46 protein-coding genes, 1 pseudogene and 1 riboswitch (1 of these 48 running past the window's edge) are annotated in these 56,973 nt (G+C 72.3%); of the genes and pseudogenes, 22 read left to right on the top strand and 25 right to left on the bottom strand.

Annotated elements, in window-relative coordinates; genetic code table 11:
* A protein-coding gene (locus CEB94_RS24990; RefSeq protein WP_175434325.1) for an isocitrate lyase/PEP mutase family protein crosses the window boundary here: on the top strand, positions 1-689 show its 3' portion. The gene continues 31 nt to the left of window position 1, outside the view; only the last 689 of its 720 coding nucleotides appear in the window; the start codon falls outside the window, past its left edge; its stop codon occupies positions 687-689.
* Positions 690-692: 3 nt separating this feature from the next.
* Here the strand turns inward: CEB94_RS24990 and CEB94_RS24985 are convergent, their stop codons facing one another.
* The 9 genes from CEB94_RS24985 to CEB94_RS24945 all read right to left on the bottom strand — a co-directional run bounded on the left by CEB94_RS24985 (position 693) and on the right by CEB94_RS24945 (position 12,851).
* Positions 693-1,649, bottom strand: coding sequence for an ABC transporter substrate-binding protein (locus tag CEB94_RS24985; protein WP_175434324.1), 957 nt, complete (start codon positions 1,647-1,649; stop codon positions 693-695).
* Position 1,650: 1 nt separating this feature from the next.
* On the bottom strand, positions 1,651-3,600 hold the full coding sequence (locus CEB94_RS24980; RefSeq protein WP_175434323.1) for an ABC transporter permease: 1,950 nt from the start codon (positions 3,598-3,600) through the stop codon (positions 1,651-1,653).
* Positions 3,600-4,706 carry a quaternary amine ABC transporter ATP-binding protein gene (locus tag CEB94_RS24975; RefSeq protein WP_175434322.1) on the bottom strand — a complete coding sequence of 369 codons (1,107 nt, stop codon included), beginning with the start codon at positions 4,704-4,706 and terminating at the stop codon, positions 3,600-3,602. Before CEB94_RS24975 ends, CEB94_RS24980 begins: the two co-directional genes overlap by 1 nt.
* Positions 4,703-6,235 carry a GMC family oxidoreductase gene (locus tag CEB94_RS24970; protein WP_175434321.1) on the bottom strand — a complete coding sequence of 511 codons (1,533 nt, stop codon included), beginning with the start codon at positions 6,233-6,235 and terminating at the stop codon, positions 4,703-4,705. Before CEB94_RS24970 ends, CEB94_RS24975 begins: the two co-directional genes overlap by 4 nt.
* 116 nt (positions 6,236-6,351) lie before the next feature.
* The gene (locus tag CEB94_RS24965; RefSeq protein ID WP_175434320.1) at positions 6,352-7,872 is read right to left on the bottom strand and encodes an aldehyde dehydrogenase family protein; all 1,521 of its coding nucleotides are present in this window, start codon (positions 7,870-7,872) and stop codon (positions 6,352-6,354) included.
* A 533-nt stretch (positions 7,873-8,405) separates the two neighbouring features.
* A complete protein-coding gene (locus tag CEB94_RS24960) occupies positions 8,406-9,395 on the bottom strand; it encodes a malate dehydrogenase (protein WP_175434319.1) in 990 nt (329 codons plus the stop codon).
* A gap of 331 nt (positions 9,396-9,726) precedes the next feature.
* Positions 9,727-11,055 (bottom strand): helix-turn-helix domain-containing protein, encoded by a 1,329-nt coding sequence (locus CEB94_RS24955; protein ID WP_175434318.1) that lies wholly within the window; start codon positions 11,053-11,055, stop codon positions 9,727-9,729.
* Positions 11,056-11,443: 388 nt separating this feature from the next.
* A complete protein-coding gene (locus tag CEB94_RS24950; protein ID WP_342790433.1) occupies positions 11,444-11,869 on the bottom strand; it encodes a DUF3017 domain-containing protein in 426 nt (141 codons plus the stop codon).
* 127 nt (positions 11,870-11,996) lie between these two features.
* A complete protein-coding gene (locus tag CEB94_RS24945; RefSeq protein ID WP_097219458.1) occupies positions 11,997-12,851 on the bottom strand; it encodes a bifunctional methylenetetrahydrofolate dehydrogenase/methenyltetrahydrofolate cyclohydrolase in 855 nt (284 codons plus the stop codon).
* A 275-nt stretch (positions 12,852-13,126) separates the two neighbouring features.
* Between CEB94_RS24945 and CEB94_RS24940 the strand changes: the two genes are divergently transcribed.
* From CEB94_RS24940 to CEB94_RS24925, 6 genes and pseudogenes are all read left to right on the top strand, one after another.
* Entirely contained in the window at positions 13,127-13,708 is a 582-nt protein-coding gene (locus CEB94_RS24940; protein ID WP_175434317.1) for a hypothetical protein, read from the top strand.
* A 108-nt stretch (positions 13,709-13,816) separates the two neighbouring features.
* Positions 13,817-13,989 (top strand): annotated as a pseudogene (locus tag CEB94_RS41055) (protein kinase); the annotation flags it as partial.
* Between the two features lie 133 nt (positions 13,990-14,122).
* On the top strand, positions 14,123-14,863 hold the full coding sequence (locus CEB94_RS24935; RefSeq protein WP_175434316.1) for an FHA domain-containing protein: 741 nt from the start codon (positions 14,123-14,125) through the stop codon (positions 14,861-14,863).
* Positions 14,860-16,209, top strand: coding sequence for a serine/threonine-protein kinase (locus tag CEB94_RS24930; RefSeq protein ID WP_175434315.1), 1,350 nt, complete (start codon positions 14,860-14,862; stop codon positions 16,207-16,209). The genes CEB94_RS24935 and CEB94_RS24930 overlap by 4 nt, the downstream gene beginning before the upstream one ends.
* Positions 16,206-16,328, top strand: a complete 123-nt coding sequence (locus tag CEB94_RS41740) for a hypothetical protein (protein WP_281292519.1) — start codon at positions 16,206-16,208, stop codon at positions 16,326-16,328. Before CEB94_RS24930 ends, CEB94_RS41740 begins: the two co-directional genes overlap by 4 nt.
* 110 nt (positions 16,329-16,438) lie before the next feature.
* Complete coding sequence (locus CEB94_RS24925; protein ID WP_175434314.1) at positions 16,439-17,050, top strand: ALF repeat-containing protein; 612 nt, start codon at positions 16,439-16,441, stop codon at positions 17,048-17,050.
* Positions 17,051-17,512: 462 nt separating this feature from the next.
* Here CEB94_RS24925 and CEB94_RS24920 read toward each other — a convergent pair whose 3' ends face one another.
* Positions 17,513-17,866, bottom strand: coding sequence for a hypothetical protein (locus CEB94_RS24920; protein WP_175434313.1), 354 nt, complete (start codon positions 17,864-17,866; stop codon positions 17,513-17,515).
* 172 nt (positions 17,867-18,038) lie between these two features.
* Between CEB94_RS24920 and CEB94_RS24915 the strand changes: the two genes are divergently transcribed.
* From CEB94_RS24915 to CEB94_RS24900, 4 genes are all read left to right on the top strand, one after another.
* The gene (locus CEB94_RS24915) at positions 18,039-18,497 is read left to right on the top strand and encodes a peptidoglycan-binding domain-containing protein (RefSeq protein WP_175434312.1); all 459 of its coding nucleotides are present in this window, start codon (positions 18,039-18,041) and stop codon (positions 18,495-18,497) included.
* A 40-nt stretch (positions 18,498-18,537) separates the two neighbouring features.
* Positions 18,538-18,972, top strand: coding sequence for a peptidoglycan-binding domain-containing protein (locus CEB94_RS24910; RefSeq protein ID WP_175434311.1), 435 nt, complete (start codon positions 18,538-18,540; stop codon positions 18,970-18,972).
* A gap of 30 nt (positions 18,973-19,002) precedes the next feature.
* Positions 19,003-19,389 carry a hypothetical protein gene (locus CEB94_RS24905; RefSeq protein WP_175434310.1) on the top strand — a complete coding sequence of 129 codons (387 nt, stop codon included), beginning with the start codon at positions 19,003-19,005 and terminating at the stop codon, positions 19,387-19,389.
* 203 nt (positions 19,390-19,592) lie between these two features.
* Positions 19,593-21,356, top strand: a complete 1,764-nt coding sequence (locus tag CEB94_RS24900) for a serine/threonine-protein kinase (protein ID WP_175434309.1) — start codon at positions 19,593-19,595, stop codon at positions 21,354-21,356.
* 39 nt (positions 21,357-21,395) lie between these two features.
* Here CEB94_RS24900 and purH read toward each other — a convergent pair whose 3' ends face one another.
* Both purH and purN read right to left on the bottom strand, forming a co-directional pair.
* Positions 21,396-22,958: a bifunctional phosphoribosylaminoimidazolecarboxamide formyltransferase/IMP cyclohydrolase gene (gene purH, locus CEB94_RS24895; protein ID WP_175434308.1), complete on the bottom strand. Its 1,563-nt coding sequence runs from the start codon at positions 22,956-22,958 to the stop codon at positions 21,396-21,398.
* Positions 22,955-23,593, bottom strand: a complete 639-nt coding sequence (gene purN, locus CEB94_RS24890) for a phosphoribosylglycinamide formyltransferase (protein ID WP_175434307.1) — start codon at positions 23,591-23,593, stop codon at positions 22,955-22,957. The genes purH and purN overlap by 4 nt, the downstream gene beginning before the upstream one ends.
* Positions 23,594-23,898: 305 nt before the next feature.
* Here purN and CEB94_RS24885 point away from each other — a divergent pair, with 305 nt between their 5' ends.
* Complete coding sequence (locus tag CEB94_RS24885) at positions 23,899-24,705, top strand: hypothetical protein (RefSeq protein WP_175434306.1); 807 nt, start codon at positions 23,899-23,901, stop codon at positions 24,703-24,705.
* A gap of 639 nt (positions 24,706-25,344) precedes the next feature.
* On the opposite strand, the gene CEB94_RS24880 is transcribed toward CEB94_RS24885, so the two are convergent.
* Entirely contained in the window at positions 25,345-26,982 is a 1,638-nt protein-coding gene (locus CEB94_RS24880) for a cell division protein PerM (RefSeq protein WP_246111906.1), read from the bottom strand.
* 96 nt (positions 26,983-27,078) lie between these two features.
* Here CEB94_RS24880 and CEB94_RS24875 point away from each other — a divergent pair, with 96 nt between their 5' ends.
* On the top strand, positions 27,079-28,344 hold the full coding sequence (locus CEB94_RS24875; protein WP_175434305.1) for a helix-turn-helix domain-containing protein: 1,266 nt from the start codon (positions 27,079-27,081) through the stop codon (positions 28,342-28,344).
* Between the two features lie 98 nt (positions 28,345-28,442).
* On the opposite strand, the gene sucD is transcribed toward CEB94_RS24875, so the two are convergent.
* The 5 genes from sucD to CEB94_RS24850 form a co-directional block, all read right to left on the bottom strand.
* Positions 28,443-29,327, bottom strand: a complete 885-nt coding sequence (sucD, locus tag CEB94_RS24870; RefSeq protein ID WP_175434304.1) for a succinate--CoA ligase subunit alpha — start codon at positions 29,325-29,327, stop codon at positions 28,443-28,445.
* Positions 29,328-29,348: 21 nt separating this feature from the next.
* On the bottom strand, positions 29,349-30,527 hold the full coding sequence (gene sucC, locus CEB94_RS24865; RefSeq protein WP_175434303.1) for an ADP-forming succinate--CoA ligase subunit beta: 1,179 nt from the start codon (positions 30,525-30,527) through the stop codon (positions 29,349-29,351).
* Positions 30,528-31,969: 1,442 nt separating this feature from the next.
* A complete protein-coding gene (locus CEB94_RS24860) occupies positions 31,970-33,136 on the bottom strand; it encodes a VWA domain-containing protein (protein ID WP_175434302.1) in 1,167 nt (388 codons plus the stop codon).
* A 139-nt stretch (positions 33,137-33,275) separates the two neighbouring features.
* A complete protein-coding gene (locus tag CEB94_RS24855; protein ID WP_175434301.1) occupies positions 33,276-35,672 on the bottom strand; it encodes a DUF5682 family protein in 2,397 nt (798 codons plus the stop codon).
* Between the two features lie 134 nt (positions 35,673-35,806).
* Complete coding sequence (locus tag CEB94_RS24850) at positions 35,807-36,937, bottom strand: ATP-binding protein (protein ID WP_175434300.1); 1,131 nt, start codon at positions 36,935-36,937, stop codon at positions 35,807-35,809.
* Between the two features lie 145 nt (positions 36,938-37,082).
* Between CEB94_RS24850 and CEB94_RS24845 the strand changes: the two genes are divergently transcribed.
* Both CEB94_RS24845 and CEB94_RS24840 read left to right on the top strand, forming a co-directional pair.
* The gene (locus tag CEB94_RS24845; protein WP_175434299.1) at positions 37,083-38,438 is read left to right on the top strand and encodes an SWIM zinc finger family protein; all 1,356 of its coding nucleotides are present in this window, start codon (positions 37,083-37,085) and stop codon (positions 38,436-38,438) included.
* A gap of 137 nt (positions 38,439-38,575) precedes the next feature.
* Positions 38,576-40,255, top strand: coding sequence for a DUF5691 domain-containing protein (locus tag CEB94_RS24840; protein WP_175434298.1), 1,680 nt, complete (start codon positions 38,576-38,578; stop codon positions 40,253-40,255).
* A 179-nt stretch (positions 40,256-40,434) separates the two neighbouring features.
* Here CEB94_RS24840 and icmB read toward each other — a convergent pair whose 3' ends face one another.
* On the bottom strand, positions 40,435-40,851 hold the full coding sequence (gene icmB / locus CEB94_RS24835) for a coenzyme B12-dependent isobutyryl CoA mutase small subunit (protein ID WP_175434297.1): 417 nt from the start codon (positions 40,849-40,851) through the stop codon (positions 40,435-40,437).
* Positions 40,852-41,375: 524 nt separating this feature from the next.
* Here icmB and CEB94_RS24830 point away from each other — a divergent pair.
* Complete coding sequence (locus tag CEB94_RS24830; RefSeq protein WP_175434296.1) at positions 41,376-42,239, top strand: esterase/lipase family protein; 864 nt, start codon at positions 41,376-41,378, stop codon at positions 42,237-42,239.
* A 219-nt stretch (positions 42,240-42,458) separates the two neighbouring features.
* Positions 42,459-43,994 (top strand): M23 family metallopeptidase, encoded by a 1,536-nt coding sequence (locus CEB94_RS24825; protein WP_246111905.1) that lies wholly within the window; start codon positions 42,459-42,461, stop codon positions 43,992-43,994.
* Between the two features lie 50 nt (positions 43,995-44,044).
* Here CEB94_RS24825 and pcrA read toward each other — a convergent pair whose 3' ends face one another.
* Positions 44,045-46,522: a DNA helicase PcrA gene (gene pcrA, locus CEB94_RS24820; RefSeq protein WP_175434294.1), complete on the bottom strand. Its 2,478-nt coding sequence runs from the start codon at positions 46,520-46,522 to the stop codon at positions 44,045-44,047.
* Positions 46,523-46,837: 315 nt separating this feature from the next.
* A riboswitch (cyclic di-AMP (ydaO/yuaA leader) is annotated at positions 46,838-47,010 on the top strand.
* Between the two features lie 8 nt (positions 47,011-47,018).
* Between pcrA and CEB94_RS24815 the strand changes: the two genes are divergently transcribed.
* Entirely contained in the window at positions 47,019-48,191 is a 1,173-nt protein-coding gene (locus CEB94_RS24815; protein ID WP_175434293.1) for a C40 family peptidase, read from the top strand.
* Positions 48,192-48,269: 78 nt separating this feature from the next.
* Positions 48,270-49,211 (top strand): SLAC1 family transporter, encoded by a 942-nt coding sequence (locus CEB94_RS24810; protein ID WP_175434292.1) that lies wholly within the window; start codon positions 48,270-48,272, stop codon positions 49,209-49,211.
* Here CEB94_RS24810 and CEB94_RS24805 read toward each other — a convergent pair.
* Positions 49,189-49,542 (bottom strand): hypothetical protein, encoded by a 354-nt coding sequence (locus CEB94_RS24805; protein WP_175434291.1) that lies wholly within the window; start codon positions 49,540-49,542, stop codon positions 49,189-49,191. The two genes, CEB94_RS24810 and CEB94_RS24805, sit on opposite strands and share 23 nt — an antisense overlap.
* A 422-nt stretch (positions 49,543-49,964) precedes the next feature.
* On the opposite strand from CEB94_RS24805, the gene CEB94_RS24800 reads away from it, so the two are divergent.
* Positions 49,965-51,023, top strand: coding sequence for a C40 family peptidase (locus CEB94_RS24800; RefSeq protein ID WP_175434290.1), 1,059 nt, complete (start codon positions 49,965-49,967; stop codon positions 51,021-51,023).
* A 9-nt stretch (positions 51,024-51,032) separates the two neighbouring features.
* Here the strand turns inward: CEB94_RS24800 and CEB94_RS24795 are convergent, their stop codons facing one another.
* Both CEB94_RS24795 and CEB94_RS24790 read right to left on the bottom strand, forming a co-directional pair.
* Positions 51,033-51,773 (bottom strand): LuxR C-terminal-related transcriptional regulator, encoded by a 741-nt coding sequence (locus CEB94_RS24795; protein WP_175434289.1) that lies wholly within the window; start codon positions 51,771-51,773, stop codon positions 51,033-51,035.
* Complete coding sequence (locus CEB94_RS24790; protein ID WP_175434288.1) at positions 51,770-53,062, bottom strand: ATP-binding protein; 1,293 nt, start codon at positions 53,060-53,062, stop codon at positions 51,770-51,772. The genes CEB94_RS24795 and CEB94_RS24790 overlap by 4 nt, the downstream gene beginning before the upstream one ends.
* Positions 53,063-53,238: 176 nt before the next feature.
* Here CEB94_RS24790 and CEB94_RS24785 point away from each other — a divergent pair, with 176 nt between their 5' ends.
* Together CEB94_RS24785 and CEB94_RS24780 are read left to right on the top strand one after the other, a co-directional pair.
* Positions 53,239-54,621, top strand: a complete 1,383-nt coding sequence (locus CEB94_RS24785; RefSeq protein WP_175434287.1) for a PspC domain-containing protein — start codon at positions 53,239-53,241, stop codon at positions 54,619-54,621.
* Positions 54,608-54,832 (top strand): hypothetical protein, encoded by a 225-nt coding sequence (locus tag CEB94_RS24780; protein ID WP_175434286.1) that lies wholly within the window; start codon positions 54,608-54,610, stop codon positions 54,830-54,832. The genes CEB94_RS24785 and CEB94_RS24780 overlap by 14 nt, the downstream gene beginning before the upstream one ends.
* A gap of 14 nt (positions 54,833-54,846) precedes the next feature.
* Here CEB94_RS24780 and CEB94_RS24775 read toward each other — a convergent pair whose 3' ends face one another.
* Both CEB94_RS24775 and CEB94_RS24770 read right to left on the bottom strand, forming a co-directional pair.
* Positions 54,847-55,377 (bottom strand): DoxX family protein, encoded by a 531-nt coding sequence (locus CEB94_RS24775; RefSeq protein WP_175434285.1) that lies wholly within the window; start codon positions 55,375-55,377, stop codon positions 54,847-54,849.
* Between the two features lie 154 nt (positions 55,378-55,531).
* The gene (locus tag CEB94_RS24770) at positions 55,532-56,908 is read right to left on the bottom strand and encodes a hypothetical protein (RefSeq protein WP_425472489.1); all 1,377 of its coding nucleotides are present in this window, start codon (positions 56,906-56,908) and stop codon (positions 55,532-55,534) included.
* Between the last annotated feature and the right edge of the window lie 65 nt (positions 56,909-56,973).

Here is a 56,973-nt window from a genome sequence, read left to right as displayed (position 1 = left end):
ACCACCACCGGGCGCCCGGTGATCCTCTCGTGCTGCCCGGGCCGTGGGACGCGGCCAGTGCGCGGGTGTTCGCCGAGGCCGGGTTCCCCGCGCTCGCCACGCCCAGCGCCGGGGTCGCCGCCTCGCTCGGCTACGAGGACGGGCAGGTCCCGGCCGACGAGATGTTCGCGGCGGTCGCCCGGATCGCCCGGGCTGTCGACGTACCCGTGTCGGCGGATGTGGAGGGCGGCTACGGGCTCGCGCCGAAGGACCTCGTGGAGCGGCTGCTGGAGGTGGGGGCGGTCGGCTGCAACCTGGAGGACTCCGCGGACGGGGTGCTCAAGGACCCCCGCACGCACGCCGGTTGGCTGGCCGAGGTGCGGGAGGCCGCCGGTGACCGGCTCTTCGTCAACGCGCGCATCGACACCTTCGCCTGCGGAGTGGACGATCCCGGCCCGGCCATCGAGCGGGCCGCGCTGTACGTGGCCGCGGGCGCCGACTGCGTGTACCCGATCGGGGCGCCGCCGGAGGTCCTGCCACTGCTGCGGGCCGGGATCCGGGGTCCGGTCAACGTGGGGGCCCCGGCCGACGGTGGCCCCTCCCCCGCCGAACTCGGCGCGCGAGGGGCCACCCGGATCACCTTCGGGCCGGGACTCCAACGACGGGCCGCCCGGGCCCTGCGGGAGATCGCCGGCCGGCTGGCCCGGTGAACGTCAGGGCAGCCACTTCTTCCACGTGGACTTGTGGCTGTCCACCCACTTCTTCGCCGCGTCCTCCGGCGTCATCTTCTTGTCGGCGATCAGCAGGGAGACCTCGTTCTGGTCCCCGGTCGTCCACTTGAACTTCTTCAGGAACGCCGCCGCCTTGCCGCCGTTCTTCGCGAAGTCCGTGTTGAGGTACTTCTGCAGCGGCGTGTGCGGGTAGGCGCAGGCGACCTTCTCCGGGTCGGCGTCGCAGCCCTCCTTGTACGCCGGCAGCTTCACCTCGGTCATCGGGACCTTCTTGAAGAGCCACTGCGGCGAGTACCAGTAGGTGAGGAAGGGCTTCTTCTCCTTGGCGAACTGCTTCATCTGCGTGATCTGCGCCGCCTCGGACCCGGCGAACACCACCTGGTAGTCCAGCTTCAGGTTCTTCACCAGCGCCTTGTCGTTGGTGACGTAGGACGGCGAACCGTCCATCAGCTGGCCCTTGCTGCCGCTCTCCGGGGTGCGGAAGAGGTCGGCGTACTTGTTGAGGTTCTTCCAGTTCGTGATGTCCGGGTGCTGCTTGGCGAGGTACGTCGGGACGAACCAGCCGATGTGGCCGGTGACGCCGAGTTCGCCGGCGGGCGCGATCGTCTTCTTGTCCTTGACGTACCGCTGCTCCTGCTCCGGGTGGCCCCAGTCCTCCAGGAGCGCGTCGACGCGGCCCTGGCTGAGCGCGTCCCAGGCGGGCACCTCGTCGACCTGGACGGTGTCGACGCGGTAGCCGAGCTCGTGCTCCAGGAGGTACTGGGCGACGGCCACGTTGGACTGGGCGCCCACCCAGGACTGCACGGACAGGGTCACGGTCTTGGCGCCCTGTGCGTTGGCGAAGGGCGAGGCCTGCTTGGTCATGTCGGCGGCACCGCAGCCGGTGAGCAGCGCAAGGGAGCTCACCGCGGCTGCTATCGCAGTAGTACGGACGCGCATGTCAGGCTCCCTTCTTCGCGCGGCGTTCGGTGGGCTGGGTCACCCGGTCGAGCATCAGGCCGAGGCAGACGATCGCCGCGCCGGCCACCAGACCGGTCGCCAGGTCGCCCTGGGCGAGGCCGAAGACGACGTCGTAGCCGAGGGCGCCACCGCCGACGAGGCCGCCGATGACGACGACGGCGAGGACCAGGACGAGGCCCTGGTTGACGGCGAGCAGCAGCGCCGGGCGGGCCAGCGGGAGCTGCACCTGCTTCAGCTGCTGCCAGCTGGTCGCGCCGAGCGAGCCGGAGGCCTCCATGGCGGCCGGGTCGACCTGGCGCAGGCCCTGGGTGGTGATGCGGACGACGGCCGGCAGCGCGTAGACGATCGCCGCGGCGACGGCCGGGGCGCGGCCGACGCCGAACAGGGCGACGACCGGGATCAGGTAGACGAACTGCGGCATCGTCTGGAACACGTCGAGGACCGGGCGCAGCGCCCGCTCCAGGCGGTCGCTGCGGGCCGCGGCGATGCCGACGGCGAAGCCGACGACGAGGGTGACGGCGACGGCCGCGAGGACCTGGGAGAGGGTGTCCAGGGACGGCTTCCAGACGCCGAGGACGCCGATCGCGGCCATGGCGAGGACGGCGGTGAGCGCGGTGCGCCAGGTGCCGATCACCCAGGCGAGGGCGGCGACGATCAGCAGCACCGACCACCAGGGCAGCCCCTGCAGGCCGTCGCGCATCGGGTCGAGGACCCAGGTGGTGAAGTGTCCGGCCCAGTCGGCGGTGCCGCCGATGACGGGGACGCCCGAGTACAGGTGCGCGGTCATCCAGTCCACCGCGCGGTTGACGGGCTCGGCGATGCCGACGACCCAGGGGTCGGGCCAGTCGAGGCGGCCCACGAGCCGCCCGGCGACCGCCACGGCGACGACGCCGGCGAGGACGTAGAGCCAGCCGAGGCCGCTGCGGGGCTCCGGGTCGGCGCCGAGCCGCTCCCCGGCCGCTGCCGTGACGCGGTCCAGGACGACCGCCAGCAGCACGATCGGGATACCGGCGGCGAGCGCGGCACCGACGTCGACGGAGGCCAGCGCCTGGTAGACGCGGTCACCGAGACCGCCCGCGCCGATGACGGCGGCGATGACGGCCATGGACAGCGCCATCATGATCGTCTGGTTGAGGCCGAGGAGGAGTTCCTTGCGGGCCAGCGGGATGCGGGCCGTCAGCAGGCGCTGGCGTGCGGTGGAGCCGAGCGACTCGACGGCTTCCAGCACCTCCTTGTCGGCACCGCGCAGCCCGAGCGAGGTCAGGCGGGCCATGGGCGGGGCGGCGTAGACGACGGTGGCCAGGACGGCCGCCGGGACGCCGATGCCGAAGACCAGCACGACCGGCAGCAGGTAGGCGAAGGCGGGCAGCACCTGCATGGTGTCCAGGACCGGGCGCAGCACGCGGTCCATGCGGTCGGACAGTCCGGAGGCGAGCCCGAGCAGCATGCCCACCACGACCGACGCGAGGACCGCGGCGACCATCAGGGCGAGCGTCTGCATGGTCGGCACCCACATGCCGAGCAGCCCGCAGGCGAGGAACGCGGCGGCCGTGCCGAGGGCCAGCCGCACGCCCGCCACCCGCCAGGCGACCAGCGCGCCGAGGGCCGTGACGCCCGCCCAGCCGATGGCCAGGAGGGTGAGGTAGACGGCCCGTACGGCGATGACGACGACGTTGCTGACGTGGCCGAAGAAGTACAGGAACAGCGGGTGGCTGTCGCGGTTGTCGATGATCCAGTCGCTGGTCTTGGCTAGCGGCTCGGAGAGGTCCACCGTCAGCCCGCTCGGCCAGGCGCCGCTGGCCCAGCGGGCGTTGGCCAGCGGAACGAGGATCACGGCGGCGAGGGCCAGCAGAAGAAGCTTCTGGACGGCACGGTTCTTCAGCAGCCCGGGCAGGCCGAGGCGCGGCGGGGACGCGGTGATGGTCGCCATCACACCGCCTCCTTGGGCTGCTTCGTCCCCGGTGGAGCGGTCTGCTCCGTGCCGGCGACGACGCCGAGAAGGGTGTCGGAGTCGACCACGCCCACGCACCGGCCCTTGTCGACGACCCGGGCCGGGGCGCCGGCGCGGGCGACCGCCTCGATCGCCTCGGACACCGTCGCGTCGGGCCGCACCGCCGGTCCGCTGCCGTCCTGGTCCGCCGAGGGGCGGCGCATGGCCGAGCGGACGGTGAGGACCTGCTCGCGCGGGACGTCCCGGACGAACTCGCGGACGTAGTCGTCGGCCGGCGAGCCCACGATCTCCTCGGGCGTGCCGAGCTGCACGACCCGGCCGTCGCGCATCAGAGCGATGCGGTCGCCCAGCTTGAGGGCCTCCTGGAGGTCGTGCGTGATGAAGACCATCGTGCGGCCCTCCTCGTGGTGCAGCCGGATCACCTCCTCCTGCATGTCGCGCCGGATGAGCGGGTCGAGCGCGCTGAACGGCTCGTCGAAGAGCAGGACCTCGGGGTCGACGGCGAGAGCGCGGGCGAGGCCCACGCGCTGCTGCTGACCGCCGGAGAGCTGGCCGGGGCGGCGGTGCTCCATGCCTTCGAGGCCGACCTTGGCGACGACCTCGGCGGCCCGTTCGCGCCGCTCGGCCTTGCCCATGCCCTGGATCTCCAGGCCGTAGGCGACGTTGTCGAGGACGGTGCGGTGCGGGAGCAGGCCGAAGTGCTGGAAGACCATCGCGGCGCGGTGGCGGCGCAGTTCGCGCAGCCGGGAGCGGTCCATGGCGCGGACGTCCTCGCCGTCGATGGCGATGGTGCCGGCCGTCGGCTCGATCAGCCGGGTCAGACAGCGCACCAGCGTGGACTTGCCGGAGCCGGACAGGCCCATGACGACGAAGACCTCGCCCTTGCGCACGTCGAAGCTGACGTCCCGGACGGCGGCCGTGCAGCCGGTGCGGGAGCGCAGCTCGGCGGGGTCGAGGGCGGTGAGCTCGGGGTCGGCGGGAACGCGGCCGGCCTTGGGGCCGAACACCTTCCACAGGCCCTCCACCGAGAAGACGGGGGTGGTGTCCATGGTCTGCTCCGTGGGGGGTTCGAGGATCGCGGTCATCGGGAACCACCACCGATCAGCTCGGCGGCCTTCTCCCCGACCATGAGCACTCCGATCATCGGATTGACGGTGGTCATCGTGGGGAACACGGAGGCGTCGGCGATGCGGATGCCCTCCAGGCCGCGGACGCGCAGCTCCGGGTCGACGACGGCCTGCCGGTCGTCGGCGGCGCCCATCTTGCAGGTGCCGGCCGGGTGGTAGACGGTGTGCGCGACCTTGCGGGCGTACTCGCCGAGCTCCTCGTCACCGGTGACGTCCGGGCCGGGGGCCACCTCGCGCTTGAGCCAGCCGGCCAGGGGCTCGGTCTTGGCGATCTCACGGGCGATCTTGATGCCGTCGACGAGGGTCTTGCCGTCGTAGTCGTCCTCGTCGGTGAAGTAGCGGAAGTCCAGGGCGGGCTTGACCTCGGGGTCGGCGCTGGTGAGGTACAGCCGGCCGCGGCTCCTCGGCTTGGGGATGTTCGGGGTCATGGAGACGCCGAACTCCGGCCGCTGATAGCCCAGTCGCTCCGGGTTGTCCGTGAACGGGATCTGGTAGAAGTGGAACATCAGGTCGGGGTGCGCCAGTTCGGCGTCGCGGCGCACGAACAGGCCCGCGTCGGAGTCCATCGCGGAGTTCTCCGGGATGGGGCCGTTGGTCTCCCAGACGATGACCGACTCGGGGTGGTCGAGCAGGTTCTCGCCGACGCCCGGCAGGTCGTGCGTGACGGGGATGCCGAGCTTCTCCAGGTCGGCCTTGGGGCCGATGCCGGAGTGCATCAGCAGCCGGGGCGAGTCGACGGCGCCGGCGCAGAGCAGGACCTCGCCCCGGGCCTTGACGAGGATCTCCTCGCCGTCCTTGGTCCGCACGTGCACGCCCTCGGCGCGGTTGCCGTCCAGCTGAAGCTTGTACGCCCAGGTCTCCAGCAGGATCGTCAGGTTGGGCCGCGCGTCCATCACCGGGTGCAGGTACGCCACCGACGCCGAGGACCGCTTGTTGTTCTCGGGGTGGTAGGCGAGGTCGAAGAAGCCGACGCCCTCGGTGAACGGCTTCTTGTTGAAGCCGTCGACGCGCGGCACGCCCAGCGCCTCCTGGGCCGCGTCGACGAAGTCGCGGGCGATGGCGTTCCGGTCCTTCTCGTCGACCGGGACGACGTTGTTGAGCAGCCGGGCGAAGTAGGCCTCCATCTGCACCGCGCCCCAGCCCTTGGCGCCGGCGGCCTCCCACTCGTCCCAGTCGGCCGGCAACGGCTTGAAGGCGATCAGGGTGTTGTGCGAGGAGCAGCCGCCCAGGACGCGGGCCCGGCTGTGCCGGATATGCGAGTTTCCGCGTGGCTGTTCGGTGGTCGGGTAGTCGTAGTCGAGCTCGCCGCCGAGCAGGCCCATCCAGCGGCGCAAGGTCAGTACGTCGTCACGGCCGACGTCGCTGGGGCCGCCCTCGATGACGGCGACGGTGACGTCCGGATTCTCGGTCAGGCGGGAGGCGATGACGGAACCTGCGGTTCCGCCGCCTATCACGACATAGTCGTACTCATGACTGGTGTGGGACATGGCGTGCTTGCTCCAGTGGGGATGAAGTGAACGGGCTCGGGGGAGGACGGGGACCTCAGCCCGGGATGTGGGGGTCAGCCCGGGATGGGTGGTCGGCGGCCCGGCAGGGGACGGGGTCAGCCCGCGAACCAGCGCACCGGCTTGGGAGCGAGGTTCTGGTAGACGTGCTTGGTCTCCCGGTATTCGGCGAGCCCGGCGGGGCCGAGTTCGCGGCCCACTCCGCTCTTGCCGAAACCGCCCCACTCCGCCTGCGGCAGGTAGGGGTGGAAGTCGTTGATCCAGATGGTGCCGTGGCGCAGCCGCCCGGCCACGCGGCGGGCGCGGCCCGCGTCGGAGGTCCAGACGCCGCCCGCCAGTCCGTATTCGGTGTCGTTGGCGAGGGCGACGGCCTCGTCCTCGGTCCGGAAGGTCTCGACGGTGACGACCGGCCCGAAGACCTCCTCCCGCACGACGCGCATCTCGCGGTGGCAGTGGTCGAGGACGGTCGGCTCGTAGAAGTAGCCGTTCTCCGGACGCTGCGGGGACGGCTCGGGGCGCTTGCCGCCGGAGCGCAGCACGGCCCCTTCCTTGAGGGCGGACTCGACGTACATCTCGACCTTGGCGCGCTGCTGCTCGGAGACGAGCGGGCCGCACTCGACGCCGTCCTCGGTGCCGCGGCCGAGGCGGATCTTCTCGGCGCGCCGGGCGAGTTCGGTGACGAAGCGGTCCCGGACGGACTCCTCGATGATGAGGCGGGCACCGGCCGAGCAGACCTGGCCGCTGTGGATGAAGGCGGCGTTGAGGGCCTGGTCGACGGCGGTGTCGAAGCCCTCATCGGTGGCGCAGGCGTCGGCGAAGACGACGTTGGGGTTCTTGCCGCCGAGTTCGAGGGCGACCTTCTTGACGGTCGGGGCGGCGGCCTCGGCGACCTTGATGCCGCTGACCGTGCCGCCGGTGAAGGAGACCAGGTCGACGTCGGGATGCTCGGACAGGCGTGCGCCGACGGAGTGGCCGGGGCCGGTGACGATGTTGGCGACACCCTCGGGGAGGCCGGCCTCGACGAGCAGGTCGATGACCGCGATCGTCGTCATCGGGGTGATCTCGCTCGGCTTGATGACGAAGGTGTTGCCGGCGGCGAGGGCGGGGGCGATCTTCCAGCTGGCCTGGAGCAGCGGGTAGTTCCAGGGCGTGATCATCCCGCAGACGCCGAGGGGCTCGTGCACGACGACGCTGTGGATGTCGGTCGAGCCCGCGTCCACGACCCGGCCGGGGGCCTCGCCGGCGACCAGGTCGGCGAAGTAGCGGAAGGCGTCGGCGACGCAGTCGATGTCGACACGGCCCTCCTCGACGGTCTTGCCCGCGTCCTGGGCCTCCAGCCGGCCCAGTTCCTCGCGGTCCCGCACGAGCAGGTCGGCGACGCGCCTCAGCAGTGCGGCCCGCTCGGTGACGGGCGTGTGCGGCCACGGGCCCTCGTCGAAGGCGCGCCGGGCTGCGGCGATCGCCAGATCGACGTCCTTCTCGTCACCCTCCGCGACCACGGCGAAGGGCAGGGCGTCCGCGGGGTCGAGGATCTCGCGGGTGGCCCCGGAGGTGGCCGCACGCCACTCTCCTCCCGCATGGATGGTTTCACGCGCCTGAAGTTCGGTACTTTCCGCCATGATCGCTCTTCGCCTTCCGTTCCTGATCAGCGCCCCTGTGTCACATACGTGTCACTAAGAGACCGAGTTCGCCTGCCCGACTCCCCCGGATGCATGCGCGTCCGTGGCCGAAAGTGCGCTGCGTCACGGGAGATGCGGGCAAATCGGAACGAAAGGTACGGAGATATGGCCGTCGGCGTCGGGACACCGGTGGCTTGAAGGCTTCGGGCGGGCCCCCTCCGCCCACCCATCGGTCGACTCGCGCAGCAGATCGGCGCGCCGGGCGTGCCCCTCGACGAGATCGACGAGAAGGCGCCGCACGCCCGGGGAGCGCCCGTCACGGTCGGTGAACGCGGCGAGTCGGCCGGGGGCGCCCCGACGAGCGCCTCGGGCAACCGCGCCCGGGACCGGACGACGGCCTCCGCTCACAGCGCGTACAACCGCCGGCGCTTCGGCCCGGCCCCGGAACGGGGCTGCCGGCCCGTGGAAAGCCCGCAGGCCCCGCACCGGAGAGCCGGTGCGGGGCCTGCGCACGGAGTTCTGTGCGACTCCGGTCAGATGAGGCCGAGGCCGCGGACCGCGTCGCGCTCCTCCTCGAGCTCCTTGACGGAGGCGTCGATCCGGGCGCGGGAGAACTCGTTGATCTCCAGGCCCTGGACGATCTCGTACTTGCCGTCCTTGGTGGTGACGGGGAAGGAGGAGATGAGGCCCTCCGGGACGCCGTAGGAGCCGTCCGACGGGATGCCCATGGAGACCCAGTCGCCGTCGGCGGTGCCGTTGACCCAGGTGTGGACGTGGTCGATGGCGGCGTTGGCGGCGGACGCGGCCGACGAGGCGCCACGGGCCTCGATGATGGCGGCGCCGCGCTTGGCGACGGTCGGGATGAAGTCCTCGGCCAGCCACTTCTCGTCGTTGACGACCTCGGCGGCGTTCTTGCCGGCGACCGTGGCGTGGAAGATGTCGGGGTACTGGGTCGCGGAGTGGTTGCCCCAGATGGTCAGGCGCTTGATGTCGGCGACCGTGGAGCCCGTCTTCTTCGCGAGCTGGGTCAGCGCGCGGTTGTGGTCCAGGCGGGTCATCGCGGTGAACCGCTCGGCCGGTACGTCCGGCGCGGCGGCCTGGGCGATCAGGGCGTTGGTGTTGGCCGGGTTGCCGACGACCAGGACCTTGATGTCGTCCGCGGCGTGGGCGTTGATGGCCTGGCCCTGCGGCTTGAAGATGCCGCCGTTGGCCTCCAGCAGGTCGCCGCGCTCCATGCCCTTGGTGCGGGGGCGGGCGCCGACGAGCAGACCGACGTTGGCGCCGTCGAAGGCGACGTTCGGGTCGTCCGAGATGTCGATGCCCTGCAGGAGCGGGAACGCGCAGTCGTCCAGCTCCATGGCCGTGCCCTCGGCCGCCTTCAGGGCGGGCGTGATCTCCAGCAGGCGCAGCTTCACCGGCACGTCCGCGCCGAGCAGCTGACCGGAGGCGATGCGGAAGAGCAGGGCGTAACCGATCTGGCCGGCCGCGCCGGTGACGGTGACGTTCACGGGAGTGCGGGTCATGGCGTTCTCCGTATGACAGCTGGCGGTGGGGCGGGGTCCCTGCCCCGGACGTTTGATCGATCTCTTGGCGTCAAGAGATCCATCCAGCCGTCAGGCTACCGCGCATCCGGGATCCCGGACGTCCGGGTCGGTGTGGCCCAGCCCACAACCCTTCCCCCTGCCCATACACGAGGCGGCCGCCCGTCCGGGAGAGGAGGACGAAGGCGGCCGCCTGGGGGGATACCGACCATGCCGGACTCCCGTGGGGGTACGGTTCGCGTGCCCCCGATTCCGGCGGCCATTCCACCCCTTCGGAATTTCTTCACAAGGGCCGGGCGGACCGCTCCGCCGTCTAGTCGGTGCAGCCCTGCTGCCCGGCCGTCAGCGTCGCGCAGGCCTTGGCGTCGGCCGCGCTCTTCACGGCCACCATCGGGGTGTAGGCGATGGTGTCCCCGGCCGCGGTGATGCTGCCGGTCTGCTTCGCCTTGCCCGAGCTGATCTGGACCTCGTCACCCTGTGCCGCCTGGGTGATACGTCCCCAGGCCGCCTTGCAGGTCTCGCTGTAGCGGACCTCGACGGCGGTCGTGCCGACGGTCGCGGTCTGGGCCGTGGTCACCAGGTCACCGCTGCACCCCATGGCCTCGGCGTCCTTGCCGGTGCAGCCGTCACCGCTGCACTTCACCCCGGGCGGCAGCTTCGGGTCCGTGCTGACCGCCGGCGAGGGCGACTTGGCACCGCCCTTGGCCTCGTCGTCGCCACCGCCGCCGGTGAGGTAGAACGCACCGGCGATCACCACGAGAACACCCACGACGCCCGCGAGAAAGGTCGCGGTGCGCTTCTTGCCCGCGGAGGCGGAGGGGGCGCGGCGGGTCCCGCCGGCACCACCGGCACTACCACCATCCGGCCGCGCCGGGACGGCGTCCTGCGGTTCGCCGTACGGGTCCGCCCCGACGCCGGGAGTCCAGCCGAGGCCGCCGGACGGCCCGGCGGGGGTTCCCGGACCCGAGCCGGACCGGGATCCCCTGCCGGTGCCGGGTCCGGTGGAGCGCCCGCCCGTCGGCGACGGGCCCTGGTACCCGGCCATTCCCCACGAGTTGACCTCGGGCTCGGCGGCCCGGCCGCTCTCCTCCCGCACACCCGCGCCGGTGGAGTCCTGGACCTCGGGGGCCGTCGGCTGCGGCGGCACGGTCGGGGCCACACCGGCCGGTCCGGCGATGCCCGGCGTGACCGTGGTGCCGCCGCTCCGGCGGGCGGGTTTGCCGCTGCCCGCGGAGGCCGCTCTGCCCTGGCCCGCCGAGGCCGCCTTGCCACCGGCCGAGGGGTCGGTGAAGTCCTGCCCGCCGAACTCCCCGAGCGCGGCGCGCGCCTGGGAGATCCGGATGGCCTCCATCGTCATGTCGTGCCGCATCTCCGAGCGGCTCCAGGCGCGCTCGGCGAGCTCCCACATCGTGGTGAGGTGCACCGGATTGGTGCCGGTGACCTCGGCCAGGGCCACGATCGCGCCCTTCGGCGCGAGCAGCCGGCCGTTCAGGTAACGCTCCCACGACGTCTTGCTGTAACCCGTGCGGTCCGCCACCGACGCGATGCTCAGACCACTGCGGTCCACGAGCCTGCGCAATTGGCTGGTGAACTCCCTGATCTGCGGATCGAGCTCATCCGGCAAGGCCCTCCAACGAGGCATTGCTCCCCCTCTTCCCCCCGGTCGTGCTGATATTTCTCGCGCTGTTCGCCCCGCGCGTGGCGGCCTTGGCCGAGTCCCCGTTCTGGATACCCACAGGGATGCGCCCACTCAGGATCTCAGTTCCCTGGAGGGGGGCGCACAGGAGCATGGTGACCGCGCGCGATACACCCGGGACCGTCCCGATTGTCCCCTGGACCGTCCTGATTGTCCCTGCCAATCCCTGCGGCGCACCACTTTGTGCGATATCGGAAGCGAGACGTACCGGAACCGTCACTTCCGTGCCACAGCGCACTGACAGCCGTTGAACAGGCCGTTCGCCGTGCAGGAGGGTGGGGCGCGTGACGGCGGCCCGTCCTTCCTCGGGGGAGGGGACGGGCCGCCGTCCTCGTCACTCGTTGGTGACCGTGAAGTGCAGGGTGTCCTTCAGGAACGGGATCTGCAGCAACGGATCCGGCTGGGCCATGAGCGCCAGCAGGACGATCACGGTGCCCAGCAGGCCGTAGGTGACGATGTCCGTGAAGCGGGAGCGGACGGCGAGCATGCCGACGTCCGGCAGCAGCCAGCGCATCGCGCCACCGCCCAGCAGGGCGGCGCCGATCAGCAGCGTCCCGAGCCGGAACTGGCCGAACGCGGTGATCAGCAGCCCGAGCCCGGCCAGCCCCAGCACGGCGAGCACGGGCCACTGCCGCGCGGGTGCGGGAGCGTCCCCTGGCGCTGCCCGGCCACCGCCCTCGGGTCGCGCGGTGTCCCGGGTGAACAGCGGGAAGCGCCGGGTGACCCGCCGCGGCCGCCCTTCGGCGTCGGGCGCGCTGATGGGGTCCCGGACGGTGAGGTCCTCGGGCGCCTCGTGCCCGCCCGGCGTCTCGGGCCCCTCCGGCGTCTCGGGCCCGCCAGGCGTCTCGGGCCCGCCCAGGGTCTCGTGCCCGCTCGGGGTCCGGTGCTCAGCCGACACTGCGCTCCGCCGCCTCGACCACGTTGACGAGCAGCTGAGCACGGGTCATCGGGCCGACTCCGCCGGGGTTCGGGGAGATCCAGGCGGCGACCTCGGCGACGTCGGGGTGGACGTCGCCCACGATCTTGCCCTCCGCGCTGCGCGAGACGCCGACGTCGAGGACGGCCGCGCCGGGTTTCACGTCCTCGGCGCGGATCAGATGGGCGGAGCCGGCGGCGGCCACGATGATGTCCGCGCGCTTGAGGTGCGCCGACAGATCACGGGTGCCTGTGTGGCACTGGGTCACGGTCGCGTTCTCGCTGCGGCGGGTGAGCAACAGCGGCATCGGCCGGCCGATGGTCACCCCGCGTCCGACGACGACGACCTCGGCACCCTTGATCTCCACGCCGTAGCGGCGGAGCAGCGTCAGCACGCCGTTCGGGGTGCAGGGCAGCGGGGCGGGCTCGTTGAGGACGAGGCGCCCCAGGTTCATCGGGTGCAGCCCGTCCGCGTCCTTGTCGGGGTCCATCAGCTCGAGGATGCGGTTCTCGTCGATGCCCTTGGGCAGCGGCAGTTGCACGATGTACCCGGTGCAGGCCGGGTCCTCGTTCAGCTCGCGGACGGCCGCCTCGATCTCCTCCTGGGTCGCCGTGGCGGGCAGTTCGCGCTGGATGGAGGCGATGCCCACCTGCGCGCAGTCGCGGTGCTTGCCGGCGACGTACTTCTGGCTGCCGGGGTCTTCCCCGACCAGGATCGTGCCGAGGCCGGGCGTGACGCCCTTCTCCTTCAGCGCCGCCACGCGGGCGGTCAGATCGGACTTGATCGCGGCTGCGGTGGCCTTGCCATCGAGAATCTGGGCGGTCATGACCCCATCCTCGCGGATGACCCCGCCACGGTTCCAATCCGGCCGCAATCCGGGCACCGCGGGGTCCCTCCTCCCGTATCCGCCCATGATCAGCGATGTTGCACTTGCACAACACATCGGGAATGCGGCTGGACAAGCCGGTCAGTGGTGAAGAACGATGACCCGACAAGTGCCGCGGGCAGCTCAACGGGGGGACGGTCGCAATACTGAAGATTTTCCTCCGTGCGGATGTCACGCGTCGTCCCCGCACTCGGACCAACGGAGGAAAGTCCCCCATGAGCTACGGCGACCCGAACAACCCCTACGGCGCCCCCCAGGGGCAGCAGCCGCAGCAGCAGCCGGGCTACGGATACCCGCAGGACCAGGGGCAGGCGCCCGGTTACGGCTACCCGCAGGCTCCTCCGGTCTCCCCCTACGGGGGCCCCGCAGCGCCGACCACGATGGCCGGCTCGGTGAGCGCGGCCCGCGTGATGATGTGGGTCATCGTCGGTCTGCAGGTCGTGGGCGTGGCCATCTTCGCCTTCGCCGCCGCGGCCCTCAACGCCGCGAAGGACGACGAGTCCCTCAAGGACAACACCGCCTTCCAGGACCTGGTCGGTGACTCGACCGGCGTGATCTGGGGCTACGTGGTGTTCGGCCTGGCCTGGCTGGTGTTCGCGGCCGTCCTGGCGACGAAGTTCAAGAACGGCGGCAACGGCGCCCGGATCACCATCCTGGTCTTCGCCATCATCACGGCCGTCCTCGGCATCTACCCCTTCGTCGTCGTGGGCCTGGTGCACACCGTCCTCGCCATCCTGGTGGCCGTCTTCGTCGGCAACGCCAATGGCAAGGCCTGGTTCAACCGCCCCCGCTACTGAACGGGCCCGGTCGACCGGACCGGTTCACGCCAATCACCGCCAAGGGCCGTGTCTTACCCGAACGAGGGGGGCACGGCCCTGGCGCGTCGCCCTGGTCGAGGACGGCACCCCGGCGAGACGGTCCCTCAACCGCCCTTCCCGCCCCCGAGTCCATCCCGGCGATGGGCCGCTACCTGTGCTGGATCGCCCCGCGCCCGCACGAGGACCTGCCGGGTGACCGGCGGGTCCCGACCGCCGCGTACCGCAGGTCGTACCGGACGGTGAACGCGGCGTGCGGCGTGCTCTCACAAAGCTTTCACAGACGCGCCGTATCAGGCGCGATGCTTCGTACTCGTTCGAAAACGTCCCATACCCTGCCCCTCGTCGGACTGGGGGCTGCGCCCCCTGGCGTCACAGGAGGAGGGGGACTACTCCATGTACAGCGTCATCGTCGTACCACCGATGTGCGGCAGCGCGGAGGGGCAGGTCAGGATCGCCGCGGGCGAACGGCTGACGTTCGGCAGGGCCGGGGCGGACGGCGCACTCGCCATCGACCACGCAGGGGTGCCCCGGGTCGCCGGGGAGATCACCGCACACCGGTCCTTCTGGCTGCTGAGCAACCTCAGCGAGGACCAGACCTACGTGGTGGAGAACCCGGAGGGCGCCGGAGAGCACCTCAAGATCGCGCCCGGCCGTACGGAAGCCCCGGTACCGTTCGAGTTCTCGCGGGTGGTGCTGCCCGCCGCGGGAGACCTGCTCACCTTCGACGTCTGGGCGCCACGCCACGCCTTCCGCAGCACCGACCGCCGGGGGCTCCCCGGCGCCGCCACGGCACCGGCGTTCGCTCTGGACCGCACCAGCCGGTATTTCGCGGTGCTGGCCGCCCTGTGCGAGCCCCGGCTGCGCGGGGAACCGCACGCGCCGCTTCCGGCGGTGGAGCAGTTGGTGGAGCGGTTGCACCCCGTCTGGCCGACGGTCAGCCGCTCGTCCGTCTACTGGAACATCGACTACCTGGCCCTCAAGCTCCGGCTGCGCCCCGGCCCCGACACCGCCACGCCCGGCCTGCGCGTCAACGGCAAGAAGGAGTCGCTGGTCTCGCTCGCGCTCCGCTTCGACCTGGTCCGCGAGGACGACCTGGTGGTGCTGGCCGCCCCGGCCGGGGAGATGGTCCGGTGACCGGCCGGTCGTACGCCGTCCCCGTCCCGAAGGGCTACCGGGTCGGCCCGTGGGAGGTGCGCGAGGCTCTGGCCTCCGGCGCGTTCGCCACGGTGTACGCGGCGCGGCGCGTCGGGGAAGGGGACCCTGAGACGCCCGGCCGGGCCGCCCTGAAGTTCCTGCCCACCGGCACCCGCACACCTCGCCAGCTGCGGCACATGCGCGAACTCGCCGAGCGGGAGGTGGACTTGCTGGGCCGCCTGCGCGCACCCCGGCTGATCCGCATGTACGACACCCTGACGGTCGACGATCCGGGGCACCCGGAGCTGGACGGCGCCACCGTGCTCGTGCTGGAGCAGGCCGAGGGCTCCCTGGACGTCGTACTGGAACACGAGCCGACGCCGGAGTCGGGCCCCGCCCTGCTGGCCCAGATCTGCGAGGGCCTGCACCAGTTGCACCACGCGGGCTGGGTGCACGGCGACCTGAAACCCGCCAACGTGCTGCTGCTGAAGGACGGTTCGGTACGACTGGCCGACTTCAACATGGCCGCCGAGCTGGAGGGCACCCACGCCTACACGCCCGCGTTCGCCACGCCCGACTACACCGCGCCGGAGCTGCTGTGGCCCGAGATCGACGAGCGGGGCACCCGCATCCGCCCCTCCGCCGACGTCTGGGCCTTCGGCGTCCTCGCCCATGTCGCCCTCACGGGCTCCTTCCCGCTGCCGGGCGGAAGCACGGAGGCACGAACCGACGCCGCGACGCGCTACGCCCGGGGTGCCGAGGAGTTACGCCTGTCCCCCGAACTCCCCGAGGCCTGGCGGGAGATCGTCCGGGACTGCCTGGCCCCCACTCATACGGAACGCGCCGCCCGGGTCCCTGACAGCGGTGCGCTCCTGCGCCGGGTGGAAGACGCGGCCGGGGCCTCCCGCTCCGCCCGTCTGCCGAGGCTGCGGCCCCGGCGGTGGCGGCGTCCGGTGCTGGCCGCGGCACTCGTGGCGACGGCCCTGCTGGGCGCGACGGCGGTGACGTACGCACTGCGCGACGAGCCCCCCGCCGCCGCGGCGCCGCCCAGCTGCGAGAAGCCGGCGGTGTACGAGGACGAGACCTACGGCCGCGGCTACACAGCGGGCTGGAACAGCACCTGGGACTTCACCATCAAGCAGGGTGACGGCGGCAGCCAGGTCCGTGAGGCCCAGTGCCTGCTCCGGCATCTGCACGGCATCACCGAGGTCGGCGAGGTGGACGGCGACTTCGGCCCGATGACACACGGGGCGATCGTCACGTTCCAGAAGCGGGCGAAGCTGGACGCAGACGGAATCGTGGGTCCGAGCACGTGGGAGGCGCTGCGCAAGGACGGGGAGGTGTGACGCACCGCTGGGTCCCGCCCGACGAGAACCCGAGCGGCAACGACACGCCCGGAAAACTGCATGCTTCGGGCAATGAACTCGTGCACGATCAAAGCGAAGATGTCCGCACCGGCGGATGAGGCCAGGACTCGGGGGCTGTGCGTCATCCGCCGGTTCCGCGTGCAGTCCTGTTCCCGACTGTTCCCGACTGTTCCCAACTGTTCCCGACGTTCGTAAGGAAGGTCCCTTCGTGAGACTCACCCGTGCCGCCCTGACCATAGCGGCCACCGCCCTGGCGCCGGCCCTCCTCCTCACCACCCCGGCCTTCGCCGCCGGCACGGCCGTCGGCACGGCCGCCACCGTGACGGCGCCGTCCGACACGGCGGGCGCCACCACGCCGGTGGACGAGATGTCCGACGACGACGTCCGGGTCGCGATCGCACGCATCATCGCCGACCCCGACACCGGCAAGGCCGTCCACGCCGCCGCGCAGGCGGCTCTGGACGGCACCATCGAGGACCAGCGGTACTTCCTGGAGACGGGCCGCTGGATCGCCCAGGCCGAGGACGACCGCGTCGCCGTCGCCCGCATCCTCTTCCTCGCCACGAAGAACGGCGACAAGGCGGTCATCAGGGAGGCCAACGAGGCCCTCGACGCCGGCACCCCGGAAGCCCTGCGCGCCTTCCTCGAAACCGGCTACCGCCTGGCCCAGGCCGAGGACGACCGCGTCGCCGTCGCCCGCATCCTCGCCGACCCGGCCATCAGCGACGCACTGCGCGCGGCGGCGGCGGACGTCATCGACGGTACGCCGGAGGAGTTGAGGTACTTCCTGGAGGTCGGCCGGTACGAGGTGGACGGCTGAGCCGTCGTCCCTTCCTGTAGCCGCCGGGTCTTGCTAAGGGTGAAGCAAGAGCAGGTGCCGAACGGGGGGATGCCGTGCGCTACTGGGCGCTGTTCTGCGCGATCGGCGCTGCCGTCTCGATGCTGGTCGCGTTCCCACGGGCGCGGCGTCAACGCCGGCTGAGAAGACATGGCCGCACGGCGATCGGGATCTGCCGGGGCCACCTCAACCCCGAGGAGGAAGGCGGGCCGATGCGGGTCCGCTGCGGCATCCGGACGTACCCGGAGCAGAAGGGCGAGATCTGGGTCGTCGTCCGGACGCACGACCGCATCCCCCAGGTCGGCGAGCAGTTGCCCTCTGGAGCCTTGGAGTCACGGACGAGACCGCGTGATGCGAACCGTTCCGCGGACCCGTCCAGCCGCTCTGAGAGAACGGGCGCTTCCCGCCGGGGGAAGCGCCCGCGCCGCAGGCCCCGGACGGACGTTACGGCTCGAGAGTCACGACGTTGGCGGAGCTGCAGTTGCAGTCCTTGTGCTCCGACTCCTCAATCTTGTAGATCGGGCTGCGCTTCGTCGCGGTCGAATTGCTGTCGCCCCACTTGCCCCACTTGCCCTGCACCTTGATCCGCACCCACGCGTGGCCCGCGCAATCCCCGTCGGACTCCTTGGTGGTGGTGGCCACGTGATCGGTGACCTTGGCCTTGTACGTGGTGTCGTCGGAGCAGTTCCGCTTCCAGCTATCGCTGTCATCGGCGGTGGCGGGCGCCGCAGCGAGCATCGTCACGCTCATCGCCGCGACAGCCATGGCCGCCCCGTACTTGACTCGGCTCAGTGTCATGGGTCGTCCCCGTTTCCTCTCGACGAGCGGGGCATGGGCAACTACAAGCCCCGTCCGCAGCCTGAGGGACACCCGTCCCCCGCCGTACCTACAACTTTGCAGGTACCGCCGGCCGCCGACCTTGCCCACCATGGCCACGCCACCACGGCAAGGAAGGAAAACGGGGGAAGACATGAAGCACTTCCGCGGATCCCGCACGACGGCGGGGAGCGTCGCCGGCCTGACGCTGCTGTCCGGTCTCGGTCTGGGCATTGTCACAGCGGCACCGGCCGCCGCCTACGCGGGCTACTGCAACGACGGCTACGCATCGGCGTACAGGAAGCTCGTCGGCGACAGCACCTACACGGCGTACCTGCCCGGCTACAAGGCCAACATGGACTGCACGATGGGCAGCGGAGCGCAAAGCGCCTCCGTCGCCATGCTCCAGCGCTCGCTGAACGTCTGCTACAGCGATGACCTGGGCTTCAACCTGAAGGTTGACGGGATCTTCGGCACCAACACCAAGAACGCCCTCGCAGCCGCCCAGCGCGACGAGGGCATCAAGGGCGACGGCATCTACGGCAAGGACAGCCGCACCCACCTGGAGTGGGAGTTCACCAGCAACAGCGCCACGCGCTGCGCCCGGATCTGACACCCGCCCGAGAATCGAACAGCCCAGAAACGAGGAACCCATGAAGGAGTCCCGCGTGCTGCGCGCCAAGGCGGGCGTCGCAGTCGGCGCGATGCTGCTGGCCGGACTCGGGGTGGCCGGTACCGCCACCCAGGCCAACGCCGCCACCTCCTGGTGCAACAAGACGCTCGGCCGTTTCATCGGCGGCGGGAACGGCCATGAGCTGGCCAACATCCCCGCCCGCGGCAGCACCGACAACTGCATCACGGCGGAAGGGGCCTCCGGCTCTCACGTGACCGCGATCCAGAACGCGCTGCGCCATTGCCACAAGCGGACCAAGGTGGAGGTCGACGGCCACTTCGGACCGATCACCGAGGAAGAGCTGGAGATCGTTCAGTCCCGTCTGGGCCTCAAGGACGACGGCGTCTATGGCCCGAAGACCCGCGACAAGCTCAAGTGGCGCAGCACCTCCGGCCACTGCGCCACCCTCCCGTAGCACACCATCGGTCTACACCGAGAGGTACCCATGATCTTCCGACGCACCGTATACGCGGCCGTGGGCGGCCTGATCGCCGCCGGAACGCTGACAGCGACGGCTCCGACCGCATCGGCAGCCACAGGTTGCGACGCGACCACCAAGTCGTGGACGTGCTCCGTGAGCTGGGGGTCCAGCAAGGGCGACTTCACCGGCTCCGGAAGCTCCACCCACGCCAAGGGCTGGGTAAAGGACGACGATGACGATGGCGACTGCGTCCAAATCGTCATCACCTGGTATGGCTCAGGCGGCAAGAAGGACACGGACTACTCGCCCCAGGCGTGCCCCCAGGGCAACAAGGACACCTTCGACAAGATGCCCGGCGACAGCACCCACTGGAGCCCTTCCGCCGTCAAGATCGCGATTCAGAAGGTCTGACGCACCACCTCCACGGCACGGGCAGCCGTGTTCTCGCGCGTCACCGGGGGAGGCGCGCGACCAACCGGCTGCGGCGTCCGTCACGGGCGCCGCAGCCACCCTCTTCCGGCGCATCCGGACCGCTCCCCCACCCGAACCGATAGCCTCGGACCAACTGGCTTGACGCAGGAGCGCGTTGGCAGGACACCGCACTCGGGGGATCGATGACAGACCAGGGGCAGCCCCTGCCGTCGTACACTCCGGCGTCCAGCGACGCCGCCGCCCTGCAGCAGGCCGGCGCGAGTCCGTTACGGTCCAGGGACCCGGGACAGATCGGCCCCTACCTACCCGTCGGCCTCCTCGGCACCGGCGGCATGGGCCGCGTCTACCTCGCCCGCCCCGCCGACGACACCCCCGGGCTCGCCGCCGTCAAGGTGATCCGCCCCGAGTACGCCGACGACCCCCGGTTCCGGCGGCGTTTCGAGCGGGAGGCATCGCTGCACGGCCGAGTGAGTACCGCGCGGGCGCCGCAGTTGCTCGGCACCGGATTCGACGACTCCTTGCTGTGGATGGCGACGCAGTATCTGCCCGGCCTCAACCTCGCCGACGCCGTCCGCGAGTGCGGCCCGCTGGAAGTCGCCGGGGTGTGGCGGCTGGTCTCCGATCTGGGGCAAGCCCTGTCGGCACTGGCCGACGCCGGTATCGTCCACCGGGACCTCAAGCCGTCCAACGTGGTCCTTTCCCAGCAGGGCGCGCACGTCATCGACTTCGGCATCGCGCAGGCCACCGACAGCAGCGCGATCACCTCGTCGGGGAGCCGGGTCGGCACGCCCGCCTTCATGGCGCCCGAGCATCTGCGCGAGGGCCGCTGCGACACCGCCTCCGATGTCTTCTCCCTCGCGGGGAGCCTGATCTACGCCGCCACCGGGCACGCTCCCTTCGGTGACGGGACGGGTGTCGACGTGATGCACCGCGTCGCGTTCGAGGATCCCAAACCCGGCGTCATGGCCGGACTCGAGGCCCGGGACGCCGAACTGGCCGCGCTGCTGTCCGCCTGCCTCTCCAAGGATCCCGCCGGCCGCCCCACCCCACGGCAGCTGACCGAGGCCGCCGAAGCCGCCGCGGCCGTCGGGGGTCACCCCTGCCCCTCCTGGCACGAGCCGCTGGCCGGCCGGCTGCTCGCCCGGCGGCAGGCCTGCGACGTACTGGAACGTTCGGTCGCGCAGGAGGCCGTTCACGAGACCGGCCGGTTACGTACGCCGGCGCAGGGCTCGGCCGTCCCTGCCACCGGCCCCGCGCAGGGTCCCGCCCGCGAGAGCGGCGCCGGGCGCGGGAAGCGGAAGGTGCATCTCGCCCTTGCCGCCGGTCTCGCCGTGTGCGCTGTCGTTGCAGGAACCTTCTTCCTGACCCGTCCGTCCGTCGGCGGAACCGCCTCGGCCGCGCCGACAGCGGCCGGCGGCACCGCCCGCGACGGCGCTCGGACCTCCCCGGTCCCCGGTTCCTCCGCCTCACCCACCGGCGCCAAAGACAAGGAGAAGGCGAAGGAGGAGGGCGGGCAGGAGAAGGCAGCCGCCTCGGGGACGGGAGCGGACGAGACGTCACCCGACCCGAGGACAACCGGAGACGAAGCCACTCCCACCGCAACCCCGGAGAACGGCGAGGGCGGCGGCAGAGACGTTGACGGGGGCGTCTCCCCGACCGCCTCACCCACCAAGACGGCCACCACGCCCGCCGGCCCTGTCTGGAACTCGCGGTGCACGTACTACTCCGGCACCGAGCTCACCGCCCGCGGCGACAAGGGGCAGCGCGTGGTCCAGGTGCAGTGCATGCTCACCCAGCGCGGCTTCAAGGTCGGCGACGCGGGAGTGGACGGACAGTTCGGCGGCGCCACGCAGGCCGCCGTCAAGAAGTTCCAGAGGGCCAAGGGCCTCTCCGCGGACGGCGAGGTGGGACCCGACACCTGGGCGGCGCTGCGCAGTTCGACGTAGGTGCCGATCCGGCGCGGCGCCGCCCGGGTCAGGTGTCCGTCAGTGGAAGAAGTGCCGCGTCCCCGTGAAGTACATCGTGACGCCGGCCTTCTGCGCGGCCTCGACGACCAGCTCGTCGCGGACGGAACCGCCGGGCTGGACCACGGCCTTCACTCCGGCCTCGGTGAGGATCTCCAGGCCGTCCGGGAAGGGGAAGAACGCGTCGGACGCGGCGTACGCGCCCGCGGCGCGCTCGGCACCCGCCCGCTCGACGGCCAGCTTCGCGGAGTCCACCCGGTTGACCTGCCCCATGCCGACGCCGACCGAGGCGCCGTCCTTGGCGAGCAGGATCGCGTTGGACTTCACCGCGCGGCAGGCCTTCCAGGCGAAGGCGAGCTCGGCCAGCTCGTCGGCGCTCAGCGCGTCGCCGGTCGCCAGGGTCCAGTTGGCGGGGTCGTCGCCGTCGGCCTGGAGGCGGTCGGTGACCTGGAGCAGCGCGCCGCCGTCGATCGGCTTGACCTCGACGGGGGCGGCCGGGCCGTCGGGGCACCGCAGCACGCGGATGTTCTTCTTCTTGGTGAGGGCCTCCAGGGCCCCGTCCTCGTAGCCGGGCGCGACGATGACCTCGGTGAAGATCTCCGCGACCTGCTCCGCCATCTCCTTGCTGACCGGGCGGTTGACGGCGATCACACCGCCGAACGCCGACAGCGGGTCGCAGGCGTGCGCCTTGCGGTGGGCCTCGGCGACGTCCGCGCCGACGGCGATGCCGCAGGGGTTGGCGTGCTTGATGATCGCGACGCAGGGCTCGGCGTGGTCGTACGCGGCGCGGCGGGCGGCGTCCGTGTCCGTGTAGTTGTTGTACGACATCTCCTTGCCGTGCAGCTGCTCGGCCTGGGCGAGGCCGCCCGTGCCGGAGACGTAGAGCGCGGCGGGCTGGTGCGGGTTCTCGCCATAGCGCAGGGTGTGCTCGCGCTCCCAGGTGGCGCCGAGGAAGTCGGGGAACCGCGACTCGTCGACGGGCGCGTAGGAGGAGGCGAACCAGGAGGCGACGGCGACGTCGTAGGCAGCCGTGTGCTGGAAGGCCTCGGCGGCGAGCCGCTTGCGGGTGGCGAGGTCGAAGCCGCCGTTCTGCACGGCGGACAGGACGTCGGCGTACCGGGCGGGGCTGGTGACGACCGCGACCGAGGGGTGGTTCTTGGCGGCGGCCCGGACCATCGACGGCCCGCCGATGTCGATCTGCTCGACGCACTCGTCGGGCGAGGCACCGGAGGCGACGGTCTCGCGGAACGGGTAGAGGTTGACGACGACGAGGTCGAACGGCTCGACACCGAGCTCGCCGAGCTGCCGCTGGTGGTCCTCCAGGCGCAGGTCGGCGAGGATGCCGGCGTGGACCCGGGGGTGCAGGGTCTTGACGCGGCCGTCCAGGCACTCGGGGAAGCCGGTGAGCTCCTCGACCTTGGTGACGGGGACGCCGGCAGCGGCGATCTTCGCGGCGGTGGAGCCGGTGGAGACGAGCTCGACCCCGGCCTCGTGGAGCCCGCGCGCGAGGTCCTCGAGCCCGGTCTTGTCGTAGACGCTGACGAGCGCCCGGCGAAGGGGCCGCTTGTTGCTCTCGGCGGTCACTGGATAACTACCTTTCGTCCCTCAATGCGATGGCCGTTGCGGGCGAGGCGCCCCACGACCTCGACGAGCAGCCTTCGCTCGACTTCCTTGATGCGCTCGTGCAGAGCGCCTTCGTCGTCCTCGTCCCGGATCTCCACCACGCCCTGCGCGATGATCGGCCCGGTGTCGACGCCGTCGTCGACGAAGTGGACGGTGCAGCCGGTGACCTTGGCGCCGTACGCGAGCGCGTCCCGCACGCCGTGGGCTCCGGGAAAACTGGGCAGCAGGGCGGGGTGCGTGTTGACGAACCGCCCGCCGAACCGCGCGAGGAACTCCTTGCCGACGATCTTCATGAAGCCGGCGGAGACGACGAGGTCGGGCTCGAAGGCCGCGACGGCCTCGGCGAGGGCGGCGTCCCACTCCTCGCGGCTGCCGTGGTCCTTGACCTTGCACACGAAGGTCGGCAGCCCGGCCCGCTCGGCACGCGCCAGCCCCTCGATGCCCTCGCGGTCCGCGCCGACGGCCACGATCTCGGCCCCGTACTCCCGCGCGCCGACGGTGGCGATCTCGTCGAGCAGCGCCTGGAGGTTGGTGCCGGATCCGGAGACGAGCACGACGAGGCGCTTGGCGCGCGGGGCCACGGGCTTGGCGGCCACGGTGGGGGCCTTTCTCGGGGAAGCGTCTGTCCAAGGCGGCCGGCGCTTGACGGTTTGTACATTCATACGAATGCTTTGCGTCCCCGGATACGGGGAAGCCTACGAACCGGCCGACCGTCAGCAACGATACCGGCACATCGGGCGGCCCCCACGGGACGGGGGCTGGGCCGGAAGGTAGCGTCTGGACGGAGCCGGTTCGGGAACGACGTCCGGACGTGGTGCGTTCAGGAGGTGACGGACCCGGGTCCGACGCCGTTCCGTTCTGTCCACCCATTCCTCCTCACCAACGGGAAGACGCTCACTTGATGCCGGACCGCAGCCTGCGACTCCTCACGTTCCCCCAGCTGTCGACGCAGGGAGGGGAGCGCGGCGCCGTGCTGCTGCGGGAGCGCCCCAGCTCACCGCCCGACGCCCCTTCGGGAGGCGACGGCGGCCAGGAGCCGGCGCGCGGGCCCCAGGAGGACAACCCCTTCGCCCCGCCGCCCGAGGGCACGCCGGACCGGCCCTGGCAGCCGCGGCGCCCGTCGGGTGACGACTCCCAGGACTCCCCCGACTCCCAGGACGGTGGCGGGCGCGCCCGCTCGCCCTGGGGCAGCCAGTGGAGCGACCAGCAGCCCGGCCGCTCTCCGGGCGGCTTCGGGGAACGCCCCCGCGGCGGGCCCGAAGGCCAGGGTGGCGGCCCCCAGGGCGGCGGCCCGAACGTGCGCTGGGACCCGACGGATCCCTCGCAGCGCCGGGCGCGCTACGCCCTGCTGTCGGGCATGTGGGCCTTCTTCTTCGCCCTCTTCAGCTGGCCGTACGTGGCCCTGCTGCTCGGCGCGCTCGCCCTCTACTGGGCCATCAGCTCCCTGCGCGCCAAGCCCCGCAGGGCCGCCGACCCGGACACCCCGGCCCCGGAGCAGCAGGGCAGCCGCCCTCAGACGACGGCGGCGGTGAGCGGCCTGGTCACGGCGTCCCTGGCGATCGCCCTGGTCGCCGCGTCCTTCACGGCGCAGCTGGTCTACCGCGACTACTACACCTGCACCAACGACGCCCTGACGAACCAGGCGAAGCAGTCCTGCTCCGAGCTTCTGCCGGAGGAGCTGCGGGGGTTTCTGGAGACGGACGGCTGACGCTTCAGGGGCTTTCCGGCGGGGCGGGCCGGCCGGGCGGGGCCGGAGCTTCATACGGTTCCGGGGCCGGGTCTGACGGCAGGAAGTCGTAGGGCTCGAAGTCCGTGCCGCGGTCCTGGTCGCGCGAGCCGTACAGGGCGTCGTGCTCGAAGGGCGTGTAGGAGGCGTGGGACGTGTCCGGCCTGGGGCCGGAGGTGTGAGCCGCCGGGGTGCCGTCCGCCGCCGAGGTGTCGCGCCCCGGGCGTACGACGCCTCCGGCATCCCAAGCGGCGCCCAGATCTCCCCGCCCCAGAAACCTCCGGCGTCCACCTCGCCCACGGCCCGTCCAGCACCCCGACTGCCCTCGACACCTCAGGCGCCCCAGAAACCTCCGGCATCCTCGTCGCCTTCGGCCCGTCCAGCACCCCGACTGCCCCCGGTGGCTTCGGCGCCCCGGTCACTCCTGGCTCGTCCATCACCCCCAACCCGTCCGGCACCCCGAGCGCCCTCGACACCTCAGGCGCTCCAGAAGCCTCCGGCATCCTTGTCGCCTTCGGCCCGTCCAGCACCCCGACTGCCCCCGGTGGCTTCGGCGCCCCGGTCACTCCTGGCTCGTCCATCACCCCCAGCCCCTCCGGCACCCCGAGCGCCCTCGACACCTCAGGCGCTCCAGAAGCCTCCGGCATCCTTGTCGCCTTCGGCCCGTCCAGCACCCCGACTGCCCCCGGTGGCTTCGGCGCCCCGGTCGCCCCTGGCTCGTCCATCGCCCCGGGTGCCGTCAACGGCCCCGGTGCCCCCGGCCACCCCCGCGATTCCGGCGACACCGGTGCGCGTGAACCAGCCGCGGCCGAGCCGGGCCCCCTTGCGCGGCCGCGCGGCCCCGTGGGCGCCCTCGACGGTGTCCTCCCGCTGTGTGCCGATCTTCGGCTCCTCCGCCCGGGGCGAGCGGCACCGCCAAGCCCGTACTCCCACCGCCGTCGGGATCGCCAGCAGCCCCAGCCAGGCCAGCGTCGCGACGGCGACCTGCCACCACACCGGGCCGAAGCGGGACAGCACGGCAGAACCGATGGGGCCGCCGGACAGTGCGGCCAGTCCCGCGAGCACGGCCGCGCACAGCACCGCGGCCAGTGCGGCGGCACGGGCGGTGCGGCCGGCTGTCCAGACCTCGGCCCGCGTGCTGCCCGGGCGCGTCCCGCCGCGCTCCGCGGCTGCCGCGCCCTTGGCCACCGTCCAGCCCATGACCACCGCGGCGACCACGGGCACCGCCCCGGCCGCCCAGTGCACCGGCGCCCCCTCCCCCACCTCCGGCACCGCCGCCAGCAGGGGGAACGGGGGCAGGAACGGAGCCGGGGCCGAGGAGAGCGGGCCGACCGCGTGGCCGGCGCCGAGGGCGAAGCCCGGGCCGAGGGCGTAGGCGGCGCCCCACACCGCCGCGTTCGGGACCAGGGCCACACACAGCAGGAGTACGGCGAACCGCCCCGACCAGCCCTCGGTCAGCCGGAGCAACGACGCCTGGGTCGCCGCGCCATGGCCCAGGAGCGACACCGTCACCAGCAGCGCACCGCCCCCGAGGAGCACCACCACCCCGGCGGCCGCGGCCCGGGCCGCGACACCTGGGCGCCCGTCCGGGCCCAGCACCAGCGGACGGACCGCCCCCGGCAGCACGCCCAGCAGCCGCCGCAGCGGCCGGCCGGGACGGCCGTACGCCGACCACACGCCCGCCGCCGCCGCCACGACGGCGACCAGCGGGACCCACCCCGCCGTCCACACCCACGACGGCCGCAGCACACCGCCGGCGGCGTACAGGGCGGCGGGCGCGGCGACGGCGAGGTAGCCGAGGACGACTCCGGTCCACGCGATGCGAGGGGAGACCAGGGGCGGACTCGCGACCGCCTCGAAGTCGTCCTCGAAGCCGTCGTCCGCGTCTCCTCCCCCGCCGTCCGTGGCGTCCCGCGCCGCCCGGTGCAGCAGCCACACCGGCAGCGTGAGCAGTAGCAGGGGCGGGAGGCCGAGCGGGGCGGGGACGCCGGAGAGCGTGTCGGTGCGGACCAGCTCGGCGCCGTGCGCCAGCAGCCACAGCGCCGCCGCCACGTGCAGGGCGCCACCGGGCCCGCTGTCCGGGTAGGGCGAGCTGATCCACAGCAGCATCACGAGCACGGCGAACGACGCGAGCCCGAGGCCCGCCGCGAGCGCACCACCCATGAGGCCGCCGACCAGTCCGGGCGAACGGTCGCGCATCCGGGCGGACAGGGGCGATGGCGAACGTCGGCGAGCGGTCATCTCGATCACGACCGCCATGCTCCCAACGACACGCGCTTTCCCGTCGTAACAGGCGAACCATCGCTGTGTCGCTCAATATACGTTTATGTACTTTTCCGGACGGAGGGGCGCCCTGTGACCCAGAGCCCTGCCATCCCGCTCCCCCCACCCAAGGAACGCCGACGCCTGCGCGAGGCCGCCTCGCTGACGCGGGCTCAGCTGGCCTCCCGGGTGGGCGTCACCAGCGAGACGGTGCGCGGGTGGGAGACCGGCCGCTGCACGCCGCGCGGCCGCAAAGGGGAGAAGTACGCGAAGCTGCTCGACTCGCTGGGCGACGAGGCGGGGATGACGCCTCCTCAGGACGGCGCCGCCGACTCCGACGACCCGGAATCGGCGCCCGGGGCGGCGGTCTCGCACAGAGCCGCCCGGGCCCGGCGCAAGACCGCCGCCACCGACCGGAAACGACCCGTCGCGAAGGACCGGGGCCACGGCCCCGCCACCGTCCCCGATCGGAGCCGCGCCCCCGCCCCGCACGGGCACCGCGTCATCCTCACCGAGCGCCCGCGTACGAGGCCCCCGCGCCGGCCGGACGACGCCACTGCCGCGCTGACCCCCGATCAGGCCTTCGACGCGCTGTACGCCTTCTGCGCCCCCGCGCTCGTCCGCCAGACCTATCTGCTGACCGGCCGCCGTGAACTGGCCCGGGAGTCGGTGGAGCGGGCCTTCCAGATCGCCTGGCAGCGCTGGCCCGAGGTGGCCCGCGACCGCGACCCGGCGGGCTGGGTGCGCGCGATGGCCTACGAGTGCGCGCTCTCCCCGCGGCACCGCTTCCGGCCGCGCTACCGGCACCCCGAGCCGCCGCCGCCCGACGCGTTCGACCGCGCGCTGATGGATACCCTGCTGAAGCTCCCGCCGTCCTACCGCCGCACTCTGGTGCTCTACGACGGAGTCGGGCTCGGCCTGCCCGAGACGGCGGCGGAGACGGAGGCGAGCACCCGCGCGGCCGTGAACCGGCTGGCGCACGCGCGCGAGGCGGTCGCCGAGCGGCTGCCGGAGCTGGCGGACCCGGAAACGCTGCACTGGCGCCTGGTCGAACTGGCCTCCACCGAGCGGCTGCGGGCCGCCAAGCCGCTGGTCGTGCGGAAGGCCGGGGAACGCCGGGCCCGCTTCTGGACCCGGGCCGCGATCGCCTTCACGGTCGCCCTGATCGGCACGACGGCCCTCACCCTGCGCACGGCCCCCACCCACTACGAGCCGCCGGTACCGGTGGGAGAGACGGTTCAGGGCGTGCCGCCACCGGTCGCGCCCGGCCCGCTGTCGGAGTCGGAGCAGGACCTGCGCGCGAAGCTGCGCGAGGAGGAGCAGAAGGGACCGGACCGGTTGCTGCCGCAACCGCGGTGACGGTCCGGTGGGCACGGATACGGCGGTGGGCCCGCTCCCCGTACGGGAAGCGGGCCCACCGGTGCGCTACGGCGTCGGTTCAGCCGGCGTGGCTGTACTCAGCTGCCGAGGATGGCGCGCGCCAGCTTGGCCGTCTCGGTCGGGGTCTTGCCGACCTTGACTCCGGCGGCCTCGAGGGCCTCCTTCTTCGCGGCGGCCGTCCCGGAGGAGCCGGAGACGATGGCGCCGGCGTGGCCCATGGTCTTGCCCTCGGGCGCGGTGAAGCCCGCGACGTAGCCGACGACCGGCTTCTTCACGTTCTCCTTGATGAAGGCCGCGGCCCGCTCCTCGGCGTCGCCACCGATCTCACCGATCATGACGATCAGGTCGGTGTCGGGGTCGGCCTCGAACGCGGCGAGAGCGTCGATGTGGGTCGTCCCGATGACCGGGTCGCCACCGATGCCGACGGCGGAGGAGAAGCCGATGTCCCGCAGCTCGTACATCATCTGGTACGTCAGCGTGCCGGACTTCGACACCAGGCCGATACGGCCCGGCTTCGTGATGTCGCCCGGGATGATGCCGGCGTTGGACTGGCCCGGCGTGATGAGACCGGGGCAGTTCGGGCCGATGATCCGGGTCTTGTTGCCCTTGGACCCGGCGTAGGCGTAGAACGCGGCCGAGTCGTGGACGGCGATGCCCTCGGTGATGACGACCGCGAGCGGGATCTCGGCGTCGATGGCCTCGACGACGGCGGCCTTGGCGAAGGCCGGCGGCACGAAGAGGACGGATACGTTCGCGCCCGTCTTCTCGATCGCCTCGGCGACCGTGCCGAAGACCGGGATCTCGTTGCCGTCGATGTCGACCGACGTGCCCGCCTTGCGGGGGTTCACGCCACCGACGATGTTGGTGCCGTCGGCCAGCATGAGCTTGGTGTGCTTCATGCCCGTGGCACCGGTCATGCCCTGGACGATGACCTTGGAGTCCTTGTTGAGGAAAATAGCCATGGCTGTTTAGTCCCTCGTCCCTTACTTCGCAGCCGCGAGCTCGGCGGCCTTGTCGGCCGCGCCGTCCATGGTGTCCACACGCTGGACCAGCGGGTGGTTGGCGTCGGAGAGGATCTTGCGACCCAGCTCGGCGTTGTTGCCGTCCAGACGGACGACGAGGGGCTTGGTGACGTCCTCGCCCTTGTCCTTGAGCAGCTGCAGCGCCTGGACGATGCCGTTGGCGACCTCGTCACAGGCGGTGATGCCACCGAAGACGTTGACGAAGACGGACTTGACGTCCGGGTCGCCGAGGATGATCTCCAGGCCGTTCGCCATGACGGCGGCGGAGGCGCCACCACCGATGTCGAGGAAGTTGGCGGGCTTGACGCCACCGTGCGCCTCACCGGCGTACGCGACGACGTCCAGGGTGCTCATGACGAGACCCGCGCCGTTGCCGATGATGCCGACCTCGCCGTCGAGCTTGACGTAGTTGAGGTTCTTCTCCTTGGCGGCGGCCTCGAGCGGGTTGGCCGCCTCCTTGTCCTGGAGGGCCTCGTGCTCCGGCTGACGGAACTCGGCGTTCTCGTCCAGGGAGACCTTGCCGTCCAGGGCGATGACGTCACCGGAGGCGACCTTGGCCAGCGGGTTGACCTCGACCAGGAGGGCGTCCTCCTTGATGAAGGTGTCCCACAGCTTGACCAGGACGTTCACGACCTTGTCGGCGACCTCGGCCGGGAACTTGGCGGCCGCGACGATCTCGCGGGCCTTGGCCTCGGTCACGCCCTCGTTGGCGTCGATCGGCGTCTTGGCGACGGCGTCCGGGCGGGTGGCCGCCACCTCCTCGATCTCCATGCCGCCCTCGACGGAGGCGATGGAGAGGAAGGTGCGGTTGGCACGGTCCAGGAGGAAGGAGACGTAGTACTCCTCCAGGATCTCCGGGGCCGTCTCGGCGATCATCACCTTGTGGACCGTGTGGCCCTTGATGTCCATGCCGAGAATGTTGGTCGCGTGCTCGACCGCCTCGTCGGGGGTGGCGGCGAGCTTGACGCCGCCGGCCTTGCCACGGCCGCCGACCTTCACCTGGGCCTTGACGACGGACTTGCCACCGAGGCGCTCGGTGGCTGCGCGGGCCGCCTCAGGCGTGTCGATGACTTCACCGGCCAGCACCGGTACATCGTGCTTGGCGAAGAGGTCCCTCGCCTGGTACTCGAACAGGTCCACGCGCTTCCGTCCCTATCAGTGATCTCGCGGTTCGTTGTCTGCGTGGGCGTGCCGCGAGGGCAACGTGACGTCCGCTGTCTGTCACAAGGGAGGCGCACACGGTGTCCGAGCGCGCGGCATGTCCGTCTCGCAGGTTATCGCTGCTTCCGGGGGGCCTCTAAATCGAGGGTCACACCTGAGCGGTGATACCTGTCACATGATGCCGCGCTCTCTGGCACGGCGTGCCGGGGGTGAGGGGCCTCACCGGGCTGGGGTTCGCCCGGTGAGGCCCCCCGAACACCCCCGGAGGAGCACGAAGGCCCTGTTCAGGGCCCGGCTCTCCGGGGTGCGGGGCGGGTGGTCCCCACCCCGATGGAGAGCACCCGCCCCATCCACGAGGTTGCGGCCTCTGACCACCGACGGCTTTCGGCCGTCCGGGCGTGACGCCTCGTGAAGCACGGGAGGGAGGAGGGGTGCGGTGAGGCACCCCGGGCGGGGTCGGCCGACGAGACTCCTGGGGGCGGGTCTACGGCCGGGGAAGCCTCGGCGGGCTGTCCGTGCTAGCCGGGGAAGTAGGGGGACGTCCCGGTGGCCGTAGCCGGTACCGGCCGCGAGGGTCCGGGCCCCGACACCGGGCACGAGCGTGAGTGGCGCCACGAGGCTCACGGTGACGGCATGGGCGTCGCCGTGCCGCGACGAGCCGCTGTCAGCGATGGACCGGTTGCCGAGCGCACCGTCGGGTCGGCCGCCGGGCGAGTGGCCGGCCGGGGTACGTCCGGCGTGCGGGGACGGCCCGGGGTGGCCGGCATGGCTGGGTGGACGAGGTGGCTGAAGTGGCCGAGGTGGCCTGCGCGGACGAGGCGGTCTGCGTGTCCGACGTGGTGCCCGTGGATACCGGAGACCATCGGCCCTGCGTGGATGGCGTGGGGCTCGTTGCTGTGGGCCGCGGCGCCGGCCGTGCCGGGCTGCCGCGGAGAGCCGGTCTCGTCCGTGGTCACCGTCGTCCCGCCCGGCTGCGGCTCAACCGTGACCGGTGTGGGGAGGGGGCCACCCGGGGGGCCGGGGAACCCGAGGAGCGTGGGGAGCGTGGGGAGGACGGGTGTTCCCGGGAGCGGGGCGTCACTGGCGGGGGGTGGGGCGTCACTGACGGGGGGTGGGGGCAGGGCCGGCAGGGCCGCAGCGCTGCTTGGAGCGCACGCCGCCCGGCCGCTGTGCGCGGCATGCGCAACGCGGCATCGGACAGGGCTGCTGACCAGCTCAAGAGGGGAAGCTTCCTCCCGTGCGACGGAAGCGGTACTGCCCGGCCGGCACCACGCACGGCCGAGCAGCCGCCGATCCTCGCACGGAAGTGCGGAGGTTGCGCAAGCCCTTGCTTACCGATGGACCGTCACGTCCGTTTTGCTGCTCCACGTCGGACCGCGACACGTCGACAAGTCGTCAGCCGCCCCCTCATGCCGGGCCCTTCACGCCGCATCCGGTATCGGCAACAGCCGCTTCTCGATCGCCGCCGCCATCACCTCCGGGAACAGATCGGGCGTACAGGCGAACGCCGGCGCCCCCAGCGCCGCGAGCGCGGCCGCGTGCTCCCGGTCGTACGCCGGTGCCCCCTCGTCCGACAGCGCCAGCAGCGTCACGAACTGCACGCCCGACGCCTTCATCGCGGAGACCCGCTTGAGCATCTCGTTGCGAATGCCGCCTTCATAGAGGTCGCTGATCAGCACGACCACCGTCTCCGCGGGCCGGGTGATCTGCGACTGGCAGTACGCGAGCGCCCGGTTGATGTCCGTGCCACCGCCGAGCTGCGTGCCGAACAGCACCTCGACCGGGTCGTCCAGCTGGTCCGTGAGGTCGACGACCGCCGTGTCGAAGACGACGAGTCGCGTGGAGATCGTCCGCATCGAGGCGAGCACCGCCCCGAACACCGATGCGTACACCACCGATGCCGCCATGGATCCCGACTGGTCGATACAGAGGATGACCTCCTTCTTCGTGGACTGGGTCGCCCGCCCGAACCCGATGAGCCGCTCCGGCACGATCGTTCGGTACTCGGGCAGGTAGTGCTTGAGGTTGGCCGCGATGGTGCGGTTCCAGTCGATGTCGTGGTGGCGCGGCCGGTTGATCCGGGCACTGCGGTCGAGCGCGCCGGTGAGAGTGGCCCGGGTGCGGGTGGCGAGCCGCTTCTCCAGGTCCTCGACGACCTTGCGCACGACGGCCCGGGCCGTCTCCTTCGTCGTCTCCGGCATCGCTTTGTTGAGCGACAGCAGTGTGCCGACGAGGTGCACGTCGGCCTCGACCGCCTCCAGCATCTCCGGCTCCAGCAGCAGCGTGGCGAGACCGAGCCGGTCGATGGCGTCGCGCTGCATGACCTGCACGACGGAGGAGGGGAAGTACGTCCGGATGTCCCCGAGCCAGCGCGCCACCGACGGTGCCGACGCCCCGAGCCCCGCCGAACGGTCCCGGCCTCCCTGTGACCTGCCGTCCTTCCTGCCGTAGAGCGCGGTGAGCGCTCCGTCCATGGCCGCGTCCTGCCCCGGCAGCGCGCAGCCGGTGCCGTCCGCCGCGTCGCCCCCGAGGACGAGCCGCCAGCGCCGCAGCCGCTCCTGCGCCGGGTCCGTGTTCTCGGACGTCATCCCCGTCCTCCCTTGCGAGGCCGTTCCCACAGCGGAATCACCGGCACGGTCGTCGACGGCGGCCTTTCCGCCCGCAGTCGGTCCGTCATGGTGGCCCCCGCTTCCGGTGCCGTCGTCCGCTCCCTCAGCGCCTCGGTCGTCATCCCGCCACCCCCGCCATGTCGTTGCCCGTGTTCTCGTCCACTTCGTCCAGTCCGAGCAGCAGCCGCACGACCGGCAGCACGGCGTCCGCGCGCATCAGGTCCAGGCCGGCCGCGAAGCCGGGTGTCCCGGAGCCGGAGGCGGTCGCGCCGCCCCCGGCTCCCGGCCCACGCCGGACCAGTTCGCCGAGGGTCCGGCGCACTCCGGGCTCGTACGCCGAGAACGTCCGCCGCAGCAGGGGCAGTACGTCCGTGAAGGCCTCGGCCGGTACCCCGGTGAGCCACGCGTCGACCAGTCCGAGCAGCCGTTCGTCGTGCACCAGGAGCATCCCGCCCCCGGAGCCCCCGCCGACGAAGCCCTCGATCCACGCGGCCGCGTCCGCCGGCGGTGTGCCCGGTGACAGGACGAGTCCCATCAGCAGTGCCGCCTCGTCCTGGGCCAGCTCCCCGTCGTCGAGCAGGAGCCGCACGGCCCGCCCCCGGACGACCCCGGGCACGGTGTCCCGCCCGGACAGCACCCGCAGCACCGACTGCCAGCGGCCTCTCAGACGGCCGTGTCCCGCCGCGGGGACGTCGCCCAGGAGGCCCACGGCCCCGTGCACCGCGTCCACATGGCGCCGCATCTCCTCGGCGGCGTCCGCGTCGAGCGCGGCGCAGGCCGGGGGAAGGCCGACGAAGACCCGCTCGGCCAGTCCCGCGGCGACCTCCGCCAAGGCCCCGGTGTCCGTGCCGCGCACGTCGCCGTAGCGCAGGGAGCGGACCAGGGCCGGGAGCGCCTGGGCGAGATGGCCGACGTCCGTGTCGAGAGCCGCCCGGTCGGCGAGGACCCGCATCACCGTGGGCAGCGCGTCGGGCAGCTCGGCCAGCAGGCAGCGCTCGGCGAGCCCGGTGACGTCGGCGAGGCCCTCCGCGGTGACGGCGTCCCCCTCGGCCTTGGCCGTCGCGGCGGACAGCACGGTCGTCCCCCACACGCCGGCCTCGGCGACCCGTACGGCCAACTCGGGTTCCCAGCGCAGCCGCCACGTCTCCCGGAAGGTGCCCGTGCTGCCCCGCGAGGCGGCCGGCTCGCCCCACGCGATGCCGAGCAGTCGCAGCCGGTGCAACAGCCTGCTGCGGGCGGCGTCGTTCTCCTTGCGCAGGTCGAGCTCCAGCTCCCGCTCCAGCGCCTCCGGCTTCAGCCGCAGCCGGCGTTGCAGCCGGGTGAGGTCCCGCTGCAACGGCACCGCGGGCGCCGACGGCGGCACCTCCCCCAGCACGTCCCCCACGACCAGCCGGTCCCGTACCAGCGCCAGCGGCACGTCCGAGCCCTCGCACATCACGGCCCGCACCGCGTCGGTCGTCTCGCTCAGGCCGGGCAGCGGGCGGCCGCGCATCGCGGCGAGCGTCTCGGCCAGCCGCACCGCCTCCATGACATGCGCGGAGGAGACGATCCGGTCCTCGGCGCGCAGCAGCCCCGCCACCTTCGTCAGCCACCGCTCCACCGGCCGGTCCGGGGCGCTGAACAAGTGCCCGTACCAGCCCGGGGAGTCGATGCCGGCCCCGTACCCGCTGGTCCGGGACAGCCGGCGGTGGGTCCACGGCACCCAGGTCATGTCCGTCTTGACCTTGGGCAGGCCCTTGAGCAGCGCCTTGTCGGCGGCGACGGTGGTCTTCTGCCGCAGGGCGGGCACGTGCCAGGCTCCGCAGACGACGGCCACGCCGTCATCGAACTCCCGCTGGGCGGCCCGCGCCTGGAGCCGCATGTACGCTTCCCGCACCAGGTCCCGGTCGTGTCCCCCGCTGCCATAGGTCTCCCGCAGCGCGGCCATGGCCTCCTCGAGCGCGGTGAACGGCGCGAGCGCGTCGCCCTCCCCCGCGCCCCGGTGCTCCACGACGTCCTCCCACCACCGCTCCGGGTCGTCGTAACCGGCGGCGTCGGCGAGCACGCCGAGCGGATCGATCCGCAGGTCGGCGGAGCCGGGGCCGGTGTCCCCGTCCGCCGCCGTCTCTGCGTCCGGCGGGCGTTCGCCCTCTGTCGCTGCCTCGTCCTCCTGCCTCCGCCAGGCCAGCGTGTGCGTGGCCGGCAGGTCGATGAAGCGGGCCGGGACGTCGTGCTCCAGGGCCCAGCGGAGGGCGACCCACTCCGGAGAGAACTCGGCCAGCGGCCAGAACGCCGAGCGGCCGGGCTCGTCCACGGCGTGGGCGAGCAGGGCGACCGGCGGCCGCATCTCCTCGTCGGCGGCGAGCGGGATCAGCGCGTCGGCCTCGGGCGGCCCCTCGATCAGCACGACCCGTGGCCGGACCCGCTCCAGCGCCGCCCGCACCGCCCGCGCCGACCCCGGCCCGTGATGCCTCACCCCGAGCAGCACCGGCCCCGCCCCGGCCCCCTGGCCCGCGGCCCTTTCCACACCGGTCATTTCATCCCCCTCCCGTCCCGCACATCCCGCCCCGAACCCGCCGGCGACAGGCGGTCGCCGGTCCGCCGGAGACGGGCACGGCCCACACCGTGCCGTTCCGCCGTCCCACCACCCGAGGCCGCCGCCCCCGTCCCTCACACGCTCACCTCGCGGCAGGCCCGGTAGAAGTCCTTCCAGCCGTCGCGCTCGCGGACCACCGTCTCCAGGTACTCCTGCCAGATGACCCGGTCCGCCGCCGGGTCGCGGACCACCGCGCCGAGGATGCCCGCCGCGACATCGCCCGGCCGCAGCACGCCGTCGCCGAAGTGGGCGGCCAGGGCGAGCCCGTTGGTGACGACGGAGATCGCCTCCGCCGTGGACAGGGTGCCGCTGGGCGACTTCAGCTTCGTCCGGCCGTCGGCGGTGACCCCGTCGCGCAGCTCGCGGAAGACCGTGACGACCCGGCGGATCTCGTCGAGCCCGTCGGGTGCGGCCGGCAGGTCGAGGGAGCGGCCGATCTGGTCGACGCGCCGCGAGACGATGCCGACCTCGGCCTCGGGGCTCTCCGGCAGCGGCAGCACCACGGTGTTGAAGCGGCGGCGCAGGGCGCTGGACAGGTCGTTGACCCCGCGGTCGCGGTCGTTGGCCGTGGCGATCAGGTTGAAGCCGCGGACCGCCTGCACCTCCTGGCCCAGTTCCGGTATCGGCAGGATCTTCTCCGACAGGATCGTGATGAGCGTGTCCTGCACGTCGGCCGGGATACGCGTCAGTTCCTCGACGCGGGCCGTCATGCCCTCGGCCATGGCCCGCATGACCGGGCTGGGCACGAGGGCGTCACGGCTCGGGCCGTGGGCGAGCAGCTGCGCGTAGTTCCAGCCGTAGCGGATGGCCTCCTCCGGGGTGCCGGCGGTGCCCTGCACCAGCAGCGTGGAGTCGCCGCTGACCGCCGCGGCCAGGTGCTCGGACACCCACGTCTTCGCCGTGCCCGGCACGCCGAGCAGGAGCAGGGCGCGGTCGGTGGCGAGCGTGGTGACGGCGACCTCGACGATGCGGCGCGGGCCGACGTACTTGGGACTGATCACGGTGCCGTCCGGCAGGGTGCCGCCGAGCAGGTACGTCGCGACGGCCCAGGGCGACAGCTTCCAGCGGGCCGGGCGGGGACGGTCGTCCTGGGCGGCCAGCACGGCGAGTTCATGAGCGAAGGCGTCCTCGGCGTGCGGTCGCAACGCCTCGTTCGATTCCGTCTCCCCCGCTTCGACGGACGTCGGCTCCACGGACACGGTCATGGCAAAGTCCCCCTCCAGCTCGGCCGGTTCGGATCTGACACCAACGGTGCACCACACCACTGACAATGCGTCCTGACCTGCGCAAACGCCCTGCCGGAGCCGCTCGCGGACCCGATTGTCAGTGGTGGGATCTACCTTCGATGGCATGACTCAGCAGGGGGTGCGCTGGACCGCGGACCAGGTGCTGGCACTGGCGCCTGACGCGGCATCACGCAAAGCGGGAAGCAAACTCGGCGCGGCGGGGCCGTGGTCCGAGGCGGGGTGTGCCGACGAGGGGACGGTGTGGGGGCTGTGCAAGGGCAGCGGAAGCAAGCCGTATCAGACGGTCGTGGACATCGCGGACGCCGCCGGGCCCGCGTACAAGTGCAGTTGTCCCAGCCGCAAGTTCCCGTGCAAGCACGCGCTGGGGCTGCTGCTGCTCTGGGCCGCAGACGAGGCGGCGGTGCCGCCGGGGCAGGTACCGCCGTGGGCGGCGCAGTGGACAGCGGGGCGGCGCGGGCGCGCAGAGGAGAAGAAGGCCGGGGACGGCTCCGGTGCGCCGTCCGGGTCCGCTGATCCGCAGGCGGCGCGACGCCGGGCGGAGCGCCGCGCCGAGCGGGTCACGGCGGGCGCGGTGGAGCTGGAGCAGCGCCTGGTCGATCTGCTGCGCGGCGGCCTGGCGACCGCGGAGCAGGCGGGGTACGGCCTGTGGGAGGAGACGGCGGCCAGGATGGTCGACGCCCAGGCCCAGGGGCTGGCGGGCCGGGTGCGGGAGTTGGGGGCGATCCCGGCCACCGGCCCGGGCTGGCCGGTGCGGCTGCTGGAGGAGTGCGCGCTGCTGCATCTCCTCGGCCGGGGCTGGCTGCGCCGCGAGCGGCTCCCGGACGGCCTCGCCGCCACGGTCCGCTCCCGCATGGGCCTCCCGGCCTCCGCGGACGGCCCGTCGCTGCGCGACCACTGGCTGGTCCTCGCCCAGTACGACACGGCGGACCCGCGTCTGACGACCCGCCGGATCTGGCTGCACGGCGCCGCCTCGCACCGCACCGTGCTGCTCCTCTCCTACGGCGCCGCAGGCCGCGCCCCGGAGCTGGCGCTGCCGGTGGGCCTGAGCCTGGAGGCCGAGGTGTCCGCGTACCCGGGCGCCGGGCAGCCGCGGGTGGCCCTGGGCGAACGGTTCGCCCCGCCCGCGCCCGCGGCGATACGTCCGCCGGGGATGACGACGTCCCGGGCGGCGGCCCGTTACGGCGACGCCCTGCGCGAGGACCCGTGGCTGGAGTCCGTCCCGGTGACCCTGGACCGGGTCGTCCCGGCCCCGGACGGCGACTCCTGGCAGCTGGCGGACGCCGACGAGGACGCGGCCTTGCCGCTCACTCCCACCGCGCGTTCCCGGCCGGGTCTGTGGCGGCTCGTCGCCCTGTCGGGCGGGGCTCCGGTCAGGGTTTTCGGCGAATGCGGCCACCAGGGCTTCACCCCGCTGACGGCCTGGCCCGAGGGCCCGGGCGACGCGGTCGCGCTGTGCTAGAGCCGGCGACAGCGGCCCCGCCCACGGCACTTCACCCCGCCCCGCCCATCCCACAGATCCACGCATCTTTCAGGCATCACGGGACAACCGGTAAGGGCGAGCCTTCAACCACCGGGCGCCCCGCGGAAAGGAAGCTCATGACCAGGACCTCCGCTCCCGTGGACGCGCCCGGCGCGGACGCCTGGGAGGGGCTCGTCACCACCGCGCTGCTGGGCACCGACCGGCGCACCCCGCCCGGCACCGCGCCGGGCCGGGACGCCCCCGTGGCCCTACTGGACGCGGCGGCCGTGGAGACCGTCCGACGGCGGGCCGGTCTGCGCCCGGCGCGGGCGGCTGAGCGTCCGCAGCCGGCTCCGGAGGACGCGCGACCTGCGCTGCCGCCGGCGGCTGCCCGCAGGCTCGCCATGCTGCTCGCCGACCGCCCCGGCCCGTCCGGCGGCGGCCGGCGGGGCGCCGCGCCCGACCTGACGGAGCTGCTGCCGCAGTGGCTCGCGGCGGCGAACGCCCGTGGTTTTGCGCCGCCTCCGCAGGCGCTTCCGGCGTTGCTGGACGCGGCCCGGGGCCGTACCGACCTGCGTCCGGCGGCGCTGGAGTTCGCGGGCCCGCGAGCCCTGTGGATGGCCCGGCTGAACGCGGACTGGCGGTTCGCCCTGCGCGCGACCCCGGGCGGCGGAGCGGCCCTGCCGCACCTCGAGGACGACGACAGGGTCCAGCAGCTGTGGCAGGAGGGCCTGTTCGCCGAACGCGTCGCCCTGCTGTCCGCCCTGCGCTCACGCGAACCGGCCGCCGCCCGCGACCTGCTCGCGACGACGTGGGCGACGGAACGGGCCGAGGACCGGCTGATGTTCCTCGATTCCCTGCGCGCGGGCCTGGGCCCGGACGACGAGCCGTTCCTGGAACAGGCCCTGGCCGACCGCGGCCGCAACGTCCGGGCGACGGCGGCGGAACTGCTGTCGGCGCTGCCCGGTTCGGCGCTCGCCGCGCGGATGGCGGTCAGGGCGGAGGCGTGTGTCGCCATCGACCACCTGCAGACCGCGCAGTCGCCGGGGACCGGCCTCGTGAGCAAGGGGCCCGGGGGGACCACGAAGAGCACCCCGACGATCGCCGTCGAGGCGCCGCACGAGTGCGATCCGGGCATGGAACGCGACGGCGTCGTGGCGAAGGCCCCGGCAGGACGGGGCGAACGGTCCTGGTGGCTCGGTCAGCTGGTGGAGGCGGCGCCGCTCGGGACCTGGTCGCGGCGGCTCGGCGGGCGCACGCCCCGGGAGATCGTGGCGCTGCCGGTGGCGGACGGCTGGCAGGGCGAACTGCACGCGGCGTGGTGCCGGGCGGCGGTGCGCCAGCGGGACGCCGAGTGGTCACGGGCGCTGCTCGGCGATCCGTCGGCGCCGGAGGCGGGCGGTCCGGGTGCGGTGTCCCTGGCCGAGCGGGCCAAGCTGCTCGGCACACTGGGCGCCGCCGAACGGGCCGCGTGGGTGGCCGGCTTCATCGCCGCGCACGGCCTGTCCGAGGCCTTTCAGCTGCTCGGGGTGTGCGCGGTGCCGTGGACCGCGCCGCTCGGCGGGGCCGTCGTGGACGCGCTCAACATCGCTCGGGACGCGGGGAGTTATCCATGGAGTTTCAGCGGAGTCATGGGCCTGGCCGAGCGCTGCCTCGCCCCGTCCGAGGCCTCCCGGCTCGACGCCCTGCTGGCCGTGCCGGACGAACCGGAGAACGCGTCCCCGGGAGCCGGCGGCTACTGGGCGGAGGCCTTCCAGCGCCTGGTCACGACCCTGCGTCTGCGCGCGGCGATGGCCGAGGAGCTGGGAGCGGCCTGACCCCGGTCCGCCCGTCCGGCGACGGGCGCCCTCCGGCAACCGGCTGCCGCCGTGCATGCCGACTACGGGGACGGCCGCCAGAGGCGGTCGCAGCCGTCCGCCCGACGAAGCGGCTCCACCGGACCGAGGGCGTGCGGGCACCGGCAGGGCCATGGCGCCCGGGCCGGCCCGCCGCAGGCCTACGCCTCCGCGGGCTGGCGCGCGTTCGTCCGGACCCAGTCCACGATGGACGCCGTCGTCGCGCCCGGAGTGAAGATCTCCGCGACGCCCTTCTCCTTCAGCAGGGGGATGTCCGCCTCGGGGATGATCCCGCCGCCGAAGACCAGGATGTCCTCCGCGTCCCGCTCCTTGAGCAGGTCGATCACCGCCGCGAAGAGCGTGTTGTGCGCTCCGGAGAGGATGGACAGCCCGATCGCGTCGGCGTCCTCCTGGAGCGCGGTGCCGACGATCTGCTCGGGAGTCTGGTGGAGCCCGGTGTAGATGACCTCCATACCGGCGTCGCGCAGGGCCCGCGCGATCACCTTGGCCCCGCGATCGTGGCCGTCGAGCCCCGGCTTGGCCACCACCACGCGGATCGGACCGGCTGCCACACCCATCACTGCCTCCATGAAGCGACTACATCCATCCGTACCGACAAGTACCGCACACATCGGGCAAGCCGTACACGCCGCACCGCACGGACACCCCACCCCGAACCGTCCGGGCAAGTGAACGAACGTTATCTCCAGCATCCCGCAACCGGCAGTTTCGGGGTGCGTACCGAGGGGGAAATCACACGATGGGACAAGCGCAAGGGGAGCCGCATCGGGGTTGCCCTACCGCCGCGCCGTCCACCACACACAGCGGCGGTCGGACACCTCGGCGAAAACACGCAGGGCAAGCACCGCACGCACAGCACGCAGGGCAGACACGGCGCACCAGCGGGGAGCCTCGTCACCCCACCGATCGGGGACCTCCGTCACACCACCGGCGTCACACACGCCACGCGCCGTGCTCTGTCCCCGCAGCTCACGCGGCTCACGCCGCTCTCGCGGTCACGGCCGGCCGTCTTCGCAGCTGCTTTCCACGAGGGCACACGGGGGGCGGAGCCGTCCTCCCGCGTGCCGACAGGAGGTCGGCCATGAAGGTCACCAGGGCTGCTCTGCCCTTTCTTCCGTTGTGCGAGCGCCTGCTGCCGGGAAGACTGGCCGGACTCTCCCTGGCTCTCCTGAAGGCCACCGCCCTGGAGGTCGCGATCCTGGCCGGGCATCTCCTCCTCTACCCGTCCGGCATCACCCAGGAGCGGCGCGCCCCCGCCCCGGCACCGCCTGCGGACGGCGCCGCCCAACTGCCCACGCAGGCCAAGCCTCCGGTCGTCCTGCTGCACGGCTTCATCGACAACCGCTCGGTCTTCGTCCTGCTGCGCCGCAGCCTCGCCCAGCACGGCAGGCAGCAGATCGAGTCCCTCAACTACTCGCCGCTGACCTGCGACATACGCGCCGCCGCCGAGCTGCTCGGCCGGCACATCGAGGAGATCTGCGAGCGCACGGGGGCCGACCGGGTCGACGTGGTCGGGCACAGCCTCGGCGGCCTGATAGCGCGTTACTACGTGCAGCGGCTCGGCGGCGACACCCGCGTACGCACTCTTGTCACGCTCGGCACGCCGCACTCCGGAACCCGAGTGATGCCCGTGGCGAACGCGCACCCCATCGTGCGCCAGATGCGCCCCGGCTCACCGGTGCTCGAGGAGCTCACTCTGCCCGCCCCTGACTGCCGTACGCACTTCGTCAGCTTCTGGAGCGACCTGGATCATGTGATGGTCCCGCTGGAGACGGCGTGCATCGACCATCCCGATCTGACGGCGCAGAATGTGCGCGTCACCGGCATCGGCCATCTCGCGCTGCCCGTGCACCCCGCCGTCGCCAACGGCATACGGCAGGTCCTCGACACGGCCCGCCCGGGTGAACCGTCCGTCGAACGCACCGGCGGTCTGACGGTCGCCTGAGACTCGTCATACAGCGGTCACTCAACGCCGCAGTACCGATCAACCTCGAACAAACTTCGAACACAGGGCCAAGCCCGTGTCCGCGGTCCGCCAAAACGCGGCCGAATGCCCGTTTCCTGCGCGCGCGAAACCTGCCGAAGATTGTCGTGCCCGCATACCGCCGGGTACAGTCGCCGCACTGCTCTGGCAGCCCCTGTTGTCGAGGCGAAAGAGAAGTTGGTGAACGACCGTCACCCGTCGGGGACCATGACCCCGGCTCCGGCTTCCGACGCCGCCTCCGCGCCCTACGCGCCGTACGGCACCCAGGAAGCCCAGTACGGCGACTTCACCACGTACGGCGACTACACCGCCACCGGATTCGACTCCACCGGTACCCACGGCACCGGTTTCGATGCCACCGGGCACGCCACCGCGAGCTTCGCGACCGACCCCCTCTTCGGCGACATGCCGGGCAGCGGCCAGGACACGGGAACCTACGACACCGGCCACTGGCCCACCGGCACGCACGAGAACGTGCACTACGACGCGTACGCGGCCCAGCACCACGCCGCCTACGACACCGGGGTCTACGACACGACCTCCTGGACGGCCGAGCAGCAGCCGATGCCGGTCATCCCGTCCCAGGCCCCGTCTCCCGACGCCACCGGGCAGTGGGAGGCCGGCGCCTGGCTCCAGCCCGACCAGTCAGGCAACCCCGCCGACCACACCCAGCAATGGGAGTGGGGCACGCAGACCTTCGACACGGGTGCCTACGACGCAACACAGTGGAACTCCGACGGCACCGCCGCACCGGCTCCCGAGGCGTACGAGCACCCCGCCGAAACCTTCGACCAGCACGAGACCGCGACGTTCGACCAGCTCACGTACGACGACTCCACCGGGGCCGGCTACCAGGACCCCGCCGCGGACAGCGGCGAGCCGGCCGCCACCGGTGAACTGCCCGTCGTCACCCCGCTCCTGGACGGTCAGGAGGACGTCGCAGCGCCGCCCTCGCGGGCGGCATCGCGCGCCGGTTCCCGTTCCCGCCGCCGTACGCCGCCCAAGCGCTCGGCGCTGATGACCATCGCGGTGCCGTCGGCGTGCGTGATGGGTGTCGCCGGGATCGCCGCCGCCTCCGTCGGCAGTTTCGCCGACGACAGTGCCGCTGAGGCGCAGACGACCGCGGCGGACGCGCAGCCGGTCAAGCCGGCCGCCGCCAACAACAAGCTGGACACACAGCTGCAGAGCCTCACCGCCGGCGCCGACGACTTCGCCGACCGGGCCAGCCGTACGCAGGAGCGCATCGACCTCAAGGCCCAGCAGGCCGCCGAGAAGAAGCGCGCGGCGGAGGAGGCGGCCCGCAAGGAGCGACTGCGCCCCAAGTTCGCCCTGCCGGTCGCCCGGCACGGACTCAGCGCCTACTACGGCCAGTCCGGCATCAACTGGATGTCCCTGCACACGGGCATCGACTTCCCCGTCTCGTACGGCACGACCGTGATGGCCGTGACCGACGGCACCGTGCGCACGCAGTGGAACAGCGCGTACGGCAACATGATGATCGTGACCGCGAAGGACGGCACGGAGACGTGGTACTGCCACCTCTCCACCTACACGGTCCCCTCGGGTACGACCGTGAAGGCCGGCGATCCGATCGCCCGCTCCGGCAACTCCGGCAACTCGACGGGCCCTCATCTGCACTTGGAGGTCCACACGGCCGGCGGCTCGCCGATCGACCCGCTCCCGTGGCTGCGCAGCCACGGCATCGACCCGACGTAACGTCCCGGCAGCCCCCGCCGGTCCGACCAGCGGGGGCTCACCTCACAGAACTACAGCTTCTCCACCGGCGCGTACCGCAGCAGCAGCCGCTTCGGCTTGGCCTCGCCGAAGTCGACCGTCGCCTCGGCGTTCCCGCCCGTGCCCTTGACCGCGACGACGGTCCCGAGCCCGAACTGGTCGTGCGTGACCCGGTCCCCGACCGCCAGGGACACCACCGGCTTCTCGGAGGTGCGGCGCGTGGCGAAACCGGAGGCTCCCGACGCCGACGAGCGCGAGCGGGACGAGGACAGCGAGGCCGCCACCGCCGAGACCGGACCGGAGGAGGCGGGTGCGGTCCCTCCCGTCCGCTTCCACTCCAGGTGGGCCGGCGGGATCTCCTCCAGGAACCGGGAGGGCGGGTTGTACGACGGCTGGCCCCAGGCGCTGCGCAGCGTGGAGCGCGTCAGATACAGCCGCTCCCGCGCGCGCGTAATGCCGACGTAGGCCAGGCGCCGCTCCTCCTCCAGCTCCTTGGCCTGCCCGAGGGCGCGCATGTGTGGGAAGACGCCGTCCTCCATGCCGGTCAGGAAGACGACGGGGAACTCCAAGCCCTTGGCGGTGTGCAGGGTCATCAGCGTGATGACGCCGTCGCCGTCCTCCTCGTCGGGGATCTGGTCGGAGTCGGCGACCAGCGCGACCTGTTCGAGGAACTCGGACAGGGTGCTCTGCTCCCCTTCGCCGCGCTCCTGCTCGAACTCCATGGCGACGGCGGCGAGTTCCTGGAGGTTCTCGATCCGGGTCTCGTCCTGCGGGTCGGTGGAGGCCTGCAGCTCGGCGAGGTACCCGGTGCGCTCCAGCACGGCCTCCAGCACCGTGGCCGGTCCGGCGCCGGACTCGACGATGGTGCGGAGGTCCTCCATCAGTGTGTTGAACCGCTTGACGGCGTTGGTGGAGCGCGCGGCCATGCCGTACGCCTCGTCGACGCGCTTGAGCGCCTGCGGGAAGCTGATCTTCTCCCGCTGGGACAGGGCGTCGATCATCGCCTCGGCACGGTCGCCGATGCCCCGCTTGGGGACGTTGAGGATCCGGCGTAGCGGCACCGAGTCCTCCGGGTTGGCCAGCACGCGCAGGTAGGCCAGGACGTCCCGGACCTCCTTGCGCTCGTAGAAGCGGACACCGCCGACGACCTTGTAGGGCAGGCCGACGCGGATGAAGATCTCTTCGAAGACACGGGACTGGGCGTTGGTGCGGTAGAAGACGGCGACGTCGCCGGCCTTGGCCTCGCCGGCGTCCGTGAGACGGTCTATCTCCTCGGCGACGAACTGCGCCTCGTCGTGCTCGGTGTCGGCGACGTAGCCGGTGATCCGGGCGCCGGCGCCCGCGTTGGTCCACAGGTTCTTGGGGCGGCGGGACTCGTTGCGCTCGATGACCGCGTTGGCCGCGCTGAGGATCGTCTGGGTGGAGCGGTAGTTCTGCTCGAGCAGGATCGTCGTCGCGTCCGGGTAGTCCTCCTCGAACTGGAGGATGTTACGGATCGTCGCGCCGCGGAAGGCGTAGATCGACTGGTCGGCGTCGCCCACCACGCACAGCTCGGCGGGCGGGACCTCGGCCTCGGGCGGTACGTCGACGGGGTGCTCGGAGGTGCCGACGAGTTCCCGGACGAGGGCGTACTGGGCGTGGTTGGTGTCCTGGTACTCGTCCACCAGCACGTGGCGGAAGCGGCGGCGGTAGTGCTCGGCGACGTCGGGGAAGGCGCGCAGGAGATTGACCGTCGTCATGATCAGGTCGTCGAAGTCGAGGGCGTTCGCCTCGCGCAGCCGCGACTGGTACATCGCGTAGGCCTGGGCGAGGGTCTTCTCGAAGCCGTCGGTGGCCTGGGCGGCGAAGTCCTCCTCGTCGATCAGCTCGTTCTTCAGGTTGCTGATCTTGGCGCTGAAGGACTTCGGCGGGAAGCGCTTGGGGTCGAGGTCCAGGTCGCGGCAGACCAGGGCCATCAGGCGCTTGGAGTCGGCGGCGTCGTAGATCGAGAAGGAGGACGTGAAGCCGAGCTTCTTGCTCTCCCGGCGCAGGATGCGCACGCACGCGCTGTGGAACGTCATGACCCACATGGCGTTCGCGCGCGGGCCGACGAGCTGCTCGACGCGCTCCTTCATCTCGCCGGCGGCCTTGTTGGTGAAGGTGATCGCGAGGATCTGGCCCGGGTGCACGTCCCGCTCGGCGAGCAGGTGGGCGATGCGGTGCGTGAGCACACGGGTCTTGCCGGAGCCGGCGCCGGCCACGATGAGCAGCGGGGAGCCGGAATGGACGACGGCGGCGCGCTGGTTGTCGTTCAGCCCTTCCAGGAGGGTGGCGGTGTCCACCACCGGGCGGGGGGCGCCGTCCCGGTAGTAGGCGTCCCGGTCCGGAGGCATGTCGAACTTCCCGCCGAACAGATCGTCCGGAATCGGCTCCGGTACGTGATCGTCCTCGGGCGGCGGCGGGGGCTCGTCCGCGGGGCCCCGCTGGGCCTGGAGGTTCGCCAGGAAGTTGTCGTCAAAGAGGCTGCTCATCGCTCTCCGAGTCTAGGGCGCCCCACTGACAGCCCGCCGCCGCCCTGAGAACATCGCCGCGCGCCCGGGGATCACGCCGTTCGCCCGGCGGCGCGATGTCGCCGTCCATGACCGCATGATCACGCCCTGCTACAACCCCCGCGATTGTGGACCTTTCATGACCAACCCCCCTCGATCGTTCACTCTCTGCAACGCTCATGAGTAAGGTCACGAAAATGTATCGGGCATATCACCCATCAACCTTCACAGAGGCCACACGAATTGGCTACGGTGCGACCAGGCCGCATGACCCCCACCGGCGAACGTCGCCGGGCCGCGCGGCCTCCGCCGAGTCCGGCGTGCCGCAGCGGCAGCCGGAGCCGGGGACCCAACCGTGAACCTGGGGTGAATCGGCCCGACTCCCTGTGCGGAGACGGCCGTAGGGCAAACCTTCCGAACCACCCGCCCGAACCCGACAGCTAACCCGGTAGGCGGAACATGGAAGGAGTCGCCTCCCTTGGCGTCGCACCGCAAGTCGCGTCCTACGGGTACGCGCGTGGCAGGCATACGGACCCCCGCCCTCGCAACGGCGGCCCTCACGTCCGTGGCCCTGCTGTCCCAGTCGGCCAACGCCGCCCCCGAGGCCGACGACAAGCCCAGCCTGGAGGAAGTCGAGAAGAAGGTCGACGACCTGTACCGCCAGGCCGAGTCGGCGACCGACAAGTACAACGCGGCCAAGGAGAAGACCGCGAAGCAGCGCAAGCGCGCCGACACCCTCATCGACGACGTCGCCCAGCGCACCCAGAAGCTCAACGAGGCGCGCGAGCAGCTGGGTTCCTTCGCCTCCGCCCAGTACCGCACCGGCGCCGCCGCCCCGGACACGGCGACGTTCCTGCTCGCGGACACCCCGCAGGACTACTTCGACCAGACCCAGTTGATGGACCGGATGACGGGCCGTCAGAAGGTCGCGGTCGACGACTACGTCACGCAGCAGTCCGAGACGATGGAGAAGCGCCAGGAGGCCACCGAGAGCCTCGAGACGCTCACCGAGTCGCAGGGCGACCTGAAGACGGCCAAGGCCACCGTCCAGCGGAAGCTCGCCGACGCGCGCGAGCTGATGTCGAAGCTGACCGCCGAGGAGAAGGCCCGGCTCGCGGCGATCGAGAAGGAGAAGCGCGAGGAGGCCGCCCGCAAGGCCGACGAGCTGGCCCGGCAACAGACCGCGCAGCAGCAGGCCCGGGACGAGGCCGCCCAGCAGCAGGACAGCTCGCCGTCGGGGTCGTCCGGCACCGGCTCGTCCTCCCCTGCGCCCCCGGCCGACTCCTCGTACGCCACCAAGGCCGACAAGGCGCTCACCTTCGCCCGCGCCCAGATCGGCAAGCCGTACGTGTGGGGCGCCGTCGGCCCCGGCTCCTACGACTGCTCGGGCCTGACCCAGGCCGCCTGGAAGGCCGCGGGCGTCACCCTGCCGCGCACGACCTACGACCAGGTGAACGCCGGCGCCACGGTCCCGCTCTCCCAGGCCCAGCCCGGTGACCTGGTCTTCTTCTACGACGACGTCACCCACGTCGGGGTCTACATCGGCAACGGCATGATGATCCACGCCCCGAAGCCCGGCACGTACGTGCGCGAGGAGTCGATCTACTACGACGGCGAGTCGGCGATCCACAGCGTGGTACGCCCGGCCTGAGCGGTCTCGTTGTGATTTTGAGGGGCACGCGCGCGTGCCCCTCTCGTCACGCGGGCGCCGCTCTCTAGCATCGGCACTATGTCCGGTCCCTCCCCGTTTGCCGCCTGGTGGGCGACGTATGCGCTGGCGACCGGCCTCGTGTCGGTCGGTCTCGACTCGGCGGGGTACGAGGTCCTCTCCCGCATCGCCCTCGTCCCGGCCTGTGCGGCCTGGCTGGTGGCGGCCGCGGGCCTCGCCCAGCGGGCGCACGGCGGATGGCGGGCGGAGGCGCCGGCCGCGCTCACCACCGTGGCGGCGACCGCCGTCCTCGGCACCGGCTTCTCCGCGGCCGGCCGGCAGCCCCTCGCCGAGGCGCTGCTGGCGCTCGCCCTGCTGCTCTGGGCGGTGCTGCTCACCGTGCGGGCCAGGGGGCGGCGCGGAACGGTGTTCCTGCGCTGCGTGGCCACCCAGGGGCTCGCGGTGCTCGGCGCCACGCTCGCCGCGGCACATGCGGCGGCCTGGCTCGCCCACGCGGCCCTGGTGCTGTTCTGGCTGGGCCTCGCGCTCTACGGCTTCGCCCTGTTCCGCTTCCAGCCCCGGCAGGTGGAGGAGGGGCGCGGGGACCAGTGGCTCGCGGCCGGCGCCCTCGCCGTCTCCTCACTGGCCGGGGCGAAACTCCTCAGCGCCGACAGCGCGCGCCTGTACCTGTGGAACGAGGAGAACGCCGGCGCCCTGCGCACGACGGCCGTCACGCTGCTCGTGCTCGCGCTGATCGCCTGCGTCGCCCTGCTCCTCGCCGAGCTCTTCTGGCCCCGGCACCACTACGACGTACGGCGCTGGTCGACCGTGTTCGCCGCGGTCGTGACGGCCGTGGCCACCCTGGCGGTCGCCGACGCCCTGGACGTCGCCTGGCTCGACGTCCCCGGAGAGGCGTTGCTGTGGATGGCGGTGGCCGCCTGGCTCGGGTGCACCGCCTGGGCGATCACCTCGGCCCGGGCCGGCGCCAGGCGCTCCCGGGTCAGGTCCAGAGCACGGCGATGAAGATGTTCGCCGTGGTCAGCAGGCCGACCAGGCCGAAGAGGCCCTTGTCCACCCTCTCGTCGTCCCGTTTCACGTAGACCAGGCCGAGGATCACGATCAGCAGCGCCAGCTTCACCCCGATCTTGATGTTGTTCACGGTCTGGTCGTCGGCCTGGTTGAGACCGACCAGGATCACGCCGGTGACCAGCATCGTGAGCGCGCCGTGCAGCATCGCGGGGGTGTAGCGGGCGGTACCCTCGCCCATCGCCTTCATCTGGGTGAGGAAGCCGCCCAGGAGGGAGGCGATGCCGATGATGTGGAGGCCGACGACGAGGTGGATGAGTACGTCCATGAGGCCGGAGCCTAATCAGGGGCTCCGAGGCCACCCGACACCGGCCCAGGGATGCATATATGCGCCCCATAGCACCCGATCGCGGTCACTCGCCCACGATTCGGCGCATCGGTCATCACGCTGAGTGAAGTCGATGGCGTCGAGGCGGGACCACGGTCGCATACGGTCACCGCCGGTCCTCTCAAGACACTTCCGCACACCTGCCACCGGCCCGCCACGGCGACGTTTAGCGTCCTTCACCAGGTGCCCGGCTCCCCACCGCCGCCCGGGCCAGGGGCGGCAGTCGGACACCACCGCCGAAGAGTCCGGCGGCGGTCCGCTCCCCCCTGTGCGGGCCGTCGCCGGACGCGCAGGCCGCCCGTCCGCTCCCCCGGCGGCCGCACGCACCCCGTCGGCGGTCGAGGAAAGGACGTGGCCTCCAGGTGGCAGCACACCGCAAGCCCCGACAGCGCTCGACGGGTGGCGGCAAGGCCCGTACGGCCGCCACGATCGCCCTCGCGGGCGCGGCGACGGCGACGGGCTTCGACGGAACCGGACACGCCGAACCACAGCTCACCCCCGGCCAGGTCAAGGCCAAGGTGGACAAGCTGTACCAGGAGGCGGAGGCCGCCACCGAGAAGTACAACGGCGCGAAGGAGAAGGCCGACGCGGCCGGGCAGCGGCTGAAGGACCTCCAGGACCAGGCGGCACGCAAGGAAGAGCGGCTCAACTCCGCCCGTGACGCCCTGGGTTCGGTCGCCGCCGCCCAGTACCGCGCCGGCGGCCTGGACCCCGCGGTGCAGCTCGCCCTGTCCGACGATCCCGACCGGTACCTGGAGAACGCCGAGTTCGTCGAGCGGGCCGGCAACCGGCAGAACGCCGCCGTCGCGGGCGTGCGCAAGCGGCTCCGGGAGATCGAGCAGCTGCGCGGGGCCGCCCACATCGAGCTGACCTCCCTGAAGTCGCGCCGGACGGAGCTGAAGCAGCACAAGAAGACGATCACCGGCAAGCTGGGCTCCGCCCGGCAGCTGCTGTCCCGGCTGGACCCGCAGGAACGTTCCCGGCTCGGCGTATCGCCGGACCGCGCCACACGCTCGACGGGCCCGCGGGACACCCTGACGGCCCCCGGCTCCGCCCCGTCCCAGGCGCCCAACTCCCGTGCGTCCGCCGCCGTCGCCTACGCGTACCAAAAGCTCGGCAGCCCCTACGTCTGGGGCGCCACCGGCCCGAACGCCTTCGACTGCTCGGGCCTGGTCCAGGCCGCGTATCGCGCCGCGGGTGTCGCCCTGCCCCGCACGACGTACTCCCAGATCGCCGCCGGCCGCCGCGTCTCCCGCTCCGAACTCCTCCCCGGCGACCTGGTCTTCTTCTACGCCGGCATCAGCCATGTCGGCATCTACGTGGGCAACGGCCGGATGATCCACGCGCCGAACCCCTCGGCGCCGGTGCGCGTCGCCCTGCTCGACGAGATGCCGTACGCGGGGGCGACGCGGGTGGTGTGAGCGCCGACGTCAGACCAGCCGGCGAGCCGTCGCCCAGCGCGTGAGCTCGTGCCGGTTGGAGAGCTGGAGCTTGCGCAGCACCGCCGAGACATGCGATTCGACCGTCTTGACGGAGATGTACAGCTGCTTGGCGATCTCCTTGTACGCGTAGCCCCGCGCGATGAGCCGCAGCACCTCGCGCTCGCGCTGGGTCAGGCGGTCCATGTCCTCGTCGACGGGCGGCGCGTCCGTGGAGGCGAAGGCGTCCAGGACGAACCCGGCCAGCCGCGGGGAGAAGACCGCGTCGCCCTCCTGGACGCGGAAGATCGAGTCCACGAGGTCGGTGCCGGTGATCGTCTTGGTGACGTATCCGCGGGCCCCGCCGCGGATCACGCCGATCACGTCCTCCGCCGCGTCCGACACGGACAGCGCCAGGAAGCGGACCGGCTGCTCGGTGTCACCCATCAACGGCGCGCAGCGCCGCAGCACTTCGACGCCGCCCCCACCCGGCAGGTGCACGTCGAGGAGGACCACCTCGGGCCGGGTCGCGGTGATCACCGTGACCGCCTGGTCGACGTCCGCGGCCTCGCCGACGACCTCGACACCGGTCTGCTCGGTCTGCCCGATCTCGGCCTGGACCCCCGTACGGAACATGCGGTGGTCGTCCACGAGGACCACGCGCACATGACGCCCCGGGCCGCCGCCCGAATCCGCGGGCCCGGCCGCCTCCGCCGGTCCCGCCGTACCGTTCGCCTCGGTCGGCTCGCTCATGACGTCTTCTCCGCCCTCTCCATCTCCAGCTCGACCTCCGTGCCGCCGTCCGGCACCGCGCGCAGCCGCGCCGCGCCGCCGTTGCGCTCCATACGGCCGATGATCGATTCCCTGACACCCATCCGGTCGGCGGGTATCGAGTCGAGGTCGAAGCCGGGGCCGCGGTCCCGGACGGACACGAAGACCGTCTTCCCCTCGACCTCGGCGAAGACCTGTACGGCGCCGCCCTCGCCACCGTACTTGGCGGCGTTCACCATTGCTTCCCGCGCGGCCTGCATCTGTGCGGCGATCCCCTCGTCGAGCGGGCAGTCACCCACGACCACGACCTCGATGGGCACGCCGTGCTTGTCCTCCACCTCCGCCGCGTTGCGCCGGACGGCGTCGGCGAGGGTGGTGGGTTCGTCGGCCTCGTCCTTGCCGGTGCCCTCGGGCTTGTAGAGCCAGGTGCGCAGGTCGCGCTCCTGGGCGCGGGCCAGGCGGCGGACCTCGCTCGCGTTCTCCGCGTTGCGCTGGATCAGCGTGAGGGTGTGCAGCACCGAGTCGTGCACATGGGCGGCGACCTCCGCGCGCTCCTGGGCACGGATGCGCATCAGACGCTCCTCGGAGAGGTCCTGCGTCATGCGGACGAGATACGGCCCGGCGAGCAGCGTTATCCCGACGAGGACCGCGAGGGCCGCCTGCAGGACCGAGCCGAGGTGGGCCGCGGAACCCTGCAGGACGAAGATGCCGGAGACGCCGGCCGTCACCAGCAGCACCCCGCCCACCGAGCGCAGCAGCGTGACCGTGCGCCGGCGGCGGCCGACCTCGGCCCAGCGGGCCCGGCGGGCGTTGTCCGCCTGTCGCCAGACCAGGGCGACGCCCGCGCCGACGAACACCATCGGCCAGAGGTACGCCCTGGCTCCGCCGCTGAGGTTCACATTGCCCACGAAGACCATGGCCACCACGACCATGAGGAGCAGGGCCACGATCTGGCCCTTGTCGGGCCTGCGCGCGACGCGTCTGCGGCGCCCGTCGGGCGACGTCTCCGCGGCCAGGGGCGACGGCGGCCTCTGCGCCTCGACACCGCCGACGCCGAGCGGGACGAAGAACCAGAACGCGGCGTACAGCAGCGCGCCGAGGCCGTCGGCCATGAACAGGCCGACGAAGACGAGCCGTACCCAGATCACGGGCAGCCCGAGGTGCCCGGCGAGGCCCCGCGCCACGCCCCCGAGCCAGCGTCCGTCACTGCTGCGGTAGAGCTTGCGCGGCGGCCGCGGTCCGGCGAGGGGCGCTGCTGCGGCTTCCGACATGCCATTGATGGTCACATGTGCGGGAGCCCGGAGCATCAGGGTCGACCCTAAGGCTCCCCTGATCTCCCCGGGGCGCCCCTCGAACGCTTCCCGGGCCGCCCCTCAGGGCCGATATCAGGGTCCGGCCAGGGTCGTTCAGACTCCCGCCGGGGCGCCGCGCCCGTCACCATGGACCCATGACCGATCACGAGCACGCCGCGACGGGTCCGGGACCCGGGCGGGCGGAGGCGGAGGAGCGGGGAGGAGCACCCGGTACGGCCGCCCCCGCCGAGGAGGCCGCCCCGTCCGGGCCGCCCCACGCCTTCCGCCGCGACCGCCGCCACAAGACCCTGGCCGGCGTCTGCGCGGGACTCGGGCGGCAGTGCGACATGGACCCGGTGATCTTCCGCATCACCCTCGCCGTGCTCTCCGCCACCGGCGGCATCGGCCTTCTCTTCTACGGCTTCGCCTGGCTCTTCGTGCCGTACGACGACGAGGAGGAGAACGAGGTCCGCAAACTGCTCACCGGCCGCGTCGACGGCCAGGCCCTGGCGGCCGTACTGTTCGCGCTGGTCGGCTGCGGGGTGTTCCTGACGATGCTGAACAACGGCGGGGTGCTGACCTTCGCCGTCGTCCTCTCCCTCCTCCTCGCCGGCGCCGGCTACTGGTCGCGCCAGCGCGGCGCCCCCAGCCCCGACCCGCTGGCCGCCCAGGCCGCCGCCGACGCCCCGCCGGAGCCGCAGGCCCCGCCGGTGCTCCTCACCTCCTCCTGGTGGCGCGACCCGATCGTCAAGGACGGCACCCACATCGGCGGCACGGGCTACCTGTGGGGCCCGCGCGACACCCACGACCTGGATGTCGCCGCCGCCGTCAACATCAGCCTCGGCACCCAGCCCGGCGCCCGCGAGGACATACCCGCCCAGCGTCCCCGGCCGCCCCAGCCGCGTGGCCCGCGCTCGATCGGCGGCTGGGTCTTCCTGCTGGCCCTGCTCGCGGGAGCCCTGGGCACGAGCCGCACATGGGACGGGCATCCGCTCGGCACCAGCCTGCAGACGGGCCTGTCCTGTGCGCTCGCCGTCATCGGACTCGGCATAGCCGTCAGCGCCTTCCTGGGCCGCACCGGCGCCGGCTCGGTCTTCCTGGCGATCATCACGGCCGGCCTGCTCGCCGGGGCGGCGGCCCTGCCCAAGGACATCGACACCCACTGGACGCGCACCACCTGGCAACCCGCCACCGTGGCGGACGTACGGCAGCGCTACGACCTGGGCACGGGTGTGGGCACTCTGGATCTGAGCAAGCTGGACGTGTCCGGGAAGCAGACGGTCACGACACGGGCGGAGGTCGGCATGGGCCGGATCAAGGTGCTCGTACCCGAGGACGTGACCGTGCGGCTGAACGTCGAGGTGGGCATGGGCGACCTCCGGCTGCCGGGCGACGACCCGAAGGACGTGGACGTACAGCCGGGCCGGCACAAGGAGGTCACCCTCTCCCCCGCCGAGGGCGTCGAGAAGTCCGGCACCCTCGACCTGGATCTCCAGGTCGGCTTGGGACAGGCGGAGGTGACCCGTGCTACGTCATGAGCTCCAGCCCGGAAAGCTGATCGCGGGCCCCGTCCTCGTCCTGGCGGGCGTCCTCTACGCGGGTGACGCGGGCGGTGCCTGGGAGATCCCGTGGTTCGTGGCGATCCCCCTCGTCACGGGCGGGCTGTGCCTGGCGGGTGCGGTGGCGCTCCTGACGGGCCGCGTACGCCGACGCCGCCGCAGAGCCCGTACGGGCGCGGACCCGGCGTGACGGCGAGCGGCCTGCTACCGGTAGCCGCCGCTGCGCTGCCGTCGTCGCGACCGTAGCGCCGCGTCGAGGGACAGCAGGGGCGCGCCCGCCAGGATCAGGGGGGTCCAGGCCATGAGGTAGGCGAGGTCGTTGCCGTAGTAGTACGGGTCGGAGGCCCAGCTCACGGTCAGCCACAGGCTGAGGGAGATCAGCGCGCCTCCCAGTGCGGCCAGGCGGGCGAACAGACCGAGCAGCGTGCCGATGCCGACGGCCAGTTCTCCGAAGGCGATGGCGTAGCCGAAACCGGCAGGGCTCTTGAGGGAGAGGTCGACCAGGGCGGGAATGGCGGAGGAGTCGCGTACGGCACGCATCATGTCGCCGACCGACCCGGCACCGGAGTCCTTCATGAAGCCGCTGTCGGTGAGTTTGTCCAAGCCGGCGTAGATGAAGGTCACGCCGAGGAAGATGCGGAGCGGCAACAGCGCGTAGCGGGTGGCGTTGTCCCGCCAGCCTCCCCCGTCGCCGAAGTGGGGGGTGTGCGTGTCCGTGCGCATACTGTGAGTCATCGCTGCTAGCCGCCCTCTCGCCGCCGGTGCCGAGACCCCCTCAACAGACCATACGTACGACAAACGAACCGCGCTCAATCCTGCGCGGACGGCTTTTGTCATCACGCCGGTGGTGCGGGGCTGCCTCCGAGGGTGCGGTCCGGGGCGCCGTCACTCACTCCGTCACGTCGATCGCGTACCGATTCGTCTCCACCCCGGCCGCCGTGACCACCTGCACCTCCACCCTCCCCGGCTCCACATCCGCCGGCACCGGCACCGTCAGCAACGTGTCCGTGGGGTTGCGAAAACCCCCGGGCACCGGCACCAGCGGCACGTGGACGTGCACCGCGCCCACGCGCACGACCATCCGGGCCAGCCGATCGGCCCCCTGCGCCCCCGGCGGCACGAATCCGGCGCCCCGGATCTCGATGTCGTCCCCCGTGCGGATGGGCCCGTCCAGGTCGCCCGCCTCCCGGGCCCGGACCACGGAGAGGATCACCGGCCGGCCGCCCTCCGCGTACTTGCCGGCCATGTACGTCGCAGCCGACACCAGCACCACCACCGCCAGCCCCCACGGCACGTCCGGCAGCTGCTCCGGCCGCCTGGCCAGCCGTACCGCCGCGAAGACCAGGGCGACAGAGCTGATCACGACGTACTGGATGTCGGCGAAGGTGCCCCGCCCCGCGTCGTCGGTCAGCAGGTCGGCGGCCCGGGGCCGGTCGGCACGGACCTTCTGCAGCCGTTGCCCCAGCACCCGCAGCCCGACCACCCGCCGCACGAGCACTGCGATCCCGCACAGCACGGCGAGCACGGTCACGACCCCGGCGCCCCGGGTGAGTTCCAGCCCGGAGATCAGCGCGTCCCGCTCCCGATGCCGGGAGGCGGCGGCCAGCCGCCCCGCGAGGACGAGCACCGAGTAGGCCACGAAGAGCACCCACGCCGCGGCGACCGTACGGGACGTGGACAGCCGGTTGTCCTCACCGATCAGGGGCGCCAGCACCCCGCCCTTCGCCCGGTGGAACCACGACGCGGCGGTCAGCGACGAGGCCAGCACCAGCGCCGCCGCCAGCCCGGCCGTACGGGCCGCCGTCCAGCCCGCACCGACCGCCGTGAGGGCCTGCCCGAGGAGCAACAGCACCACGGCGGCCCACACGACGGCCGCCGTGCGGCGCCACAGGCCTGTCAGCCAGGCGTGCCCCTCGGCCCGCCCCCGCTCGGCGACGTGCTCGGCGGACTGGGCCAGTTCTTCGGAGACCCACTGGCGGGAGGCCGACGCGGAGTGGGCCACCGCCGCCGGCAGCCCCTGCCCCGCCGCGAACTCGTCCCGCCGGCGCAGGAACGCGGCGACGGCCCGCCGGTGCCCCTCCCGCGCCCCGTGCGGGCAGTGCCCACCGGCGCACCCGCCTCCATGGGCGCCTCCGGATCCGCCCGGGTGCCCACCGGTGTGACCACCGGCGTAGCCGCCCGCGTACCCCTCGGCATAGGCACCCGCATGCGCACCCGCGTACCCGCCCGCGTCCACGCCGCCCTGTCCCGCCTCCCGCACCGCCACTCCCGACGCCCGCCTTCCCGCGACCCCACCACCGCCGGCCTTCCGGACCCCGGAAACACCGCTGT

The sequence above is a fragment of the Streptomyces hawaiiensis genome, assembly GCF_004803895.1.
Classification (GTDB): Bacteria; Actinomycetota; Actinomycetes; order Streptomycetales; family Streptomycetaceae; genus Streptomyces; species Streptomyces hawaiiensis.
This window is presented reverse-complemented; position numbering and strand designations above follow the sequence as displayed.

What these genes read in the sequence shown, in the direction of transcription:
- CEB94_RS24985 (WP_175434324.1), bottom strand. Translation starts at nt 1,649, where the DNA reads ATGCGCGTCCGTACTACTGCGATAGCAGCCGCGGTGAGCTCCCTTGCG.
- CEB94_RS24980 (WP_175434323.1), bottom strand. Translation starts at nt 3,600, where the DNA reads ATGGCGACCATCACCGCGTCCCCGCCGCGCCTCGGCCTGCCCGGGCTG.
- CEB94_RS24975 (WP_175434322.1), bottom strand. Translation starts at nt 4,706, where the DNA reads ATGACCGCGATCCTCGAACCCCCCACGGAGCAGACCATGGACACCACC.
- CEB94_RS24970 (WP_175434321.1), bottom strand. Translation starts at nt 6,235, where the DNA reads ATGTCCCACACCAGTCATGAGTACGACTATGTCGTGATAGGCGGCGGA.
- CEB94_RS24965 (WP_175434320.1), bottom strand. Translation starts at nt 7,872, where the DNA reads ATGGCGGAAAGTACCGAACTTCAGGCGCGTGAAACCATCCATGCGGGA.
- CEB94_RS24960 (WP_175434319.1), bottom strand. Translation starts at nt 9,395, where the DNA reads ATGACCCGCACTCCCGTGAACGTCACCGTCACCGGCGCGGCCGGCCAG.
- CEB94_RS24955 (WP_175434318.1), bottom strand. Translation starts at nt 11,055, where the DNA reads ATGCCTCGTTGGAGGGCCTTGCCGGATGAGCTCGATCCGCAGATCAGG.
- CEB94_RS24945 (WP_097219458.1), bottom strand. Translation starts at nt 12,851, where the DNA reads ATGACCGCCCAGATTCTCGATGGCAAGGCCACCGCAGCCGCGATCAAG.
- CEB94_RS24940 (WP_175434317.1), top strand. Translation starts at nt 13,127, where the DNA reads ATGAGCTACGGCGACCCGAACAACCCCTACGGCGCCCCCCAGGGGCAG.
- CEB94_RS24935 (WP_175434316.1), top strand. Translation starts at nt 14,123, where the DNA reads ATGTACAGCGTCATCGTCGTACCACCGATGTGCGGCAGCGCGGAGGGG.
- CEB94_RS24920 (WP_175434313.1), bottom strand. Translation starts at nt 17,866, where the DNA reads ATGACACTGAGCCGAGTCAAGTACGGGGCGGCCATGGCTGTCGCGGCG.
- CEB94_RS24915 (WP_175434312.1), top strand. Translation starts at nt 18,039, where the DNA reads ATGAAGCACTTCCGCGGATCCCGCACGACGGCGGGGAGCGTCGCCGGC.
- CEB94_RS24910 (WP_175434311.1), top strand. Translation starts at nt 18,538, where the DNA reads ATGAAGGAGTCCCGCGTGCTGCGCGCCAAGGCGGGCGTCGCAGTCGGC.
- CEB94_RS24905 (WP_175434310.1), top strand. Translation starts at nt 19,003, where the DNA reads ATGATCTTCCGACGCACCGTATACGCGGCCGTGGGCGGCCTGATCGCC.
- CEB94_RS24900 (WP_175434309.1), top strand. Translation starts at nt 19,593, where the DNA reads ATGACAGACCAGGGGCAGCCCCTGCCGTCGTACACTCCGGCGTCCAGC.
- CEB94_RS24885 (WP_175434306.1), top strand. Translation starts at nt 23,899, where the DNA reads ATGCCGGACCGCAGCCTGCGACTCCTCACGTTCCCCCAGCTGTCGACG.
- CEB94_RS24880 (WP_246111906.1), bottom strand. Translation starts at nt 26,982, where the DNA reads ATGGCGGTCGTGATCGAGATGACCGCTCGCCGACGTTCGCCATCGCCC.
- sucD (WP_175434304.1), bottom strand. Translation starts at nt 29,327, where the DNA reads ATGGCTATTTTCCTCAACAAGGACTCCAAGGTCATCGTCCAGGGCATG.
- CEB94_RS24860 (WP_175434302.1), bottom strand. Translation starts at nt 33,136, where the DNA reads ATGACGTCCGAGAACACGGACCCGGCGCAGGAGCGGCTGCGGCGCTGG.
- CEB94_RS24855 (WP_175434301.1), bottom strand. Translation starts at nt 35,672, where the DNA reads ATGACCGGTGTGGAAAGGGCCGCGGGCCAGGGGGCCGGGGCGGGGCCG.
- CEB94_RS24850 (WP_175434300.1), bottom strand. Translation starts at nt 36,937, where the DNA reads ATGACCGTGTCCGTGGAGCCGACGTCCGTCGAAGCGGGGGAGACGGAA.
- CEB94_RS24845 (WP_175434299.1), top strand. Translation starts at nt 37,083, where the DNA reads ATGACTCAGCAGGGGGTGCGCTGGACCGCGGACCAGGTGCTGGCACTG.
- CEB94_RS24840 (WP_175434298.1), top strand. Translation starts at nt 38,576, where the DNA reads ATGACCAGGACCTCCGCTCCCGTGGACGCGCCCGGCGCGGACGCCTGG.
- icmB (WP_175434297.1), bottom strand. Translation starts at nt 40,851, where the DNA reads ATGGGTGTGGCAGCCGGTCCGATCCGCGTGGTGGTGGCCAAGCCGGGG.
- CEB94_RS24830 (WP_175434296.1), top strand. Translation starts at nt 41,376, where the DNA reads ATGAAGGTCACCAGGGCTGCTCTGCCCTTTCTTCCGTTGTGCGAGCGC.
- pcrA (WP_175434294.1), bottom strand. Translation starts at nt 46,522, where the DNA reads ATGAGCAGCCTCTTTGACGACAACTTCCTGGCGAACCTCCAGGCCCAG.
- CEB94_RS24810 (WP_175434292.1), top strand. Translation starts at nt 48,270, where the DNA reads ATGTCCGGTCCCTCCCCGTTTGCCGCCTGGTGGGCGACGTATGCGCTG.
- CEB94_RS24805 (WP_175434291.1), bottom strand. Translation starts at nt 49,542, where the DNA reads ATGGACGTACTCATCCACCTCGTCGTCGGCCTCCACATCATCGGCATC.
- CEB94_RS24795 (WP_175434289.1), bottom strand. Translation starts at nt 51,773, where the DNA reads ATGAGCGAGCCGACCGAGGCGAACGGTACGGCGGGACCGGCGGAGGCG.
- CEB94_RS24790 (WP_175434288.1), bottom strand. Translation starts at nt 53,062, where the DNA reads ATGTCGGAAGCCGCAGCAGCGCCCCTCGCCGGACCGCGGCCGCCGCGC.
- CEB94_RS24785 (WP_175434287.1), top strand. Translation starts at nt 53,239, where the DNA reads ATGACCGATCACGAGCACGCCGCGACGGGTCCGGGACCCGGGCGGGCG.
- CEB94_RS24775 (WP_175434285.1), bottom strand. Translation starts at nt 55,377, where the DNA reads ATGACTCACAGTATGCGCACGGACACGCACACCCCCCACTTCGGCGAC.